Source organism: Limnobaculum eriocheiris (assembly GCF_021010575.1).
In the GTDB taxonomy this organism is placed as follows: Bacteria; Pseudomonadota; Gammaproteobacteria; order Enterobacterales; family Enterobacteriaceae; genus Limnobaculum; species Limnobaculum eriocheiris.
The window spans coordinates 115343-173013 of record NZ_JAJNAG010000003.1 but is presented as its reverse complement, the minus strand read 5'-3'; the positions used below and the strand labels follow the sequence as shown (position 1 = coordinate 173013).

Here is a 57671-nt window from a genome sequence, read left to right as displayed (position 1 = left end):
CTCAAAACCACCGTCACCGACATGGGAGACAGCGTCGGCGGCTGGTTTAAAGAAAAACTGGGTATTCACTCGCCGAGCCGGGTGTTTATGGGCTTTGGTGACAACATCGCACAGGGAGCAGCCATCGGCCTGCAGCGAACCACTCCGCTTGCGGCGCTGGCCGGGCAGCGGCTGGCTGAACAAATGACACCGGATGTACCTCGTATCCCGTCGCCAGAAATCATGGCTGCGGGGTATTCAGGCCGTGGCGCAGCTGCATCCGGTGGCGGAATGTCTGGTGGTATTCAGGTCGACTTTAATCCTCAGTTCTACCTCAATGGCAAAGAGACAGCAGCGCCAGCCGGGCTGACCGGTGCGCTGAATATGAGCGTGCACGAGCTGGAAAAAATGCTGGAGCGCCTGCTGGCTCAGCAAGAACGCAGGAGGTACAGCTGATGTTTGCGGTTCTGGGCGATATTGAATTTGAGCTGATTACCTACTGGGATGGCTTCGAGGCGACGTTCGGCGTCGATTATGCCGAGCATGCCCGCATCGAAGGGAAGCCCGGCCTGCAGTTCATCGGCGACAAGCTGGATGAAATCCAGATAAGCCTGGTCTTTCACCAGCACTATTGCGTGCCCGACGTCGAGCTGGCACGCCTCAGAACGGCGATGAAGGCCCATCAGGCGCTGGCGCTGGTCTTCGGGAATGGCGACTATCGCGGCTGGTTTGTGATTACCGACGTGACCGCGACTAGCGAGCAGACCGACAGCACCGGCAACGTGCTGGCCGTCAATGCCACCGCGTCTCTCCGGGAGTACATCGGCGACCCTAAAAACCCTCTGAAGCCGCCCGCTATCCGTGCGCAGGTACCGGGCACCGGCGCGGTGTCTTCTGCGGTTCCGTCACCTTCCGGCGTGGCGCAGTACGTACGGGACGGCGTCAACTATGCGAAGCAGGCACAGTCAGTGCTCCAGACCACCATGAGCGCGGTACGGATTGCACAGAAAATGAAGGATAACCCGACTGTGGCGCTGACCCGCGTACCAGGATTGATGAGTGGGCTGGGGAATATCTCCGGGTCGCTGGGCAGCAGTATCCCGGCGTTTAATGCGCTGGCGGAGTCCATGCCGGATGCCGTCAGCCTGGCCCGGTCCACCGGTGAGGCCGCCTCGTATGTTCAGCAAGCGCAGTCCGCGCTGAACGGCGTTGACGGGAGCAATATTGCGGCGGCACTGGATGCGGTTTCCGGCCAGCTTAATTCCGCCAGCACCACGTTCACCCGTATGTCGCCGGGGTTAAGCACCATGGCAGCCAGAATCATGGCGAGGAGTGTCTGATGTTTCTTGAGCATGTCACCCGTGACGGGGAGCGCTGGGACGCGCTTGCCTGGCAGTATTACGGCGACCCGATGGGCTACCCCCGGATTATTGCCGCCAATCCGCACGTGGCCATCACGCCAGTGCTTCCCTCCGGGCTGTTGTTGCTTATCCCGGTGATTGAGGCTGAAGAAGCCACGACAGAAGAGGATACTCCGCCATGGCTGAGGTAAGCAGTTCGCAGGCATCGTCTGCCCTGACTGGCGTCAGCGATGTACTTTCACCGGTGTTCACCTTGTGGTATCTGAAAAAGAATATCACCAGCGATATCACCCCGTACGTCACCCGCATTACGTACAGCGATAACATCAAAAATGAGTCCGACACCATCGAAGTGGAGCTGGATGATACCGATGGTCGCTGGCTGGATACGTGGTATCCGGGCAAAGGCGACACGCTGACCCTGAAGGTGGGCTACCAGGGCGAGAAGCTGTTGTCCTGCGGTACCTTCTCTATCGACGAGATCGAGGTCAGTTCGCCTGCGTCCGTGGTTTCTATCCGGGGCGTGGCCACCTCAGTCAACAGCGCGTTACGGACGAAATCAAGTCGAGGTTTCGAAAGCACAACGCTGGCGGCCATCGCCGGGCGTATTGCCAAAAAGCATCAGCTGAAGCTTGTCGGCAGCATCGAGGTCATCAAAATTGACCGGGTGACGCAGTACGCCGAGACCGATGTGGCCTTTCTGCACCGGCTTGCCAGCGAGTACGGCTATGCGGTGAAGATTGTCAGCGACCAGCTGATATTTTCGCATCTGGCCACGCTTCGCAGCCAGGAGCCGGTGCGGCAGCTGAAGCCGCAGGACGTGGCCCGTTACTCGCTGCGCGATACCATCAACCGGGTCTACAAATCCGCCAGGGTCAAGCACCAGAAGAGCAGCTCGAAAAAGCTGATTGTGTATGAGGCTGACGGTGGTACCAGTGAGAGCAGCAAGCAAACCAAAGGCGGCAAGGTCACCAGCGCCGATCGGCTTCAGGTCAACAGCCGCGTCAGTGACCCGGACAGCGCCCGCATTAAGGCCGATTCCGCGCTGGCTCGTCACAACGAATACCAGCAGAGCGGCTCACTGACGCTGATGGGCGCATCCCAGCTGACAGCGGGCAATAAAATTGAGCTGTCAGGCTTTGGCCAGCTATCCGGGCCGTGGCTGATAACCACTGCCCGCCATACGCTTGACCGCAGCAGCGGCTACGTGACCGAGCTGGATGTGGCGCGGGGGCCGGTGACGCGGGGTAAGGCGAAGAAAGGCAATAAGACCGGCAAGACCCAGACACTTACTGTCTACAAGCCGGACGGCAGCACATCCACGGTAATAAAGGAAAAGAAAAAATGACAGGCGTAACCCTGCAGACCGGTACAGTCAGTGCCGTCGATGCTGATGGCGTGAAAGCCCGCGTCCGTTTGCCTGAGTGCGATAACATGCGCACCAACTGGCTGGACGTCCTTCAGCGTAATACCCAGAACAACAAAGACTACTGGCTCCCGGACGTGGGGGAGCAGGTCAAGGTGCTGCTGGATGAAAACGGCGAAGATGGTGTGATTCTTGGTGCAGTCTATTCCGACATTGATAGACCCTCGTTCAGCGACAAGAACGTTCGCGGCACAACTTTCAGCGACGGGGCGGAGATCAGCTACCACCGGGGCACCCATACGCTCACCATTAAGGGCGGGATCGAGCATCTTGTGATTGAGTGTAGTGCTGACGTGCTCGTGAAAACGCAGAAAGCCACGATTGATGCGCCAGAAACCATAATGACCGGGGACCTGCTTGTCATGGGTAAGCTCACTTATGAGGGAGGCATGACTGGTTCTGGCGGTGAAGGTGCCACCGCAACCATTCAGGGCAATATCGAGATTGAAGGGAATGCCCACGCCACCGGTAGCATGCTGTCTGATGGCGCAAACTCCAACCACCACTCCCACTGAACCTTATTAAACGCCTTTAATATCGGCATTCCCTTCCGGGGGCAATACTGCCCCCATGAAAACAACCTCAGTATTCTGGCAACCGGCCCTGCAGGCCCCCGGCGAAATCGTCCAGGGGCTGGATGATATCTGGCAGGCCATTCAAATCATTCTGCGCACTCCTCGTGGCAGCGACCCGCACCGCCCGGAGTTCGGCAGCAATCTTCACCTTTATATTGACTGGCCCGTTGATCGTGCCATTCCGCACGTCGTGCGCGAGTCCGTCGATGCCATTCGCCGCTGGGAGCCTCGCTGCCAGCTGACGTCAGTTAAACCCGCCGTTGACGGTGAACATCTTACGCTCCGGGTGAGCTGGAAAGGCTCAGACGGACAACCCCGGACTCAGGAACTGCTATGGCGCTGACAGAACCCGATTTTATTGAACGCGATGCCGACAAAATCACGGCAGAAATGATTGCGAAGTATGAGGCGGATACCGGCAAAACGCTGTATCCGGCACAGGCCGAACGTCTGCTGATTGACCTCTGGGCCTATCGCGAAATGCTGGTCAGGGTGGCGGTACAGGAGGCGGCGAAGCAGAATCTGGTCGCCTTTGCCCGTGAGCCGATGATTGATTACCTCAGTGAACTTGTCGGTGTATATCGTCTTGCCGCACAGCCTGCCACCACAACGCTTCAGTTCTCCGTGGATGAGGCGCTGGCCATTGATGTGCTGATTCCGGCAGGAACCCGCGTCAGCGCTTCCGATAGCATTATTTTTGCCACCGATACGGACGTGGTGCTGAAGGCCGGATTGTTGCTGGTCAATGCCACGGCCACCTGTACTGAACCGGGAGCCGCTGGCAACGGCTGGCAACCTGCGCAGGTTAGTCAGTTGCTCGATGAGATTGATAACGTCGACCTGCAGGTGACTAATCTGGTGGCCAGTTCTGGCGGTTCTGAGCAGGAAGACAATGACAGGCTTCGCGAGCGTACCAAACTGGCCCCGGAGTCATTCACCAACGCCGGAAGCCGTATGGCATACCGTTTTCATGCCATGGGAGCACATCCCAGCATTGTCGATGTCGCCGTTCTCTCGCCTGTGCCCGGCACCGTCGAGCTGTATCCACTGCTCAGCACCGGTCTGCCGGACGACAGCATCCTCACGCTGGTCGAGAGCTTCTGTTCGGATGAGAAAGTCAGACCGCTCACTGATACCGTGCGGGCTAAAACACCTGTGCAGGTTGATTACGCCATTGAAGCCAACATCACTATTTATCGTGACCAGGATGCCAACTCGATAAAGGATAGTGCCAACAGCGCGATACAGAACTGGGTGGCGTCCCGTACCGCCACTCTGGGGCGCGATATTGTCCCCAGTCAGATTATCAGCGTGCTGTCCGTTGCCGGAGTGTATCAGGTCGAACTGGTGACACCGGCGCTGAAGGTAGTGGCAGAAAACGAATGGGCAAACTGTACGGCGATCACTCTTAACATGACCGGAGTGTCTGATGGCTGAGCCGCTACAACTCCCGCCGCCGCTTGAGGGTGATATCAGTCTCAGAACGCTGGGAAGACTGGCCGGGCGGCTGGATAACATCGACTTGAGCGTACTGATGGTTTATCTCGTCGATATCGTAGACAGTTCCGCGCTGCCATGGCTGGGCGAGCAGTTCTCACTGTTCGGCGATGGCTGGGAGCTGGCGGAATCGGACGATGTTCGCCGCATGCTTATCAAATCCGCTATCGAGCTGCACCGCTACAAAGGGACGCCGTGGTCAATCCGGGAAATTATCCGCCGTTTTGGCTTTGGCGAAGTGGATCTGATTGAAGGCACTGGCCAGATTGGCTACGACGGCAAACACACTTACAACGGGCTTTTCGTCCATGGTGATGCGGAAGCCTGGGCGGTCTATCGCGTCATCCTTCAACAGCCCATTACTAACGACCAGGCAGCACTGTTACGTCAGACGCTCGCTGCCTTTGCTCCGGCCCGCTGCCATCTGGCGAGCCTTGAGTATCAGTCTGTCGCCATTCGCTATAACAACACCGTCAACTATGACGGCAGCTATAACCACGGGAGCAGTTAATTATGGCAAACCTACCTGAAACCCCGCAGTGGGAAGACGGCATCTACCAGATTGAGGTCTCTGACCCCGTTCTGGGCGGGCCTGACGGAATTTCTAACCGCCAGGGTAAACAACTGGCCAGCCGCACGTTGTACCTGAAGCAACAGGTCGAAAAAGGCGGAACAGACCTTGCTGCGCACATCGCGGCAGCAGACCCGCATACTCAGTACGCGCCAAAGGCCAGCCCAACATTCACCGGCACGCCGACTGCGCCCACACCGGCAAACAGTGACAACAGCAAAAAGCTGGCCACAACGGAATTTGTGGCCAAAGCGCTTGCCGCACTTGCTGGTAGCGCACCTGAGACGCTGGATACGCTCAAAGAGCTGGCCGATGCCCTGGGTAACGATCCAAACTTTGCAACCACGGTACTGAACAAGCTGGCGGAGAAGCTGGCCAAAGACCAGAACGGCGCGGATATTCCTGACCCGGTGCTCTTTGTCAAAAACCTTGGTTTGAAAGAAGCGGCAAAACGGGATGTGGGAACGGGGGTAAATCAGATACCGGATATGAGTTCATTTCTTGCAAGTCTGTCTACAAACGGCTACCAAAGGTTTCCCGGTGGTCTAATTGTTCAATGGGGGAATGGTTTTCCTGATTCAGTTGGATCTGTGACAATTAATTACCCCGTTGCTCATACTCAAAAACCTTTCTACATTGGATTTGGTTATCGCCAGTCAAGTACGCCAACAGCAATGCAGTCAATCGTTTTGAACGATCAGATTGTTAATAACATAGGGTTTCAGGCTAAGTGTTATCAAAATGATGGCTCGGGGATGATTCCTGGGCAAAGCGCCTTTTTCTGGTTTTCGGTAGGTAAATGACATGTATATGTATAGTGCTAAAAACAATGCCTTCTATCTTTCTGATAACGAGGATTTATATAAGGCAGAAGGTACGTGGCCTGATGATGCCAGGTCAGTTTCAGATAAGATTGCTGAAGAATTTATGGCAGAGTCACCTGTCGGGAAAAAGCGTATTGCCGGAAAGGATGGCTACCCATCCTGGGGGGAGATTCCACCACCAACTCAGGAAGAGTTAGCTGCAGCAGCTGTTGTTGAAAAGCAGAGTCGAGTTGACCAGACCAATGCTTACATAAATAGTAAACAATGGCCCGGTAAAGCGGCGATTGGTCGTCTGAAAGGTGACGAGCTGGCACAGTACAATCTATGGCTAGATTATCTGGATGCGCTTGAGGTGGTAGATACGACCATCGCACCAGATATCAAATGGCCTACACCTCCGGCTTCGGCGGAAAGGTAATGCCAGGCGCGGTACTGGTATCGACTTTAGTCAACCTGTATCGGTACCGCTGCCATTCTGTCAGGCGTGTCACGTCTGCATCATCGATGTAGCCTCCAGCCTGAGCATCTGCCAGTGGGGCGATAATTGCTGTCGCCTCCGCCAATAATGCGGTTTTCGTCTGTTCCGCTTCTGTCACTGCTGCCTCGTGCAGTGCCCTCGTGTCGGTCTCCCACTCGCTGCCGTTCCACTTATCGTATGGAGTGGCAGGAGCCAGCGTTGTAGTACCGACCGGGTAATCACCCAGTGCCGTGATGGCAACCGCTTCGCCTGTTTCAGTGCTGTAAACAACCTCACCACGACGATCAGCTACATATTCCCACGCACTTAGATCTGCTGTCCGGCAAATGGCAAAACCCTCTTTGCTTTCGCCCGGCGCATCGGTGCAGGAATTTGCAGGAATACCAACCCCCACGGCGAGATGCTCAACGGATGAAGACAGATATTCGCGTGCCTCACCATAGTAGTTAAAGACGGTGATATCACCGGCAACCGTAGCAATAAATTCATTGTTTAATTCTGCCTGAGACATTATGCGGCCCTCACGATGTAGTTAAATGCGATGTTTCGCGCACGTGTTTCAGTTGCAGTGCGGACTGCGCGTGATGCATCAAACGACCAGTTACAGGCACCATATCCAACATCAGGGCCGGGAGCAGGAGATAAACCAACGGAACCTAGCTGGTCGATTTGATTAAACGGACCGGTGTACATCGTATCTTTAAAGAGCTGGGTTCTTCCCAACGTCCCGACAATATTTTGAATAGCATCCCCCTGAGCCGACAGTAAGCTACGCCCGGAATCCACACCGCGCCCATCATCCCAGCCACGGATAAACTCCCCGCGTAAATCAGGCAGTCTGAGTGCCGGATAAGCCTGAGCCAGCTTAGGGTACTGGGAAGCAGTGAACGCGGCTCCGTTGCACTTAAGCCATCCCGTTGGGGGGGGTGCTGACGGCCACGGAATGGGAACGCCAACCGGCAAAGCAGAGCCTTCCCCTAAACCAAGGTTTTTGGAAAAGCGGTTACACATAGCGAAATCTGTAAAAATCCTCCCTCCGCGACATAGAGGAGGAGAATTGATGGCCGTCATTGGTTATATCCGCGTATCAACAATCGACCAGAATAGCGATTTACAGCGTAATGCACTCACAAGCGCAAACTGTGACCGCATTTTTGAAGACCGTATGAGCGGAAAAGTTGCCAGCCGCCCCGGTCTTAAACGCGCTTTAAAGTGCGTTAATAGCGGAGACACCCTGGTCGTGTGGAAACTGGACAGGCTGGGACGCAGCGTTAAGAACCTGATCGCACTGATATCAGAGTTACATGAACGCGGTGCCCACTTCCGCTCTTTAACAGACAGTATTGATACCAGCACTGCCATGGGGCGTTTCTTTTTCCACGTGATGTCTGCACTGGCGGAGATGGAACGCGAGCTGATCGTCGAACGAACACTGGCTGGGCTGACAGCAGCTAGGGCACAGGGGCGCATCGGTGGAAGACCCAATGCATTAAAGCCGCATGAGCGGGAACAGATTGGGCGGCTATTGGCTAAGGGGCATACCCGCCAGCAGTTGGCCATTATCTACGGGGTGGGGTTATCTACGCTCTACCGGTATTTTCCGGTTGATGGTCAGAGGAAGGATGACGCGGTAGGATTGTAATTCTTTTGCAAATGTTGAAACGCCGCAGCGATGCCATTTATCTCACGGAAATGGGCGCATTTATCGCGCGGCGCATCAATCAGAATACAGAAAAAGATTATCGCCGTAATCAGAGTATGGCACCAAAAGGCTATGTCTCTGCCACTATGCTGGACGCTTCGCTCAAAGCCCGGGATACCGCATTTCATCAAGTGAATGCTGCCCGCGCCCTGTTGGATGAAGCACAACATGGCGATCGCGCCGAACAGAAAGATGCCTTTGTCGCCGCCCTTCATCAGGCAGAGGAAAACCTGACGCAAATAAAAGTTCAGCAGGACGATCTGCTGGTTAAAGCCCCGGTAGATGGTGAAATTGGCACCATTCCCGCAGAACAGGGGGAATTGCTTAACGCCGCCAGCCCGCTGTTAACCATTATTCGCCTGCCGAATGCCTATTTTGTCTATAACCTGCGTGAAGACATTTTGGCTAATGTGCGTAAGGGTGACAAAGTGATGTTGCAGATACCAGCATTAAAAAATCAGCAAATTGAAGCAGAGGTGCGCTTTATTTCACCAATGGGCGATTTCGCAACCAAACGGGCCACCCGAGCGACCGGCGATTTTGATTTAAAAACTTTCGAAGTGCGGCTCTATCCGGTTAAACCGGTTGAAGGGCTGCGTCCGGGGATGAGCACATTATGGAAATGGGAAGATTAAAAGCAGGCTGGCGCTGCTTTAACCGCTCATTTAATGTAGAAGCTAAAGCAGGTTCACGCAGCATTGTACTCCACTGGTTAACCTGGATCTTTCCTCTGCTGCTGTTTACGGTTATCAGCGCCAACTTCTCTGCCGGAACCATGCTGAAGCTGCCGGTTGCGGCGGTAGATAACGACCATAGCAACCTGTCCCGGCGTATTATCCGCGATTTGGCTGCCGGCTCTCATGCTCAAATAACCCAGTATGATGACCTGCAACAGGCACAGGTGGATCTGCGTTCGGCTAAAGTTTATGCACTGTTGTACATTCCCCATAATTTCGAAGCGGATGTATTAGCCGCCCGTCAGCCAACTCCGGCGCTTTACTATAATGGTCTGTTTTATGGTGCGGGCCTTTACTCTACTCAGGATTTTCCCGGTCTGACATCAGGCCTGAATCAAACCTATTCGCAAATTATTGCGGCGGCCATTGGTCGTCCGCTGCCGCCGCTGGCACAGGTCAGTATCTCTTATGAAAGTCTGTTTAATGCCAGCGGTAACTTTATTTACTATCAGCTCTTTGCGGCAACTATCCACATTCTTCAACTGTTTGTGGTTACCTGTACTATCTATGTTTTGAGTCGACGTAAAGTGCTGCTTAATGCCCGCCCCTTCAGCCTGGCGCTGATAGGTAAACTGGCACCTTATACGATTATCTATACCATATTGCTGATGGTAGAGATTGCCGCGCTGGTCACCTATTCCGGGGCCAGAATCAATGGCAACCCACTGTTTATGCTGGCTATTGGCTTCTTTTATATTATGGCGGCGCAAAGTATTGGTTTGCTGCTGTTTACCTTTACCAAAGACATTATTACCGCTTATACCTTAATAGGTCTGCTGGTCGGTATCGCCATGACCTATTCCGGTACCGCCGTACCGGAACTCTCTATGCCGCTGATTGCTCAAATTATCGCTAACATTGAACCGCTGACCCATGCCCTGTACGCCCTGTTTGACGTTTTCTTGCGTGGTGTTCCCGCATCATCACTGGTGTATGTCTGCATATTATTGCTGGTTTATCCGCTGATCGCTGCATTTCTGGTGAGAAAACGCTTACCCAAGCGCCTGCAAAGCGGAGACATTCGATAATGATGAAGGCCTATTGTCGCGGCTTTATGATGATCATGAACCGCATGTTGGAAAAACCCATGTGGATGCTGTTGCTCTGCTCGCTGTGCATTATGAGTCTGGTTTACGTTAACCATTCGGTGTGGGATCTACCAGTGGCCGTCATCGATCAGGATCACAGTTCCGCCAGCCGTATGGTAACCCGCAGTCTGGATGCCAGTTCTAAAATTGCAGTGCGAAGCTACACCACCATTGAAGAAGCACAGCAAGATCTGGCTGCCCGTAAGCTGTTTGCCATAGTGGTACTGCCACACAATATGGAAAAGCGCATTTTGCATGGCGAAAACGTCACTATTCCGGCCTATGGCGATGCGACTAACCGGTTGGCTAACGGACAGATAGAGCTGGATGTTATTAGCTCTTATCGCTCAATGAGCCTCTCTTACAACAGCCAGATTTTGATGAATAATGGATTCACCCCGGTTCAGATCCAGCGCATTCTCTCGCCAATCAAGGCGCAAAGCATCGATTTATTTAACCCCGGTATCAGCTTTGCGGCCATCACCTTTCCTGGCCTGATGGTGATGCTGCTACAACACACGCTGCTCATTGCCGGTACGCGCACCAGCATTGTGTTACATACCCTGCCGCAGGGAAAACCTCCGCTGCCAGTCTATCTGGGCTGCCTGTCGGCCCTGATCCCCATTTGGCTGTTTTTATCGGTGGTCCTGTTTGTTATCTGGCCAATGCTATTGGGCTATCGACAGACGGCATCAATACCCGAAATCCTGCTGCTGACCTTTCCGTTTATTCTGGCAACGTTAGGCTTTGCCAAGCTGATTACTGAATGTTTGCGTAGTATTGAGTTGATTTATCTGACGTTAGCAATGGTCACTACGCCGGTTTTCTATATTTCCGGCACTATCTGGCCATTACAGTTGATGCCTAAATGGGTGTGGTTTATTTCCCACCTGCTGCCATCAACCTGGGCAACCAATGCTATTGCCAGCGTTAACCAGATGGGGCTTTCCATTACCGAGGTGGGGGATGACGTGGTGATGATGTTGGTACTGGGCGCAAGCTATGCCACCCTCGGCTGGCTGGTGGGAGCACTGAGAGATGGTCACCTGAGGCGCTTTATTACCACTATCAGGCATCGTCGTTCGCACAAAAAATCGTAATCCCGGCCGCTGGCCGGGATAGCCTTTAATTTACTTAATGGCTTTTAAATTAAGCACTGCCGGGTCCTGCTCATCCACCGACACGGTGACGCTGTGTTCGGAATCCTGACCAATATAGGATTCGGCAGCCACCAGCATATACGGGAACATATAGCGTAAATCGCCGTTATCGTTATTGCTGACAATCAGCACATCCCACAGTGGTTTTACCATTTTGTCTTTACGGTAGATGGCGGCATCAATGGACTGCAAACGGATCAGTTTTCGGTACACAATAGATTGATAAACCATCGGTTCATAAGCCGGATATCCCAGCATTGGATAAGGATAATAACCAAAACGGGAACCGTAGAACGGTCCGACTCGCGGGTACACTGGGGTATTCACGATCTCGGTATGAACCTGTGGTTCGCTCACCCGATAGCTCAAAGAGATCAGCACTTCCGCATCCTGCTGATTCTTCACCTGCACATAACCCTGCTGATTCAACACAACCGCTACCTGACGGGCATATTCTGCAAAGCTCAGGTCATCATTAACCGGTTGATAGTGGTCAGAGACAATGGCAAACTTTTTATACTGGGTTGTCACATCTTTCGCCTTAATGGCGCTGACCTGAACATATTCTGTCTGAGCACAGCCGGAAAGCACACCGACTAACAGCAAAGTGAAGACCATTTTCCAGTTCATAAACGTGCTCCCAAGAGATAGATGACTACAATGTCTTTGTTTATTATGACAACAAAATGGGGAAATGAGTCGTTATCCTGATGAATAAATGATGAAATATTAACCACATCTTCTCATAACTTGCTACAGAACACATCTTGTAGACTCGCTTACTACAATTCATAACGTGACGCCGCATCAGGTCTGACGACATATTCTCTTTCAGGTAACGGGTTCTTTCTGTTTTCCCGCAGGATCTCTCTGCTATTCGCCTATTTTTTATCCGTTTAATCACCTAATTGCCTGTTTCCTCTCCATCCCCCACGCAATGGGGCTGCCATGCCATTTCCCCTCGAAAATTATGGTCTACACTTTAGCTTATCGGAGAGCTATTACGTTTCCCTTTCCGTCATTTCCGCGGTGGTGAGACCCGGATAATTCCTCTTTTATTAATACATAATCAAAAAAAGCAGGCGAGCAATGAAAAATTCAAACGATCCATCGGCGAAGCGCCGCAAATGGAGTGTGCTATGGATATTAGTCATAGGCATTATTCTTGGTGCGGTTTTATTAGGCGGCTCGGCGTATGTAATGCATAAAACCAGCGATACCGCGTTTTGCGTATCCTGTCATACTATGCAACAGCCACTGGCAGAATACCAGGGCAGCGTACATTTTCAGAATACCAAAGGTATTCGGGCCGAATGTTCTGACTGTCACGTTCCTCATCAACCGGTCGATTATCTTCTGACCAAAGTTGCAGCTTTAAAAGATGTTTACGGTGAAATGACCGGAAAGATCGATACGCCAGAAAAATATAACGCCCACAAACTGGAGATGGCCCAAAAGGTCTGGAAAGAGTTTGAAGCCAATAACTCAGCCACCTGTCGCTCCTGCCATAGCTTTGATGCCATGGATATCATTGCCCAAACGCCGGAAGCGCGTATGCAACACCCGGTCGCAATAAAAGAGGGACAAACCTGTATCAGTTGTCATAAAGGGGTCGCCCATATTCTGCCGGATATGAGTTCTCTTGCTGCCGCCGGTGCCTCCAAACTGTCTGACGCTGCCGCCAAAACGCCGGAAAGCGCCACTAAGCTCTACACCATCGGTACTCAACCTTTCTACTTACAGCCCGGTGAACAGCACAATGCCGGTAACCTGATGCCTTCCACCGAAGTGACCGTGGTCAAACGCGATGGGGATCGCGTATTGGTTAACGTCACTGGCTGGCAGCAAGACGGGGTGAACGAAGTGCTGTATGCGGCAGAGGGTAAACGCATCCTCAGCGTATTACTGGGTGATGAAGCCCGTACTAATCTTAAGGCACAAAATAGCGTAACCGATCCGGAAACCGGTTTGGTCTGGCATCAGGCGGCCATTCAGGTGTGGGTATCTAAAAACCAGCTGATCGACGATCAGGAAAAAATCTGGCAATACGCCTCCACCATGATGTCCACTAACTGTACAGGCTGTCACGGTTTAACCGCTCTCGACCGTTTCAACGCCAACCAGTGGATCGGGGTGGTCAAAGGAATGGCGCCAAGAACCTCGCTGACCGAAGAGCAGTTGCGCCTGTTGACTCAATACGTTCAGAAACACGCCAGCGATATGCAAAGCGCTCAACCTGCTAAATCTTAAGGAATAAAAAATGAAAAAATATGATTCTGAAGATCGCCGCATTGATGAGCAATCCGTGTTTGAACAACAACCGCTGAAACTAAGCCGCCGTCGTTTTTTACTGGGTACCAGTGCGATGGCGGCAGTGCCGTTGCTGAGTGGCCTGTGGCCCAAATCGGCTCTGGCGGAAGCCATCAGTCAGGCTTTACCCCAGTTTGTTGCCCTGCGTCAGGCTCAAAAGGGCATACTCACCGCAGCCCACTGGGGTGCGTTTGAAGCCATTGTTGAAAACGGTAAGATGATTGGTGTTCAATCGGTTAATGACGATCCCTACCCTAACGAACTGGTTACTATGGCCCCCTATCAGGTTCATGCCAAAAACCGCATCAAATATCCTATGGTGCGGAAAAGCTGGTTGGAACATGGTCCGGGGAGCCATCCTGAACTACGCGGCAATGATGAATGGGTACGGGTTAGCTGGGATAAGGCGCTGGATTTGGTCAGTAAACAAATTGCCCGCCTGCAAAAAGAATTTGGTCCACAGTCGATTTATGCCGGTTCCTACGGCTGGAAAAGTGTCGGTATGCTCCACAACTCCCGAACCTTATTACAGCGCCTGATGAACCTCAGCGGTGGCTTCCTTGGCTATGCCGGTGACTACTCCACCGGCGCGGCACAGGTCATCATGACCCATGTGGTTGGCTCTATGGAAGTGTATGAACAACAAACCGCCTGGCCAAACGTGATTGAAAACAGCCAACTGGTCATCATGTGGGGCTGTAACCCGATGGTCACTCTGAAAAACAGTTGGAACGTGCCGGATCACTATGGTCAGACCGGATTTGAAGCGTTGAAAAAGAAAGGTACTCGCATTATCAGTATCGATCCGGTGCATAACGACAGCGCTAAATTCGTCAATGCCGAATGGATTGCCCCTCATCCTTATACCGACAGTGCCATGCTATTAGGTATTGCCCATACGTTGCTGACGGAAAAGCTACACAATCCGGACTTTATCAAAACCTATACCGTTGGCTTCGATAAGTTTGAACAGTATCTGATGGGAAAAACCGATGGTGAAGAAAAAACCGCCGAATGGGCAGAAGCCATTTGCGGTATTAAAGCGGATACCTTACGTCAGCTCGCCCGCGATATGGCTAAAAACCGCACCATGATCATGGGGGGTTGGGGTATACAGCGTCAGCATCATGGTGAGCAACCTCACTGGATGCTGGTCACCGTTGCCTCTATGCTGGGGCAGATTGGCCTGCCAGGTGGCGGCTTCGGCTTTAGCTATCACTACTCTTCCGGCGGTAGCCCAACGGCTAAAGGCGGCATTGTAGCGGGTATCTCTGCGGGTAATGCACCGAAAAATGCACCTACGCCAATTCCGGTGGCACGTATTGCCGAATGCTTAACCAGCCCGGGAAAAACCGTTGATTTTAACGGCAATAAAGTCACCTATCCGGAAGTTAAAATGATCTATGTTTCCGGCGGTAACCCATTCCACCAGCATCAGGATACCAATAACCTGCGTAAGGCATACAGCCATGCGGAAACCGTGGTAGTCAATGAACCTTACTGGACCGCTACCGCGAAACACGCGGATATCGTTTTTCCGGTAACCACCAGCTATGAGCGTAACGATCTGGAAATGGGGGGCGATTACTCCCAGCTTTATGTATTCCCGATGCATCAATGCGTACCGCCGCAGTTTGAAGCGCGTAATGACTTCGATATTTTTGCCGGTTTAGCCGATCGTCTGGGAGTACATGATGCCTTTACCGAAGGAAAAGACGAAACCCAGTGGCTGAAAGGCATGTATGACGATATGAAACTGCAAGCCCGTAACGCCAGAGTTGCCCTGCCGCCGTTCGATATGTTCTGGGCATCTAACAACTATGTGCGCTTCCCGGTACCGGAAGCCAATACTCAATGGGTGCGCTTTGCTGACTTCCGGGAAAATCCACTGTTAAACCCTCTGGGTACGCCATCGGGTAAAATAGAGATCTTCTCTGATACCATCGCCAAAATGAATTATGCAGACTGTAAAGGGCACCCAAGCTGGATGCCGCCACACGAGTGGTATAAAGCGGACATCGCGGAAAAGTATCCGTTATCTCTGAACACCGCCCACGCCACCAACCGGCTGCATTCCCAGTTAGACAACACACCGCTGCGTGAAAAGCATGCGGTCGCCGATCGGGAAGCCATTTTGATTAACCCGCAGGACGCCGAGAAACGCGGCATCAAAAATGGCGATCTGGTTAGGGCATTTAACGATCGCGGGCAAATTCTGGTGGGTGCGATTGTCAGCGAAGATATTCGCAGCGGCGTAGTGCGCATCAGTGAAGGCGCCTGGTTTGATCCGGCCAATCCCGGTGAAGATAAACCTTTATGTAAAAATGGTAACGTTAACTGCCTGACTTTTGATATTGGTTCATCCAGTCTGGCGCAGGGTAACTGCGGGCAAATGGCCCAGTTGGAAATTGAAAAATATACCGGGCCGATGCTTAAAAATACCGCTCATGATGTGCCGATGGGAGCATAGTCGAATGTTAATTTACTGAGTCTGTAATCGAAACACCGGGCTTTGCCCGGTGTTTTTCTTATCTGCTTCAACTCTCTGTTATAGCGTTTTACTCTTCCTCACTCACGCTATAAAGCATCCGAAACAATGTCTCCATCTTTTCATGCAGAATAAACTGCAAAGACTCTTTTACCGATGCTTCGTTAATGTTGATTACCGCGCTGGCAAGGGCCAGACATTGCTCCGCCAGTTCCAGCGGATCCTCAGGGGCAGAGTCGATAAGATTAAGCATAAAAGCCTCCTATCGCTGGCGCATAATCCACTGAAATAAAGGATCGTTTTTCCGATCCGGATCTGAAACTGGATCGAGGGTGAAGTATAAATTCAGAGTGAGTTTGGGTATGCTTCACGACAGCCATGATGTTACCTCTTATAACGTTGTGGTCAGAGACCCCGTATGTGTTCCTAGCACTGCGGGGTTTCGCTTTTTAAGCCAACCCATAAAAAGCGGTTAACAAACACAAGGTATATTTGTACCGAAAAACGGTCAATATGCTTATAGCTCAATATGTTGGATTATGGGGATAGGTCGCAGAAGTTTGAGAATGGAGGAAGGGTTTGCACTTAATCATCAAGTGAATCAATATGGTTAAATGTTAATATCTCAAAAAACACCACAGGGAAGTCCCCTCATGAACAATCATGAAAAACCCGTCAGTCATAAGCGCTATATCATAGAAACCCTATTACTTACCCTGATTGGCCTTCCCATTCTGATTCAGGTAGCCAGCATCGCAATTGGCATGCTGATTCCAAATTTTCTGGTTGCTATCGCTCTCGCTTCACTGATTATCTTTCTGTCAGGATTTTGGTGGGCGCGGAAAAAGAACTTACCAGCCAACTTTCTGCCCCGTTATCTGCCTGTATTTGCTCCGTTAATATACGGTTTATTCGCCTGGGCTATCATAATGGTTATCAGCAAGGGCGACTTTACCCATTCCTCATTTGGCAATCTGATGGCGCTGTTTATTCCTTTTGTGGCAACAAACTTTATTGCCTTTTTTACCGGCAGCCTCTGGATATTGATTCTGACGCCTGCGGTTTGCTATATCAGTTTTGCTGCCGGCCTTGCCGTTGGCGCAAAAAGATTGGGGAGAGTAACTACGACCTACCGGGGCCGATTACCCGTTCTGGCGTTAAGTGGGATTTTACTGATTATTATTGCCTTTCAGGGCTATCAACGTGAAACCCATTTAGTCAGAGAAAACCGTGAACTCACTATTAACGAAACCATCAGCCTGTGGGATTACGCCCCTTTTGACACCGAAAATAACCGACTAACGCCGCTCTCTTCCCCGGCCACAATATCAATCGACAAAAACTGGCCGCGAATCGATGGTGCGACTGCTGCTTACCCGGTTTACGCATCAGCCGTTCAGGCATTGTATAAAGGGTTGGATAAAAACTCGGTAACCCCTTATATCAGCAGTCGTCGCACACCAGAAGCATACAAAGCGCTGATTGCGGGTGAAACTGACTTAATCTTTGTTGCCCAACCATCAGAACAACAAAAGAAACTGGCCGCAGAAAATGGCCTGACGCTAACGATGACGCCCTTTGCACGGGAAGCTTTCGTTTTTATCGCCCATAAAGATAACCCGGTGAAAAATTTATCCGTTGAGCAAATACGCGATATCTACGCCGGACAGATAACTAACTGGCAGGCTGTGGGTGGTCAGAATATCAATATCATTCCCTACCAGCGCCCTGAAGACTCTGGCAGCCAGACCACCATGCTGGCTAAAGTCATGCAAGGTACCGCTATGCGCGCACCGCTGGAATCAGAGATGGCACAAGGAATGGGCGGCATCATTCGCCGGGTGGCTAATTATCAAAACACCACCAATGCTCTCGGTTACTCATTTCGTTATTATGCCAGCCAGATGAATCACAACGATCGATTACAGTTATTATCGGTTAACGGCATTGCTCCAACAGCAGAAAATATTCACAATGGCAGTTACCCGTTTAGCGTTAATGTGTATATGGTGACTGCCCGTCAACCCGGGCCAAATACTCAGAAATTAATGGACTGGTTCCTCAGCCCACAAGGGCAAAAGCTAATAGAAGATGCAGGGTATGTACCAATCGGAGCAACACACTAATTCCGGATCCTGTTATCGAATCAAGACAATGGAGGTTATTTAAATTGAGCTATACCGTCGAATTAATCTGTATTCCACTTCCTGAGTCAGACAAACAGGCCTGGGAGAAAATTTTTCAACTTAGAAAAGAGTATTATGATGATAAAAGAGAAAAAGCTCCCGCTCTTCTGGAACTGCATAAAAGATTAACTGCACGCTATCCCTGCTTATGTGACTGTAGTGATGATGAAGTTGATAACTGCCCGTGGGCCGATGGCCCAATGATTAATAATTTCAGCCATGAAATGGGGATGCTGGCCATTTCGTTCTCACGCGTTGGTGAGGTTGTGCCCTTTATCATTGAAACCGCTTTAGCACTCAATATTATTGTTGCTGATGCTCAGTCCAACGAGATACATCGTGGTTTACCTCTCAAAACCCCTCCCAAAAAGCCCTGGTATCGATTTTGGTAATTTGAGATAAAAAAACGCCCTGTTTTAAACAGAGCGTTTTTTAAAAGATATTGGAGTCGGCCGTTAAGCCGGGTTCTGTCGTGGACAGTCATTCATCTAGGCCAGCAATCGCTCACTGACTCAAGCAGCCTACCCGGGTTCAGTACGGGCCGTACCATGTGAACCCCTATTTGGCCTTGCTCCGGGTGGAGTTTACCGTGCCACGGTCTGTTGCCAGCCGCGCGGTGCGCTCTTACCGCACCCTTTCACCCTTACCTGATCCCACTTGCGTGGGCCATCGGCGGTTTGCTCTCTGTTGCACTGGTCGTAGGCTCGCGCCTCCCAGGCGTTACCTGGCACCCTGCCCTATGGAGCCCGGACTTTCCTCCCTTCCACCCGTCTCCCCAAAGGGACTACGGTGAAACGGCGACTGTCTGGCCGACTCCGGCGCGAAGTATACCCGTGATAGCCTCAATAAGCCAGAACGCAAACCAACAGGGTTTCACCAATGACTGCTGCGGGCTACTAAAAAACTACTCGTTTTGGTTTTCACCCTGCTGTTGATCAAGCGCGTAGCGATAGAGCGCATTTTTCTTTACGCCATGAATTTCAGCCGCTAAAGCCGCTGCCTTTTTCAACGGCAGCTCTTTTTGTAACAGCGCCAGTGTACGCAGCGACTCGGCAGAAAGCTCGGTCTCCGACTCCGCTTTATAACCTTCCACAATTAATACCATTTCACCTTTACGGCGCACTTCATCCTCTTTCACCCAGGCCAACAGTTCACCCACCGGTGCGCCATGAATATTTTCCCAGGTTTTGGTTAATTCCCGCGCAAGTACGACATAACGCTGCGGCCCCCAAACGGTGATCATGTCCTGCAGGCCATCCAGCAAGCGGTGTGTAGACTCGTAGAAGATTAAAGTTCTGGGTTCTGTTTCCAAATCACGTAACACATCACAACGTGCTTTCGTTTTAGCCGGTAAAAAACCTTCATAACAAAAACGATCGGAAGGAAGTCCCGCCGCTGACATGGCGGTAATGGCCGCACAAGCCCCTGGCAATGGGATAACCCGAATATTTTCTTCCCGACAGCGACGCACTAAATAGTAACCGGGATCGTTAATTAATGGGGTACCTGCATCAGAAACAAGCGCTATACTGTGTCCATCTTTCAATTTTGTGATTAGAATGTCTGTCTTAGATTGCTCATTATGATCGTGCAGTGCAAAAAGTTGTGCATTAATGGCAAAATGCTGTAATAGCAGACCAGTATGCCGGGTATCTTCTGCCGCAATTAGCGAGACACTACCCAGTACATCCAGCGCTCTCTGAGTAATATCGCCAAGGTTACCGATGGGGGTGGGCACCACATAAAGGGTCGAGGGTAGTATAGCGACTTGATTGTGTTGACTCATGGTTTCATCCGGGTGGCCGTTTAATATTAACGATCTCAAGATTATATATAAATTGGATACAGCATGCGTTTAACTACATACCTCCGTACTAAGGCAAGCCAGGCTCTGCCAGTAGTACTGGCTACGCTGTTTTTGGTAGGATGCCAAAGTTTAAATAACTCACAGAACAGTATTCAGGGTGAGCTGACTCAACCATCAACTCACTACTTGCAACTTGCCGCCGAAAGCAGCGGCGATGCTCAGACAAACTGGAAACTATTAGCCGTTCGCGCTCTGATTATGGAAAATGACACCAAACAGGCGCTGAATATTCTACAAGAGCTGCCTGAAATGCTGCCTGTTGCTCAGGATCAGGAACGACTCCTTTTACGTGCTGAACTGGCTGCAAAGCAACAGGATAGCAAAGGTATGTTCCAGTGGCTAAAAAACATTAATCTGAACGACCTGTCTGACGTACAGAAAGCACGTTACTATCGCGTAGAAATACAGGCGAATCAGGGCCGCGACCCCGTAGCTCAACTGCGCGCCTATATTAATCTGGAACCTCTGGTAACAGAAGATGAAAAGCAAAAGGTTATCGATCAGACCTGGAACCTGTTAAACCGGTTTACCATGCCGATGCTTACCTCTTTAAATGTTGATGCTAATGAAAATGTCCTGAGTGAGTGGCTGGAATTACTGCAAACCTACCAGAACAATAAAGCGGATAATAATATGCTTCAGTCTGCGGTAAAAGACTGGCAGGGTCGCTACAGTAGCCATCCGGCATCCAAAATATTACCGGCACCATTGGCCCGCGCCTTAGGTTTCCAGAAAGGGGATGCCACGACCACCAATATCGCGTTATTACTGCCGCTGACCGGCTCAGGCAGCAAATTTAGCCCGGCAATTCAGGACGGTTTTAATATGGCTAAATCGCTGAGCAGCACCGGTGCAGGTACTCAGGTCAAAGTTTACGATACCGGTAGCAAACCCGTAGAAGAACTTCTGGCCCAGGCTGAACAAGATGGCGCATCGGTTATCGTTGGCCCATTAATCAAAACTGACGTAGAAAAACTGGCTCAATCTCCATCAACGTTGAATATGCTGGCGCTGAACCAACCAGAAAAACTGTCGGACCGTCCTAATATTTGTTATTTCGCGCTTTCACCGGAAGATGAAGCCGCTGATGCTGCACGCCATATCAACGCCCAGGGTAAATTATCTCCGCTGGTGATTGTACCACGTGGAAATCTGGGCGATCGCGTAGCGCGTGCATTCGCCGATCAGTGGAGTCAGTTTGGCGGTAGTGCGGCTCGTGTCCAATATTTTTCTAACCAGACAAGTTTAAGAGACGCCCTGAGCGGCGGTCGTGGTATGAGTGCCGATGGTCAGCCAATTACGCTGTCATCCGGTGTGACGGGTACTATCAGCGATCCGGTAGATGCTATCTATATTGTGGCTACACAGCCGGAGCTGGCATTGATTAAACCAATGCTGGATATCTCTAAAGCGTCTAAATCAGCTGGATTATACGCCAGCTCACGTAGCTATCAGGCAAATGCTGGTCCGGATTTCCGTTTCGAGATGGAAGGTTTGCAATTTAGTGAAATTCCAATGCTGGTAGGACTTTCCCCGACAATTTCACAGGCCGCAAGCAAATACAGAAGTGACTATACTCTGGTTCGTCTTTACGGTATGGGAGCAGATGCCTGGGAACTTGCGAACCATTTCTCAGAAATGAGTCAGTTACCTGACTTCAAAGTTACGGGTTCCACAGGCATACTCAATGCAGACTCTAACTGCGTGGTTCACCGTCAATTACCATGGATACAATACCATCAGGGACAACTGGTCCCGGTAAAATAACCCACTATCAGGTTGGTACGCGCTATGAAGCCATAGCGCGTCGCCATCTGGAACGATCGGGTTTGCGCTTCATCACCGCTAACGTTAAGTTTCGCGGTGGTGAGCTGGACTTGATTATGCAGGACGGTGATATTCTGGTCTTTGTGGAAGTTCGCTATCGACAGAACTCACACTTTGGTCACGCCGCCGATTCTATTACCTGGCATAAACGGCAACGTTTGCTTTATGCTGCTTCTCGCTGGTTGGCACAACATCAATTATGTCTGGAAACAACAAACTGTCGGTTCGATGTTTTAGCCATTACCGGTAATCAGTTACAATGGTTGCCAAACGCGTTCAATGCCGATGGTGAGACCTAGCGCCCTCTTCGGCCAGACAGGCAAAACGAAAGCAGAACTCATACTATGTTAGAAAGAATTAAAGGCTGTTTTACCGAAAGCATCCAAACACAAATTGCAGCGGCGGAAGCCCTGCCAGACTCAATATCTCGTGCCGCGATGAGCATCGTTCAGTCTCTACTTAATGGAAACAAAGTACTGACCTGTGGCAATGGCGCTTCAGCCGCTAATGCCCAGCATTTTGCTGCTACGCTTATCCATCGTTTTGAAACTGAACGCCCCAGTTTACCCGCTTTAGCTTTGAGTGCAGATACCATCACCCTTACCGCCATTAATAATGGTGGTATAAAAGATGAAGGTTATGCTAAACAGGTACGAGCCCTGGGACAGGCCGGTGATATTTTAGTGGCGATTTCAAGTCGTGGTAACAGCCGTGATATTATCAAAGCCGTTGAAGCCGCCGTAACCCGGGATATGACCATTGTCGCTCTGACGGGGTCTGATGGTGGTGAACTGGCCGGTTTACTGGGCTTGCAGGATGTTGAAATTCGTATTCCTTCGCATCGGACCGCCCGAATACAGGAAATGCATATGCTCATTATTAACTGTCTTTGCGATCTTATTGATTACACCCTATTCCCTCACCAGGATGACTGAAGGAGCTTTTTTGAATGAAAATCCGTAACCTTACTGTGTTGGCTATGTTACTGAGTACCACCATGCTAAGTGGCTGTGTGGCTGTGGTTGCCGGTGGTGCTGCTATGGCAACGAAAACAGCTACCGACCCGCGTACAGTAGGCACGCAGGTAGATGACGTCACATTAGAAGCCCGCGTCAGCAGTGCTATCGCTAAAGACCAGGAAATTAAGCAAGAAGCCCGTATCGTTACTACCGCCTATCACGGCAGCGTTCTGTTAACCGGCCAAACGCCAAAAGCAGAGCTGGCTGAACGCGCCAAAAACATTGCCGTAGGCGTAGAAGGTACACAGGAAGTTCACAATGCGGTTCGTGAAGGTAAGCCAGTAGAAATTGGTACGGCATCAAGCGATAGCTGGATCACCACCAAAATTCGTTCTCAACTACTGACCAGTGATAAAGTGAAATCCAGCAATGTGAAAGTAGTGACTGAGAATGGTGAGGTCTTCCTGCTGGGTCTGGTAACGGAAGCTCAGGGTCAGGAAGCGGCTAAAATTGCCAGTCAAGTGAGCGGCGTAAAACAGGTTGTCACTGTATTCCAGTACGTGAAATAGCGCCCTTATCTGGCATCACAACAGACATTAGTATTGGTTGTGATGCCAGGTTTAATAATAAACCTTACTCAAACTCCTGGTAAAAAAACCAAAACGCAATCACTCACCCGTTCGGGTAGCAAATAATTTCCTCTGTTACTAAAAATACTGACTTTTCAGACCTGTTTTCTGTGAAATTCACCATTTCTTGTTTATGCTTAAATTATCCCGAACATAATGATGTAAGGTACAAAATGAGCGCTGAGCATGACAAAACAGACCACCTTCAACTATTCGAAGGTAAGCCAACCGAGCATATCAGTAAGTTGATGGAAATTTTAACACCGCTCGCCACCTTTAAAACCTATAAACAGTATCGAAATATCCAACTGTCTAATAAAAACATTCCCCTTTGCATTCTGTTACTCAAGGGCAGCGCTTCCGTATGCCGACAAAAAGATAGTCTGGTATTAACCAATACCTACGCGCCCGCAATAATGGGACTCGCCTCTTTAGGCATGAACCAAAGCGAGTTCTTTTTACGTACAGAAACTGACGTTGAATTGGGGTTATTACCGGCAAAACAGGCACTGGAGTGTATCCAGCAGCATAACTTATTAATAAGTTTGATGTACTTACAGGCTTATTTTATTCAGAGTCTGGGAGAAAGAGAGGTCAATATACCGGGAACCTCCATTTATGAATCAATATGCCGGCACTTGTTACAACTGATGGACGAACCGGAAGAAATACGCCTGAGTACCAGTGCTTACACCTACATTCAGGAGCGGACTAACTTTTCCCGTAGTCGTATTATGAATATACTGTCTGCACTCAGACAGGGGGAATATATCAAAATTGAAAATGGAAAATTACAGTACGTAGGCAAGTTGCCCGACAAGTTTTAACCACTCTCCTGGACTTATCCGTTATCTTTCCTTTAGCTTTTGATAACGCTGCCATACCCGGTAAGCGTATTTCATTCTCAGGTCGTGGCGTTTTTCGCCCATCCCGGCATTGTAGGCGCCAACCACTTCCCAGGTGTAACCGTATTGACCAATCATTTCCGATAAAATAGAAGCACCAACCAACACAGAAATACAGGGATCGTTAACCAGTACATATTCATCAACGCCTAATTTCTTCAGGCGTGAGAAGTGCGAGCTGTTTATTTGCATCAATCCAACGTCATAACTTCCATTATTATTGGAGTTATAGGCATCCGCCTTCATACCCGACTCAACTTGCGCAATGGCATTTAATAACCGGGGATCAATATTGAAGTAGCCTGCGGCTTCATCCCAGCAGGTGGCATAGCTTGCAGTACTGATTGCCATGAATGCAAAGAAAGCTGTGATTCTCATTATATGCTCTCCGGTACAGGCTTTACTATTTGCCGGTTATCGCCACCCTGGCGATAACCGGACTTAGTCAATAGTTAACGTTTATCCCAGGCATCTTTCCAGTTAACGCCTTTACCCGGTTCATAGGCCCATGCTGCCTGGCTACACCAGCCAGAATATGGGAATGGTTTACATTCATAAATGCTGCCATCTTTTCCTAACACGCGAGTTCCGGCAGTATATTTACTGATATCTTTCGGATAAACATACTGGTAATCCCCTGACGGTGCTGGCGTTGGTTCAGCCACAGGGTTGACCTGTAATGCCGTATTTGCCGTTGCACTCAGATTATTTTGGTCGATAACCCGAGCTGTCAGTTGATAGCTCTTCACTGTGGTGACGGATGGTGCAGTAATGGTCAAGGTATTGGTGCCTTGTCCGGTAACCTGAGTCAGTTCACTTGGAATTGTCCAGCTCCAGGTTAGCTGACTACCCGTACTGTCAGGATCGGTCGCCGTGGCGGTAATCACTACCTGACTGCCACTTTGTACCTGCCAGCTTGGAGACAGTGTTAATGTTGGTGCGATTGGCTGCGCCGCATTAATTACAGATACGGTAGTATCCGCATAAGCACTGTGTTCAGGGTCTTTAACCGTCAAACGGAACTTATAGGTTGCGTGCTGTACCGGTTGTTCGACACTAAAGGTCGCTTTCGCCTTATCAGCACCATTTAAAGTCACCGCTGGTCCACTGGTCTGCTCCCATTGATAAGTGAGTGCATCGCCATCCTGATCGGTAGAGCCAGAGCCATCCAGCGTGATTGGCTGCGAGCCATCAACCGTCTGGCTGACGCCTGCGTTAGCAACCGGAGGCACATTTCCAGTAACCGGAGGCACAGGTTGACCATCACTGGCGGTGGTGAACGGTGCAAAGACTTTACTATAGGCATATATTGGTGCCTGTTGTTCAGTCATCCCACTATTCTCCGGACCTACATATCCGGCTGTACCTGGCTGGTCACGGAACATTGACCAGATACCAATCATACCGATGTTACGATTTTTAGCCTGTTGGTAAACCACATTGGCATCAGACAGATAGAATACTTCCCCCTGAACGTCGTTAAAGCCGATCATTGGTGTAGTACCTAACATGCCATTCACCGTCGCGTCATCTTTGGTAGGCCAAATGGCTTTTACCTGAGAAAACAGATTATCAACCGCTGATGTGGCACACTTAGCGTGAATATTCTGGCCTTCGGTACCGGCAGACTGACAAATGCTATTACCGTAGTCCATGGTCATGACGTTAACACCCGCCAGATCCACACCCTTGGCTTTAGCATCATTCAGTACATAGATACCTTCCTGAGTTAATCCGGTTGGCAAAATTGGTAAGGTATACCAGATACCCACTTTACGGCCTTCCTGACGCCAGCGATCCTGTACCTTTTTCACTGCCTCGTTGCGTCGTTGAATTGACTCACTATCTGCAACCCAGTTACCTTCAATATCGAAATCCAGAACGTTAAGATTCAGGTTATCAACAATGTCATAGTATTGTTTCTGCAGATCGTCTACGTTCTTACAGGCGGCTGCCAGTGGTGTGTTGTTTGCCCCACCGATAGAGACCATCACGTCACCACCCGCTTCACGTAACTCTTTAATCTTTCTGTATTGGGTATAGTCGTTAATGTTATAGGCCGTACCCCAGGTTGGCAGACAGGTATTCGAATCTTTAGCCACAATAAAGGCCAGAGTGTAGTGCGTAATATTCTGGCTCTTCGACAGAGAAGCCAGGTCAGGAATACTGTTTAGCGTAAAGTCGACATAAGGAGCATAAACGTGTTTTGGCCATGTTGAGTTTGGTTTACCAACGCGCTCTTTGGTGCCGGTCCAGTCAATGTAAATTTCCCAGGATGTTTTATCATCAGGTTTCACTTTATGAACCTGTGATTGGGCAACATAAGGGATACTTTGGTACTTCACCAGAGTCCCGGCTGCATAGGTAGTTTCTAAATTCAGGGTTGGCGCTTTAGCCAATTCCTGATCGGTAAAGTTAGTTAATGGACCCAATGGTTGCCATGGACGACCGTTATTACCATCCGGACTTTGGTTGTCAGCGCTGGCCGGGTTATCACCGATGTTATAGAACAAAGATTTATAACCCTGACCATTTACAATAACAATCTCACCTGCTTCATACACTTTATCGGCTGCCCATCCAGGCGCCGCCGCATAGGCTTTCCATGGATTGGTTTTTCCCGGTTCAAAAGTATGGTCGGGAATATCCGCCGTTGCCTTATAGGTAGCGCCAGCGGCACCAACAACGGTTCCCTTAGTATAGGATTGTGTAATTTCAAAATTAGGGGCAACGACGGCACCTGCACCATTCGAGACATCACAGGTGGTCGGGTTACCGTACTGTTTCATCTCTTGTTCGGTTGCGGCCCGAACAAAACGCCACGCATTGCTGTCAGGATTCTGAATTGAACTGGCAGGACAATCGCTTGCTCCCACCCACCAGGCATTGGCATAAACGTTACCAGAATAGATAACCTGATAATTATCACTTCCTTCCTGACCACTCCAGGCTTCCAGCGCCATGGCCGATGAGGCCATGCTACAGAAGCCCAGTACAATGAATGCTTTTGATAGCAACTTCATCTTCATAATAAAAGCTCCGATTTAGAATAGTTCTTTAGCCATTGGTAAAAACGCCCGTTGGGTAATGGCGTGCAATACTTTTGGTACTGCACGCCCCATGGCTCAACGATTATTTACAATCAGAAGCGCCCTGTTTAACCCAAACATCGGCTTTGCCAGGCTCATCGCCTTTAGTCCACCATTTGGCTTTCCACTCGGAGCCATTGAAGGAAGTAGTCTCACCACCGTTATAAACGATATCTGAACGCCAGGACAGTTTGACCTTGCTAACCAGTTCCCACTGATCGACACCAAATCCAGGCTGGTTGTTTTGAGTCCAGTATTTCGCTTTCCATACCAGGTTGTTGAAGCTAACAGTCTCACCACCGTTGTAAACCTTAGAGGCTGACCATGCTGGTTGGCTGGCTGCCGCCGGGTCAACCGGATTAGAACAGCTACCGGTTGCACCACCGCCGCTTCCACCACTACCACCACCGCTGGTACCATCATCCGGGTTCGGAGTTGGGGTTGGTTCTGGCTCTGGAGTTGGTTCCGGAGCTGGAGGAGGCGTTACGGTAACGCGAGTACTGGCCTGAGTACTGGTTTTACCATCGCTGACCATAACCGATACGTTATAGCTGGTTTCGGAAGTGACAACCGGCCCGGTGATAGTTAAATCACCCGTATTAGTAGCGCCTGCAGACAGTTCTCCCGGAACTGACCACTGGTAGGTCAAGGTATCACCATCAGGATCGCCTGCTTGCGCATGCAATGTGACGGATTCACCCGATACAACAGAGATGCTATCAATCAGATTAACCACCGGTGCCTGATTTGCCTTAGGCGCTTTGTTAACGACTTTCACTTCAATCGCATTACTCAAGCCTTTGTCATCAGTCACTTTCAACTGGAATACATAAGTTTGGTCAGTGGTAACCGCCGGTGCGCTAAACTTCGCTTTTGCGGTACTGGCGTTAGTTAATGTTACTGTTGGACCAGAAATTTTGCTCCACAGATAGGTTAATTTGCCACCTTCAGGATCCATAGATGCTGAACCATCCAGAATGACTTGTACCGGACCAGTAACGTTTTGGTCGGCTGCTGTTGCTACCGGAGGCTGGTTAACCGGAGCCGGAGGTGTAACATCACCGCCGCCGCCAGAACTGGTACCCATCAGGCTTTCGTTCATGGCATTCAGGATATCACCGTTATCGGCATCAATTTCCTAGGCAAACAAACCACCCATGCCTTTATCCAGAACGTACTGACCTTTTGCTGCGACAGAACGAGCATCATCATAAGTGACTAAATCACCGGTTGAAGAATTGAACAGGTAAGGGGCCTGTGCAACGGTATCGTAGCTATATGTCCAGCCAGAACCATTTCTGTACTTGTTGACAATTTCACGATAGTCCGCAATACCACTTTCCCATGTACCTTTCACCGGTCCGGTTGCAGTACCAGTAAATGGATTACCTGCGGTATATCCATGTACACCAGTCCAGCCACGACCATACATCGCTGCACCCAATACCAGTTTCTTCGGATCAACGCCCTGCGCCAACAAGGCTTTCAATCCGTTATCTGCTGTGTAGTTAGTGTCAGGTCTGAATGCCGGTGCATACAGTGCAGTTTGGTGACCTAAATCGGTCATACTCCAGGCACCATAGAAGTCATAGCTCATCATAAAGATGTGATCCAGATACTGTTGAGCAGTACCGTAATCAACATCTTCAACCTTATCGCTACCCACACCAATCGCTGAGGTTAACTCATAAGTACGACCAGTTTCGGCACCTAAGCTATTTAACATATCGCGTAATTCACGCATTAACGCGGTATAGGTCGCTTTATCTACCTGCGGATTACCTAATTTCTCGTTTTCACCGCCACCGCCCGGGAATTCCCAGTCAATATCTACACCGTCAAAGAATTTCCAGGTTTTCAGGAAATCTTTTACTGATGCAACAAAACGGTCGCGTTTAGTTTTATCATTCAATTGGAAGAATGGGTCAGACAGTGTCCAGCCACCAATTGAAGGCAGCACTTTCAGGTCCGGATAGGCTTTTTTCAACGCCATCAGTTGACCGAAGTTACCTTTGTAGGGGTCATCCCAGGCGCTAACGCCAGTTTGCGGTTTCTGAATTGCCGCCCAAGGGTCGTGAATAGCGACCTGGAAATCCTGACGACCAGCACAAGAACGCTCCAATGCCGCAAAACTACTACCACCGTCAACGGTTTTCAGGCTGTCGTTAATACCATTACCACCACAAATCGGTATGAAACCATAAAGAATATGGTTCAGGTTAGCAGCAGGAATTTTATCAACCGGGAAGTTACGGTCATAAACGCCCCACTCGGCATAGTAGGCCCCAACAACTTTATCGGTATGTTTACTGAACGTTTTATTGTTCTCTTTCATCGTTGGTGCCAGCGGAAGCAGGTGGCTACCGTCGGTATCCGCAACGATCACAAGTTTGCTGTCACTTTTGGTACAACCGCTATCATTACAGACTTCAACCTGTTCCTGATAACGACCGCCTTTTTTCACTGCAAAGGTGGCTTTGCCGGTACTACTACCAGCTGAACCACTCCAGACTTCTTTACCATCAAATAAGACTTTAGCCGTTTTTCCGGTATCGCCACTCCAGATACTCCACTCAACAGTAACAGTGGCACTATCATGGACTTTAACTAGGTTATTGTAAGCTGTTGCACTTTGATCGACTTCAATAATAGCAAACTTGTCATTTCCACTACCTAATGACGGTTTGCCAGGGACAGCAGCCCATGCGGGTACTGCCAGGGTGGCAATTATCAATGCCAGAATATTGGGCTTCATTAATTTCATTTATAAATACCTTTATCAATAAAATAAATACCTTGCCTTATGCTGGGGTAACATCACAAAAAGCACTCTTTAAATCTTGACAAAATTCGTTAAAAAGCAGACTTCAATTAATTAAAAAAGGACCTGCCTTCACTCCTCTGATATTAATCCAATACCAACTTTCTCATAATAAATAGTCAGATATCTTTTCTTCATTATCTTTATGAGACGCTAAGACCACTAAAACACTTATCTTTCAGCTACATGAAAAATACGGTGCTACCTCGGAAAAATCCGAAGAAAAATAACGGCATATCCTGGCAAATTGATTTGTTAAAAACAAAAACATATCTTTATGCAAGAATAATAAAAACCAACCATCAGGCTTAATAACTTTTATTTATTTCAAATAATGCTTACCTCATACTTATCCATTAAATAAAAGAGTTCCTCTCGTATTAAAACAATAGCAATGAATAACTATTTCTTCCTGAATCTAAAAAAATAAAATTGTTATTTTTATTAAGTTAAAGATATATATGTGAATTATAAAATATAAATAATATTGCGCCGGAAAAACTTAAATAGGGGCCAAAAGGTAGTGGTGTCTGTTTCCCTGCTTTCCAGGTTTTCCAGCCACCGATGACCATACCTGTGAGTCCGGCAATAAGGCACAGAAAGGGGAGCGCCTGCCATCCTAACCATGCCCCTAGTGCAGCTAACAATTTAAAATCACCATAACCCAGCCCCTCTTTTCCCGTCAGCCCACGAAACAGCCAGTACAGCAACCATAAGCACAAATAACCCGCCACCGCGCCGTATACAGCATCCGCTAAATTAACTGCGCCGCTACAGGCATTGATCAGTAATCCCAGCCAAAGCAGCGGCTGTGTTAATACATCCGGCAACAGCATATGCCACCAGTCAATCAGGCTAAGGGCCAGTAAAAAACTGACCAATATCCATGCTGATAATAACCTTTCTGGTGACGGCATTAAGATTGCCATCAGACAAAACAGTAGACCTGTCGTCACCTCAATCCAGAGTAATCGGGCTGGAATGGCACTTTGACACTGACTACAACGCCCACGTAATACCAACCAGCTAACGATGGGAACATTCTCCCACCAGCACAATACATGTAAACAATGCGAACAATGAGAGCGAGGCAGAGTCAGATTCAACTCCGGCTCCCCTTCCTGATGGTTAAGCATCAAGGGTAAACGCTCTATCACCACCCCCAAAAAACTGCCTGTAATGGCGCCTAACACAGCGCTAAACAGGCAAAACAGCCATAAATGCTCACCTCGCAGCAGGAAAAATAGCTGCTCTGTTGAACTCATCCTCTTGGGCCCCAGGCCAGCTTCAACTGAACTTTCACGCCTCCCGCATTATCTGCCGGAGCCATAGTGATGTTTTCAATTCGAATGCCTGATGTATTGTTTAACGCGACCAGCCAACTTTTTAGCGAAACAAAAGGTACATTATCAATAATGATATCTGCGCTATTGGCCGCCATTTGCATCTGTGGCAAAGTGATTTTTGCCTGAGCTGCACTCTGCTCAATCGCCTGTTTAGGATCCGCAGCAATCAATTGATAAGTCGGTAAATCTCTGTCTTCCGCCATTTCCTGCATCCAGGTGATGGTATCCTGAGAGCGGGAGATGGCCTGCCAGCCTTCCTGTACTGCTGTCTGTAAAGGGATCCACAAACCGTAAAACAACAGTCCCCACAGTAGGGTTATTACCCCTAAAACCATCAGTACCCGTTCCCGTGGCGCTTTGCCATTAAAATAGGCGATTAGCTTCTCTTTCATTTTGCGACATCTCCCCCAACCAGAACGCCGGTATATGGCGGATTTGTTGAACCCGGCTGTAAAGTGAAGCCAAAGATCGGCTGAGTTTGTGTAACAAACGCGGAGATCCGGTCTTTTTCCATTGAGCTGACATCCAGCGTTAATGCTCCACTCTTACCATCATATTTCACTGAGCGAACTTCAATATCCGGATAGGCCTGCTTCATCATATCCAGCTGTTGTAACTGAGTGAAAAAACCACTTTTCGCTTTAGCGATGCCTTTTTCAAAGTTGTACTTCAGGTTGCTGGTTGGTGCCTCACCGGGGAGATAGCGTTTATAGACCTGCTGGGTTTCCTCAGCCAGCGCATTCTGGCGGCCTTTAACGTTCCACAACACGGCAAATTGAGGAAACAGACTCAGACAAAACGCCAGAATCACAGAAAATATCAGTGGTTTTTTCCAGCGCTTTAAGATCTCACCGCGGTTATCAGACTGGCTAAACACACCATGCAGTACATTTAGCCGCTCTGCCCGCCAGCGTTCCTGAATTAGCAGTAATGGATGCTGCCACGGATTGACTTCATCAGCACTCATGCCTTCCGGTAAGTCACCATAGCTGCGCCGGGTTCCCTGGGGTAAACGAACCAACAGGTCCGATAACAGTGGCGTTTCCACCACGCTGGCCCCGGTTTCATAACGCACCCACCACTGATCTTCCAGAGAAACCAACGTATGTCCCTGAGGATTCTCCGGCAGCAATAACGCGTCGGGTAATGCCTGGAGCACTTTAAGCCCCGCGCTGTTACAGGCATCCAGCCACTGCTGCAATTTGGTACTGCGTACCGCAACCGTATCTAACTCACCGCCGGTCCGTCGCATAACGGTCCAGTGCAAATCATCGATTTCACCCATCAGTGAGTCTTCTGCTATCCAGGTAAATTGAGGGGTTTGATGCAGAGCCCATTTTTTAGGTAACTTAAAACGGCGAAAGATAAGATCGCTGGTAGGAAGTAACAGGCAAACATATTGCGATAACGGATGTGCCCTCAGTTGAGAGAGTTGATCCCAGCCGTTCAGACGCTCAGGTGTTGATGCCACTCCAGCCTGCAGAGCACACCACCAAACGGGCGTATCCGGCGTTGAACCTAATCTGATAAAAAGTGCCTGTTTCATTATAAATATCCCTACTACTCAATAGTTCGATATCGATGTAACCAGCGGCTGGCTTCTCTGGTCTCTTCATCAAGGTACAAATTATCAACAAATCGCAGAGTCAGATTATCCGTGCGTCCGGTAGTATAAACGGTGAAAAAATTACTGTTCACGGTCATATACGTGTCGGCGGAAGTCTCTTTACCCTTCACCGGAAACTGCTTCTCCAACTGAGCTTTAAATGCTTCCACGGTTTCCCAACCGCTATCAGGGCGTTTGCTAATCAGTTGACGGGCATCATCAACCGTCAACTCTCCTAAAAATAGCCCTGAAAGCAAAGGAGCCTGCTGTTCCGTCAATGAGTTAATGTTCACTTTAGTTTTAGTATTGGGTAATGCGCATAACAGCTTGCTTAATCTGGCATAAGACTCCAGTGGAAACCCCGGCAGCAATTTCAATTCGCTGATGGAGTACATCATCTGTTTAGCCGGTACTCTTGGCGGTTGCATCGTCTTAAAGGCTTCTGCCGCTGAATTGGCTTTAGCATTGTCGCTTCCGCCATCAATCCCTAAATAAACGGTCAGTTCATTAAACAGCGTTTCTGCCGTTGCCGAATTAATACCGGCACTGCTCATCAGGTATTCCACCACTTTTTGCGTCATCGGCTTCTCACCGGGAAGGGATGAATTCGAGCTATTATCCACCGTTAACAGGCTGTTGACGTTAAAGCAGGTTTGCGCATCAACGACCTGGCTTTCCAACTGATAATCATCCGTTTTTACGCTAACTGGCTGGGCCCAGGACTGATCCAGCGAACTGGGCTTTTTCCCGTCAGACAGATCGCCTTCCAATCGAACAATCGCCAGTTGCACCGCGGCATCTGAGTTCCAACGCAAAGTTTGCTGGCCCAGTTGAAACTGAATCTTCTGTAGGTTGCGGGTAAACTGCTGGCTGATGCGGGCGGCTAATACCGACATTAATACCAACAGAATCAACACTACTAACAGTGCGACACCTCTCTGACGCCGTTTAGATCCACGGTTCATTTGGCACCTCCCGCATCCGGCGTACTGCCACCTTGTGCAGGCGTGGTTGCCGATGGGGCGGCATCGCCCGGTTTATCCGCATCAGGTTTCTGCTCACCCGCCGCCGGATTGTTTTCATCAGACCCCTGAATACTTGATGTTCCACCTTTTGGCCAGCTACCCGGGGTCATAAACACCCAACGCCATACCGTATCGTCTTCCAGCGTTAAGGTTAGCTCGATACCTTTAGGGATCATCTCTGCTTCATCCCACTGGTTTTGCCAGTCTGTATTAAAAAAGCGCCAGTCCATCTTTTTGACATGGTCAATCATTGGAATCTTAGTCCAGTCAGTGACACTGGCACCATCCAGTACCGAGGCGATCCCCCGATAGACCTGGTTATCTTTCAACCACCATGAAACCCGAATCAAGTCTGCACTTTGTGGATTTCCAAGGCTGACTACACTGTCCTGCGTGGTCAGAACCAATATGCCGTCTCTCAGTTGAAACGCAGCGCTGCTGCCAACCGGAGCGCGAGGCATGGCCTGCGAAAAATCACGCTCCAATCGGCTATAGGTTATTTGTAGCTGGTTAAACCTGGCCGACTGTGCGTCCGACACCGCCGCATTGCTCATTGAACCGTTTAAAATCTGCCACGCCATCATGCTGATCATGGCGAATATTACCAGCGCAATGATCACCTCCATCATGGTAAAACCCTGTTGGCGAGCACGCTTTAAGGCGTTCATTTTGTGCCTCCAGCCAGTGAAGCATCCCGTAGAGTGACCAACGGATGTTCCTCTTCACCTTCGCGAAACACGATGACCTCATTCACTTTCACTCCGGACGACGTCTGCGCTAATCGCGCCTGCCAGTACCAGGTTTGGCCGCCAATCTCTTCATTGCCACTGGGCTGGTCGGTAAACGCACGGTGAGCTAACCGCGCTTCAGCCATTTGATTTTCCGCTACCCAACTGGCCCGCAGTGTCTCTCCCAACTGTGCGGTATAGTGACTACTGACGGTCACGGTATTCATCAGCGCTAACGCTGCGCAAGAGAAGATAGCCATGGCCACCATGACTTCCAGCAGCGTCATGCCTTGCTCATTGCGCATCTTTCGCATTATCTGCCTCTTTTGCTTCGTTACCGTAGCCGTTTACCACCTCAACCGGAGATGCGCCCTGAGAGACCACAGAATAGATATCTTTTCTGTCTTCTCCTTCGAATGTCAGTCTGAACAGACTGATCTCACCGTCCGGTAAAAAAATAATTTGTGGTGGATCATTTAAACTCAGCGCCATTTTCTGCGGTTCTATGGTGATCCGCAGATCTTCCGGAAATTCGCCTTTAGTGGTAATACGACCCGCCACAAGCGGCTCCCACTGCAGGCTATCCTGAGCCCCTTCACCGTTCCCTTTCAGGATCATCAGTTGATATCCCTGATAGGTTAGCGTCAGGCCGACAACACTGTCCTCCATGACGGCTTTGCTGGAGCCATAATCCACCAAGGTTTTAAACTGTTCGCCAAACACTCCCGGCCCGCTTTTTGAAGGTAATGTCATCACCACAATGGTGGCGCTGATAGCAAAGATCACCAGCGTTAGCATAACTTCAAGCAGCGTAAAGCCCCGGGAGCGATGACTGGACATTATTTTTGTCCTGGCGTTGCTTCGGTTTTCTTATCCATATCCCAGTTGGTGACATCATCGGCAGTATTTGCCTCACCACCCGGACCAACGGAAAACACATCAATAGGTCCGTGTTCACCCGGGCTAACAATTAAATAGTCATTGTTCCATGGGTCAGTTGGCAGACGACGAATATAGCCATCTGCACGATAGTTTTTCGGTATTGGCTGAAGTTCAGGTTTGGTAACCAGCGCTTTAAGGCCCTGCTCAGTGGTTGGGTAGCGCCCGTTATCCAACTTGTACATATCAAGGGTATTTTCCAGTGCGACAATATCACTCACCGCTTTTTGTCGGTCCGCACGCTCTTTGTTTCCCATCAGGTTAGGGATAACCAGACTGGCCAAAACACCCAAAATAACGATAACCACCATGATTTCCATCAGGGTAAAACCCGATTGGCTCCGCATGCGCTTTTGATTAATGTTTTGATTTTTCATGATATTCTTAACTCACCATGTTATTAAGTTGCAGGATCGGTTGTAGAATCGACATGACGATAAACAGCACGATAGTCGCCATGGTAATAACCAACGCGGGTTCGAAAACGGCTAAAGTTAATGTAATACGATGTTGAAGGGCTTTATCCTGAGTGTCTGCGGCGCGTTCCATTAGCGGCCCCAACTCGCTACTCTGTTCTCCCGATGCCACCATATACAGCATCATTGGCGGGAATAGCTGTGTTTGTTCCAGAGAAGAGTTCAGCGTTGCCCCCTGACGAACCTTGTCAGCCGCTTCGGTGAGTACTTCTCTGGCATAAAGATTCTCTATCCCGTCTACCGAGATATTCATGGCTTCTAATAATGGAACGCTACTGGCCTGCAAAATACTGAGGGTACGAATATAGCGGGCACTGTTAATTGCCCGTACTAATTTGCTGATGGATGCGGAACGTACCAGCCATTTATGGTAACGCAGACGGTTCTGCCCTCTGGCTACCCAGGTACGGAATCCAAATACGGCAGCAACGATCCCTATTAAAATAAACAGCCCATTGTTTTGTAAGAAGTCACTCACGGCAATCAGCGTTCGCGTCGTCACCGGCAGTTGCTGCTTCATATGGGTAAACTGATCGACCACTTGCGGTACTACCGCCACCAACAAAATACAAATAACCGTCGTTGCTACCAACGTCAGGGTAATGGGGTATACCATCGCCTGAGTCAGCTTACTTTTCATCTGTTGACGTTGATCGTTGTAATCAGCCAGTTTGTCGAGCACTTTCCCTAAATGACCGGTCTTTTCCCCTGCGGTCACCAGTGTACGGTACAAATTGTCGAACGCCTGAGGGTAGTTACCCAAAGCATCCGAAAGGGAGTAGCCTTCCACCACCTTATCGTGGATATCATCAATGGCTTTCGCCATCACTTCATCTTCCGTTTGGCGGGCAATAACTTTTAACGCGCTTTCTAAAGGCAAAGCGGCATTGGTCAGTGTTGATAACTGGCGGGTAAATAGAGCCAGTGAGTTACTGGAAATCTTGCGGGCAAAAAACGATTTTTTACCACCCGACTCCGCTTTAGTCTCTTCTATGCTGATGGGCGTCATGCCCTGTTCCCGCAGCTGCTGGCGCGCCTGCTTTGGCGTATCCGCCTGTAGGGTGCCTTTTTGGGTTTTGCCGTTTGGCAACGTTGCCCGCCATGCGTAATGTGCCATTATGCTTCTCCGGATTCATTTTGTTCAGCGGTGACGCGCATCACCTCTTCAATAGAAGTTTCACCACTGATAACTTTTAGTAATCCGTTCTGCCGCAGGCTTCGGGTATGTTTGCGCAATATATCGTCCAGCGTCATCTCATCCAGATTGTCGTTAATGGCACGACGCAGCTCTGTATTCATCACCAGAAATTCATGGATACCGGCACGTCCCTGATAACCACTTTCACGACACTGTTCGCAGCCAACGGCACGGTAAATCACATCCGGAGGTTGGGGTAAAAAGCTATACATCGCTTTTTCCCTTTCGGAAAGTTCAGAAGTAGTACGGCAATGTTTACACAGGCGGCGCACCAGACGTTGGGCAATAACCCCTAATAATGAGGAACCGATCAGAAACGATTCCAACCCCATATCCCGCAAACGCGTAACCGCACCGCAGGCACTGTTGGTGTGAAGGGTGGACATCACCAGGTGACCGGTTAATGATGCCTGAACGGCAATTTGCGCGGTTTCACTATCACGAATTTCCCCGATCATCACCACATCCGGGTCCTGACGCAGAATGGCGCGCAGACCACGGGCGAAGGTCATCTCAACTTTGGGGTTAACCTGAGTTTGCCCGACGCCTTCCAGTTCATATTCAATAGGGTCTTCTACGGTAAGAATGTTGCGTTCAAAGCCATTAAGGGAAGAAAGGACGGCATACAAAGAAGTACTCTTACCAGAACCTGTTGGTCCGGTAACCAGCAAGATACCGTGCGGTTTGGCAATCAGCCCTTCAAGGAGCACCCGGTCATCATCCGCCAGGCCCAACTGTCCCAGATCCATGCGCATATTGTTTTTATCCAACAAACGCATAACCACACGCTCACCATATTGTGAAGGAATGGTAGATACCCGCACATCAATGGCTTTACGACCAATACGTAAAGAGATACGACCATCCTGTGGCAATCGCTTTTCAGCAATATCCAGCTTGGCCATAACTTTAATACGGGAAACCAATAACGGAGCCAGCTTTCTGGCTGGCTGTAAAACCGGATGTAACAGGCCATCAACCCGAAAGCGAATACTTAATGTTCGCTCAAAGGTTTCGATATGAATATCCGATGCACCTTCTTTAACGGCTTCACTTAATATGGCGTTAATCAGACGAATAACCGGCGAGTTTTCGTCACTGTCCAGCAAATCTTCACTATCCGGGATCTCTTCCGTCAGTGCCATCAGGTCGATATCACCATCCATATCATCGACCATTTGCTGAGATACACCGCTACCCTGCTGCCAGACCCGCGACAAGCGTTCATCGAACGCTTCCACGGTTAACGTAATAGGGGTAAACGCCTGTTCCTGTATACGCCGCATTTCCAGTAACGCCTGTAAAGGCGTATCTTCACGCAGGTAAACCTCACCTTGATCCAACAGAATTCCATTCTCTTTGGCATAGCTATAGGCACTGAAGTCTTTGCTCGAAGTTTCCATATCATCCGCCTTCTACTATTTATTTAGTCGCGAAATGGATTACGTCCACGCGGTGCTGCCGTTGTTGTTGCTGGCACAATCGGCTGAGTAGTGTCCTCAGTGCCCGAGCTGCCTAAAGTACCTGGAGATAAGTTGTCAGGGTATTCAGGTAGAACTTTCGGATCGATTGGCGGAACAATACCGATCTTGTTCTCTTCAATTCGATACTGCTGATCTTCACGGCTCTTGTTGTATTTCACTTTTGAGGTGTAGTTATAGTCAGCATCGCTACGAATAACCGTTGGGCGAATAAAGACCATCAGATTTCGTTTCGCTTTGGTGTTTGAGGTACTACGGAACAGCTGACCAATTAATGGAATATCACCCAGCAACGGTATCTTAGATACAGTTTGTGTCGTGAAGTCTTCAACCAGACCGCCTAATACCACCGTTTGACCACTCTTAACTAATACTTCATTATTAATAGTGCGGGTGTTAAAGGTTGGCCCTAACGTACTTTGAGCCGAAGTTGGGTCAACGCTGGAAACTTCCTGTTCAATTTTCATTTGAACCGAGTTGTCATCGTTAATCAGTGGGGTAACTTTCAGTTTGGTACCGACGGTTTTACGTTCAACCGTACTGAAAACGTTATCACCGGAGGTATTGGATTGAGAACCTGATAACACAGGAACATCCTGACCTACGTTAAATGAAGCTTCCCGGTTATCCAGAGTAACAACGCTTGGTGTTGACAGAATGTCGCTCTTATTATCAGACGCCAGTGCGGTTAACAGAGCACCGAAATCACCGTTAAAGAAGCCGGTAGCTAAACCGTTATAACCGCCAAGTACCCCCGTTAGTGGGTTAGTTGCGGTAAATTTGCCATCAATATCTAACTGATCGGCACCGCGTTTAGCGGTAAAGATAGGAATACCGGTATTCGTAAACTGAGAAATTCCGTGAGAGGTCGCCCATTGCACTCCCAGATTCATGCCGGCACCATCCTGAACTTCAACAATAATCGCTTCAACCAATACCTGTGCCCGGCGAATATCCAGCTTGCCGATAACCTGTGACAGTGACTGCATAACATCAGGCTGCGCGGTAATCACCAGAGAGTTAGTCTGATCGTCAGCGGTAATATTCAGGTCATTCTTACTGGATAATGAAGCCGACGCTTTAGCACCACCACCTTTATCCGTTTGAATTTTGTCACCAATACCGGTTAACACAGTGGCAATTTTCACTGCGTTAGCATATTTCAGGTAGAAGACTCGGGTATTGCCCTGACTGTTTTCATTACGGTCCAGTTTTTTAATCAGGCTACGAGTTTTCTCCCGTGCCTGAGCAGAACCACTCAATACCAGGGTATTGGTACGTGTATCTGCAACCACTTTGGCCGTTAACTGCGGTGCACTCTGCCCTTTTTGTTCCTCATTGCTCAGGTTATTGAGCATGTCTGAAATTTCTTTGGCGGAACCATATTGCAAAGAAATAGTTTCCCTTTGCTGTACACCGGAGGCATCAACCCGATGAACTAAATCCACCAGGCGATTAATAGAAGAGGCTTTCCCCGTCAGTAACAGAACGTTCGACGGTTCATAATTCACTACGTTACCCACGCCGGAAGCATCATTAAGCTGGCGTAATAAAGGGGCCAGGTCTCTGACGGGTACGTTTTCCATTTGAACAACCCGGGTGATGATTTCATCACCTTTTCCCGGATTGGCAGTATCTGCTACAGGTACACCCGCGGTTTTCGCTGTCGATGAACGGACAATTTTAATCATGCCGTTATCCATCGGAATAGCAGAAAAACCATACAGATCTAATACGCTAAGAAAAAACTGATAATATTGCTCTTCAGTAAGAAGGTCATAGGTTCTTACTGACACTTTTCCCTGAACGGCAGGATCAACTAAAATTGTTTTATTTAAATTTCTGCTGGCAACATCAATAAATTCTCTGATATCAGTATCTTTAAAATTAGCACTGAAATCAGCAGCCATTAGATGCCCGGAATATAAAAACAATAATGCGAGCACTGAGCGAGCGCAAATTTTTCTTTTCATATTTGGTTTAATTCATATAGGGTCACAGTATTTGTAAATCTAGATGAATGTTTTTATCTTCGCCACCGCGTTTAACAATAATATTTGCAGAATCTAACTTAGCCCATTGGTCAATAACACTTTTTATTTCTTTATTTCCTGTTACATCATTAGAGTTTATTTTTACAACTATATCACCAGGGTTAAGCCCTGCCTTTTTAAACACATCTGATGCAGATTTAGGTGTAATTTTCAAACCTAATAATTTATCTGAAGATTTATATTCCGGTCCCAGAATAAAATAATCACCTAAATGATTCTCAACTAATTTTGTATCTTTTACCGGTAAAACACGAGTGGTATCAATACCTTTAATATAATCCGGATTTTTTAATTGTACGGTTTCTATATCACCTTTATCACGAATCTGAATACTGTCTTTTTCAATCGAATCAATCCAGGCATCGTCATATCCCTGTAGTTTTTCGCCTTCACGATAGCTAATCTGCTTTCCGCCCTGGTTAACCGTTGCGACGGATAAACCAGGCTTACTACTATATACAATAGCGCTAATATCCAATACTAAAGGCGCCTTTTTCGCCGCGCCCGGAGCAGCTTTTTGCGGCGCATTAAACAGTGCCAGCGTCGCCGGAGCCGCCTCTTCCACTTTTTTATTTTTGTGTGACGGACGTTTAGTTTCGCTGTTTAATGTGTAGTTCTTATGGTTATCATAAGTGTGGTAAGCCTGAAAAACACCAAGTCCACAAACCCCCAGAATCAGTGCCGGAACGGTGTACTTATTGATAATATTAATTTGCATCATTCAAATACCTTGTAGATAAAATAGAGACAATAAGCTACCAACCCGAATTAAAGGGAAATAATTAGAATATTCGGATACTTATTGGATTAAGAATATTTTCCCTATAATTGCCGTCAAGATCCACACGTTTCTTATCCTAAAAAAGACGGAAATTCCTTATTTTTAGTAAGTGCATATATATTAAGAAAATAATTTTTCGATATGTAAAAAACAAAGCAACACTTATGCATTAATATTGTTATAAATATTTCCATAAGTTATTACATTAATGACAGTTGAATAAAGCACGGACCATTAATTTATAATTAATAACAAACCCAATAATAACCCTTAATTTTTTAACATTTTTCATGGGGAAATCCATAAAAAACGGCCTTTTATTATAAAATTTAAAAAAATATTTATATAAAACAGATAAAAAGAAAAATCAATCAAAAACAACATATTCATTCATTGCCTCATAAGATTGCAGTTACATTTTACAATCAATATCAGTCTTCCAAACCTCCCGATTTTGTAGTTGCCATCTAAAAAGATAAACATGTCAAATAAAATTATTTCCACCACGGAATAGGCTTATGGGTAAATTTAATCAAAATCATAAAATTAGATAAAATAAAACATAGAGTTATCTTTTCAGGCCTTAGCCAGATTTCATTAACAAACGAAGTGATATGCTGGTTATCTATTCTTCCATCGCTAAAACTGCTTTGTTTTCATCTATTCTCAGCGCGAAAAAAAATGACCTTTCTTGACAGGGTGAATGGCGAGAACTATAAATTCATTATCACAATGATAATATTATAATTAAGTCAATAAATTGAACATGTTGAATTAAATAATTTTTTAGCAACAGTTCAGAACCATTTATTGATAGATAACATATTTTTACCACTAGGAACGAAATACGCATCATATTGATTTAAATAAAAAATTATTTATTCATATAAAATGCACAACAGTATCAATATAGTAAAGGGTGATAACAATTATGTACTTAGAACATTTCAAATTTGGTAGTGAGCCCTTTAGAAATACTATTTTTCATAACAATCGATTTTTTCTTGAATATTTCCATAGTATTTACTTATTAATATCCCATGCATGCAATAAAAAAGGGGTTATTGGATTCTATTCACAAGATGAAAATAGCCTTAATGACTTTATTAAAAGAATTAGTACTGAATATCAAGGCCATAGTTTAACTGTCAATGCTTCCCCCTCGCTGTCAAAAAAGGAGTTAATAAAAAAACTGGAAAACATAGAGGCCAATCATCAGTTAGTAACTCATGGATTTATCACCAATAATTCACAGCTACTGATCATTACCTCTGCGCAATGTATGACTGAAGGCTGTTGGGATATCTTAAAAAAGCGTCTTGCTCAGGCTGAAGAACAAAATGCCTCACTGACCATTTTGCTGTCTGGCTCAGATAAGCTGGGGCGTTTATTACCCAAAACCTTTCAATCATGGTTACACACCAATTTGAACTTTCGTATGCCGGGCATACGTGAGTACTCTGAATATTTTGAACATCAATTAGCCTGGAATGATGGTAATCCGGCTCTGTTTAGCTCTCAACAGATACGCTGGATTTATCGTGCGGCTAAAGGCAAGCTTTCGCTCGTCAATCGAATTGCACATTATGCGCTGCTCGGTGCTTATGCCGAACGTAGTGAGGTTATCACTCAACATCATCTACATATGGCAACGAAAGAGATCACCGGCTCCTGCCGGGCAACACCGACCCAACTGTCCACCGCGTTAGCTTCAGTGGTTGTTTGTCTGGCTCTTGGCTGGGCGATCTTGCCGGTTATCTCTCCACATTTACCGCATCCAACCGCCTGGAATCCACCGGAGCCAGAGCCAATAGCGCTGCCGGAACCCAAAGCAGAGCCTGCCGTTGACCTGGAAGTCGGCAATCAAATAGCCGCCATGCAGCAAATGTACAAAATATGGGGCTATGACGTCTCTAATGATGACGCATTTTGTGAAGAGGCTGGCAGAGCTAACCTGCAGTGTAAAAAGGGTCAGGCTAAGTTGGAAGATCTGGAAAAGATTGGTTACCCGTGGATAGCAGAGGTAAAAGTTGATGGCAATATTGGCTATGTCAACGTCGTTCGGGTTGGCAAGACAGATATCGATCTGCTGATTAATAACCGTACCTGGCAAGCCAGCCGTAGCTGGTTTGAACAAAAAAATACCGGGCAATATATTATCTTCTATCGTTTGACGCCGCTGGGTCGGGATAAAATCGATGGTACCAGCAGCAGTAGCGAAATAGCCTGGCTGGATAAGATGCTAAGTCGCGCTTTGCTTAAACCCAAAAGCAAAAAGAATTCCTGGTCTCCTGAGCTGATGGAGAGTGTTAAACAGTTCCAGAAGAATGAAGGGTTAAAGGATGACGGGCTGGTCGGTTCAGAAACACTGATGAAATTAGCCTTGGCCTCCGGTGATTCACCGAAGTTAATCAAGCAAAAGATACAGTAATCATGTCCGCTATCTCCCTGACTGCTTATCGTAATCAGCGTAATCAACGCAACCAGACTAACCAACGTACCAGTGAAAAAGTTCGTATTACGGCAGCACCGCCCAGCTATTTTCGGTTGGGTCTGTATATTGTTGCGGCCGTAACAGGTGCATCACTGCTTATCATCGGTGGAACCTTTGGCCATATGTACTGGCAATATCTCTATCCTAAACCAATAGAAGTGCAGGCATCAGTTCCTACCCCGGAAGTCCCCAAAGAGCAGCCGGAAATATTTCTTTCTGATATGCACTATCTTTACACCACTAAACCATTACCTCAGCCACAGACGCCATCACCGTTAACCACCATGAATAACCTCAGCCAACCGCTGGTCGATCGTGATGTAATAAGAGGTGAACCTGAAGGTGATATTCCACTGGCGCCAATGAATAATAAAGCCAGGGCGCCAGTCAGTGATGACAGTAGTGAAAGTGAAGCAACCCGAAATCTACGGGAGCGGCTGGCACAGGCTCTGCAAGAACAGAGTCGGGAATATAATTCAGATATCCCTCAGGTCACCACGGAACCACAAAAGAAATAAATCAGCAAAGTATACAACAGAAAACTTAACAGGCTCAGAGCTTACCCCTCTGAGCTTTTCATTCTTATACCGCGTTACCAGTCCAGCGTTCCCATTCCCAACTGCCTCATTTGGCGCAATATCCAGTTTTGACGCTGGATCACATAGCCGGAAGGCTTATTGGCTTTATAACGAATAGGATTAGGCAGAACAGCCGCCAGCCTCGCCGATTCGGAAGGGGTCAGATTTTTTGCCGATTTATTAAAGTAACGCTGGGCCGCCTCTTCAACACCAAACACGCCCTCGCCAAACTCGGCAACGTTCAGATAAACCGTCAGAATACGGCGCTTAGTCCACGCCAGCTCCATGCCAACAGTTAATCCGGCTTCCAGCCCTTTGCGCACCCAACTGCGGCCATTCCACAGAAACAGGTTTTTCGCGGTTTGCTGAGAAATGGTTGAAGCACCGCGAATGCGATTAGGTTTACGTTCGTTATGGCTGAACGCTGCAGCAATCGCATTCATATCAAAGCCCCAGTGGTCAGGAAACTTTTGATCTTCTGCTGCAATCACCGCCAGCGCCATATGAGGGGAGATATCATCCATCGATACCCAGGTTTGACGGGCTATATAGGAGAAATTACCAGTAAGCCAGGCCCCCAATTGCTTCTCTACCATGACAGCAGAAAACGGTACCGGTAAAAAAGCAAAGACGATGATCCCGGCACCCCAAATCAGTAAAACAACCTTAACGCATCGTTTTAGCCAAAACAGCAGGCGCCCCATCATTTTTGAAGGGGCGAATGTCTTCATTCGCTCAACACCAACACCCGGGCTACCAGTTTTTCGATACCCTGAGCGGCTTCGCTGATACGCTGCGCTAACATATAGGCTGGCGTAGTAACCACTTTTTGCTCTTCATCCACCACGATATCATCAACCGGGCAAGTAATATGCTCACCGCCCATGGCATCCACCACCTCAGCAGTATCAATATCGTTACCGATGGTCAGGCGGACCGGAACACCTAACATTTTTGGTAGCAATACGGGTGCAATACAGATGAAGCCCATTGGCTTACCTGCTTTATGCATCGCTTTCACCAAACGGGTTAAATCCTGATTAATTTCACACTCCGCACCCTGAGAGGCGAAATTGCTCAGATTTTTGGCAGCACCAACCCCCCCCGGTACAATCAGTGCATCAAACAGCGCAGCATCAGCCTGAGACAGTGGCTGAATTTTACCCCGGGCAATACGGGCTGACTCAGTCAGCACATTACGGCTCTCAGTGGCTGGCTGGCCGGTAAAATGGTTGATGACATCAGACTGCGGCTGATCGGGGGCAAAGCAGGTTACCTCAGCATCAGCGCGGTCTAACGCCAACAGGGTTAACACTGATTCATTGATTTCTGCTCCATCTAAAAAACCGCATCCACTTAATACAACGGCAACCCGTTTCATCAATCACTCCTCCCGTTAAATTGACCAGACCTAATTTACCGATTATCGGTATACCATTCTGTACTACAAATTTACCTGTAACCATAAGCAACAACGCGGCAAACCTTTCGGTTTCGCCGCATTAAAATCACCTGTATTGAGGCCTGTCAGTGTTTTTCCTGAGCCTCAACCCAAGTGCGTAATACCTGAACATCATTACGCCATTCCAACTTCAGTTCATCAATCCACTCTTCCACGTTATCCCACCATGCAGGTAACGTTGGCGTTTGAATTTGGCGAGCCAGCTGTTGAAGATGTTTCAGCCCAACGGATCCGGAAGCTCCTTTAATTTTGTGTGCTTCTTCGGTGATACCTTTTTCATCTTTGGCCGTCATATTGGACTCAAGCACTGCCAGATAGCCTGGCATCACTTGTTCATACATAGTCAAACCATCAAGAATAAGCTGTGGACCAACTAACTCCATATACTGCTCTAACATGGTTAAATCGAGTATAGACTCATTGGGCTTCATCGCGCCTTGCTCCTGTAGTTTAGGTAACATTTTTAGTTGGGCACTTCCGATTTTCTTGATGACTACCATTAACTCCGGCACCGAAAGCGGTTTACTGAGTACATCATCCATCCCTGAGTTCAGATATTCTTGTTTGTCCTTTAATACGTTTGCCGTCAGCGCCACTAACGGTGGGATCTCTTCCGGCGCATAGTTTTTTCTGATCTGCCGGGCAATATCAAAACCGGTCATATCCGGCAGTTGGATATCCAACAACAGCAAATCGAACTCTCCTGGTTTAAATTTCTCCAGCGCTTCCGTACCTGTCATCGCAACACTAACAGTATGCCCCAGTTTTTCCAGCACTGAACGAGCAACAATCACATTCAGCTCAATATCTTCGACTAATAATACCCTTAAAGAAGCTGAAGGTAACTCTTCTTTCTGCGGCGCTTCTTTTTCTGCTGCCGATGCCTTAATAAATACGGTAAAGACGGTACCTTTGCCCACTTTGCTCTTAACAAAGATGTCGCCCCCCATCGCCTGAGCCAGACGCAGGGATACTGCCAGTCCAATACCGGTTCCCGTCGCCGGGCGGCCACCGTGTTTACTGGCAACCTGATAGTACATGGCAAAAATCTTATCAATCTCTTCCTGTGGAATGCCAATTCCGGAATCTTCCACTTCAAAATAGAAGTGATTCTCCCCTTCACGGCGAGCCCGAACGGTAACGCCTCCTTGAGAGGTAAACTTCACCGCATTACCGATCAAATTCCATAGAATCTGTCTCAGGCGGGTTCCGTCGGTCATAATAAAGGCCGGCAGGTTATCACCATATTCCAGCGTAAAACTCAGACCTTTCGGTTCTACCAACAACCCGGACAGGTTTTCTAAATCTGAGAGAAAATTCAGTAAGTCCAGCGGGGCGATTTCCAGTTGGGTTTTGCGCCGTTCAATTTTATCCAGCTCGATAACATCGTTAAAGATATACCCCAGCGTAGTGGCGCTAACGTAGATAGTACGCAGGTATTTAAGCTGTTCGGCGTTCAGCTCGGTATCCAGCAAAATACGGCTGAGTCCGACAATTCCATTCAGCGGCGTTCTTAATTCATGGCTGATGGTAGAAATAAAAGTGGTTTTGTCCCGGCTGGCTTTTTCCAACGCATCCTGATAGCGTTTACGTTCGGTGATATCCCGCCCAAAACCCATCAGGCCATGACGTTTGCCATCCAGTGCATAGAAAGGCACTTTACGTACTTCAAAACATGCTTTGCGACCATCCGGATAAACCAACCACTGCTCATAAGTCAGGGAAACATTATGGCGGAACACTTTATCATCAGTTTCGATAACTTTTTCTGCCACTTCATTGTTATAGATATCACCCGGACTCAAACCAATTAACTGCTTCTCGCTGCGGCCGGTCAGTAACTCCATTGCCCGATTGCAGCCGGAAAAACGCCCTTCCTCGTCCCGGTAATACACCAGATCGGGGGATGAATCTAAAAACGAACGCAAAAATACCGACTGTTGTTCATATTCAATCTGAGCCTGCTGGCGCTGGACAATCTCAATTTGTAACTCTTCTATCGCCCGTTCTCTGGCCTCTTCAGCTTTTATCCGTTCGCCAATTTCCTGATTCAGGCGTTCAATATTATTCTGTAGCTTATGATTAAGTTCTAAATCGCGCGCACGCATATCCTCCAACGTTTCAACCAGTTTGGCTAACCGCTGACGGGAATCTTCCAGTTGTTCGACCACGATAGAGAGAAAATAGACTGCCCAGGGAGTAACCAGCAGCCCAAAGAAAATAGAGCGAATAACATCGATACGTTCAATTTCACCATGCAGTGCCGCAGTTACCGAAATCTGCACGGTAAAAGCTAAAACAATAATGATCGACGCTAAAATAAGAGAGAAGCGTACCAGGCCTAACTTCACCATGGCATCAACATAATACTGGGCTAATTTCCGCAGTTGCTTCATTGTTACTCCCAAGATTTTTTTATCGCCGAAATCATACCGTAAACCGGGGATAAATAGCGAAATATGCAGTTAAATCATGCATCAATTTTTGAACCAGAACATAACTTACTATTTAAAGCATATGCCATAACACTTCGCTGCAACATAAAACTTTACCGGACTATTCCGTCGTCATCCCGCGAGGGATAAAAGCTTTGTCCCAAAGCCGACCCCTGGTTTCCCGTTTCAATAAGGTACTTTTCAATAGCATTCATGGCCGGCCAACGATTCTCGCACCACAGTGGCGCTAACAGGGTTGGGCGCCGTGCGGTAGCTGAAATTCGGTGGTAAATAATATCAACCGGCGTATGGCGGATCATTTCACCTGCGCGTTGCACATACTCTTCCAGTGTCAACGCCGTCAAACGCCCAACCTGCCATGCTTTTGCCATGGTACTACCGGTAACAATATGTAAAGGATGAAGCTTTAAACCATCAGTGCCCGTTTCCGCAACTCTGGCGATGGTCTCTAAATTGTCATTAATATTTTCATCCGGCAATCCGGCGATCAGGTGAGTACAGACTTTAATTCCCCGCTGTCGGGCGGCGACAGTTGTTGCCTGATAGCAGGAGTAATCATGACCGCGATTAATTTTTTTCAGGGTTTTATCATGGGCGCTCTGCAATCCCAGCTCCAGCCATACTTCATACCCCTGCTGGCAATAGCCCGACAGTAAATCCAACACCGGCCCGGATACACAATCAGGGCGAGTGCCAACGCAGATCCCAACAATATCTGCCTGCGACAGCGCCTGTTGATACATATCGCGCAATAAGCAAATCTCAGCATAGGTACTGGTATAAGCCTGAAAATAGGCCAGATAGCGGCTGGCCCGATTGGTCTTCTTCGCCTGACGCGTCAACTGTTCTGCAATACTTTGATGTTGCTGTGCCTCATCAGAAAACGAAGCCACATTACAAAAAGTACAGCCTCCTCTGCCTACCGTACCATCACGGTTAGGACAACTGAACCCGCCATGCAGCGTCAGCTTATGGATTTTTTCGCCGTAGCGTTGCTGTAGATCAGCGCCAAACATATTGATATGTCGATTCAGTTGCATGATTAATCACATGTTTTAGAAGGATATTCTATTTTCTCGTCGGAAGAAAAAGGGCCACCAGACTACGCTTAATTCTTCCGTCACGAGGTGATAAAGATCAAGTCAACGAAGCAGTCAGTACAGAAATAATGGCGATATAAGCCAAAGTGAATAACCACAACTTTCTATGATTTCTTTTTATACTGATACTCAACCTGTCTGTAACATAATCTCAACAAACAACACAATTAAATACTAAAGATAATTCAAAAACCGACATATAATACCAGAATATAGAGTATCAGGAGAGGATGAACATAATTCCGACCCGATAGTACAGTGACTTAGCTCACATTTTATTATGATTAAAAAACAAAACACTCATCTCAAATGAGTGGTAAATTCAATATAAATCAATCATATAATCAATAAAGTATAAAATAGTGTGTTTTACGCTGCATATTTGACCTGAATTCTCTTTGTATATTAAGTTGGTCAGGCGCCATTTTTAAGAGTCTAAGGAATAGATTCTGCTATCCAATAACAGTGGCGTTTGTATGCAGCGTGTTCCCCATCACACTGACTATACATCCCTCTCTGGACAGGCAAATTATAAATAACGGATATAGCAGATAGCGTGGTTCTTAATACACGGGTAAAGGAATGTCCGACATCCACCACGCTGATTATGAACAGGCAATAAACTATAACAACATCAGAAATACACACATGGGGTAACTGGAGAGCAACATCATGCTATACGACGCGTCGAAAGAACGTGACAACTGTGGTTTCGGCCTGATTGCCCATATAGAAGGTGAGCCGAGTCATAAAGTCGTCAGAACGGCTATTCATGGCCTGTCACGCATGCAACATCGCGGCGCGATATTATCGGATGGTAAAACCGGCGATGGCTGTGGATTATTACTGCAAAAACCTGACCGTTTCTTTCGTCTGGTGGCGGAAGAGCAAGGCTGGCGACTGGCAAAAAATTATGCCGTCGGCATGCTGTTTCTCAGTCAGGATGCGGAAGAGGCAGAAGCCAGCCGTAAAATTGTTGAAGAAGAACTTCAGCGAGAAACCCTTTCAATTATTGGCTGGCGGGTAGTGCCAACCAATCCGGATATGCTGGGAGAGATTGCACTCTCTTCCCTACCGCGTATTGAACAAATTTTCGTTAACGCACCGGCGGGCTGGCGCTCATTAGATATGGAGCGCCGTCTGTTTATGGCGCGCCGCCGTATCGAAAAACGGGTAAAAGATGAGACATTCTACGTTTGTAGTCTGTCAAACGTGGTCAGTATCTATAAAGGGCTGTGTATGCCCGTTGACCTGCCGCGTTTTTATCTCGATCTGGCAGACCTGCGGCTGGAATCTTCTATTTGTCTGTTTCACCAGCGCTTTTCTACCAATACCGTACCCCGCTGGCAACTGGCACAGCCGTTTCGTTATCTGGCACACAATGGTGAAATCAATACCATCACCGGTAACCGCCAGTGGGCCAGAGCGCGCTCCTATAAATTTAAAACTCCGCTGATTCCTGACTTACAGGAAGCGGCCCCTTTTGTTAATGAAACCGGCTCCGACTCCAGTTCGCTGGACAATATGCTGGAGCTGTTTCTTAGCGGTGGGATGGATCTGATTCGAGCCATGCGTTTGCTGGTTCCACCGGCATGGCAGAACAACCCGGATATGGATGAAGAGCTACGCGCCTTCTTTGACTTCAACTCTATGCATATGGAGCCGTGGGATGGTCCGGCGGGTATTGTCATGTCCGATGGGCGCTACGCTGCCTGTAATCTGGATCGTAACGGCCTGCGCCCTGCCCGCTATGTAATAACCAAAGATAAGCTGATTACCTGTGCTTCAGAAGTCGGCATCTGGGATTATCAACCGGATGAAGTGGTTGAAAAAGGCCGCGTTGGCCCCGGTGAACTGATGGTGATCGATACCCGTACCGGCAGAATTCTGCGCACCAATGAAACTGATAATGACTTAAAAAGCCGTCACCCTTACCTGAGCTGGATGAGCAAGAACGTTCGCCGCTTAACGCCATTTGAAGATCTGCCGGACGATCGGGTCGGCAGCCGCGAAATGGATGACGCCCTGCTGGAAACCTACCAGAAACAGTTCGCCTACACGAATGAAGAACTGGAACAGATAATCCGCGTTATTGGTGAAAATGGTCAGGAAGCTACCGGCTCTATGGGGGATGATACCCCGTTTGCCGTGCTCTCCAGCAAGCCCCGGGTTATCTACGATTACTTCCGTCAACAGTTCGCTCAGGTCACTAACCCACCTATCGACCCGCTGCGGGAAGCTCATGTGATGTCACTGGCCACCAATATTGGCCGCGAGATGAACGTATTTTGTGAAGCGGAAGGTCAGGCCCATCGCCTGAGCTTTACTTCTCCGGTATTGCTGTACTCTGATTTTGTGCAGCTAACTACGCTGAAAGAGGAGTACTACCGGGCCGATACGGTAGATATCACCTACTGTCCGGACAACATGGATCTGCATGCTGCGGTTATTGCTATGTGCGATGAAGCCGAGAAGAAAGTCCGCCAGGGCACGGTACTGGTGGTGCTATCTGACCGCAATATTGCGCCGGACCGTTTACCTATTCCGGCACCAATGGCGGTGGGCGCACTGCAAACCCGTCTGGTAGAGTCAAACCTGCGCTGCGATGCCAACATTATTATTGAAACCGCCAGCGCCCGGGATCCACACCACTTTGCCGTGCTGTTGGGGTTCGGTGCTACCGCTATTTATCCTTATCTGGCTTATGAAACGCTGGCCAAAATGGTAGAGAACGGCGTTATTGAAAAGCAACAGCGTAAGGTGATGCTGAATTACCGTAACGGTATCAACAAAGGTTTATATAAGATTATGTCCAAAATGGGCATATCTACCGTTGCCTCCTACCGCTGCTCCCAACTGTTTGAAGCCGTTGGTCTGCATTCCGAGCTGACAGCACTCTGCTTTAAAGGTGTCTCCAATCGTATTGGCGGAGCCCACTTCAGCGACTTCCAACAGGATCTGCTTAACCTGTCTAAACGGGCATGGTTAAAGCGTAAGCCTCTGGAACAGGGCGGTTTACTGAAGTTTGTTCATGGTGGTGAGTATCATGCTTACAACCCGGACGTGGTGTCTACCTTACAGGCCGCAGTGAAATCAGGCGACTATGAAGACTATAAGCGGTACGCCGATCTGGTGAACAAGCGCCCGGTAACAACCCTGCGCGATTTACTGGCGTTAAAACCACAGGATGAGTCTCAGGCCATTGCCATTGATCAGGTTGAACCGGCAGAATCGCTGTTCTCCCGCTTTGATACCGCCGCGATGTCTATTGGTGCTTTGAGTCCGGATGCCCATGAATCGCTGGCTATTGCCATGAACACCATCGGCGGTAAATCTAACTCCGGCGAAGGCGGTGAAGATCCAGTGCGTTACGGCACCAATAAGGTCTCTCGCATTAAGCAGGTGGCTTCCGGCCGCTTTGGCGTTACCCCAGCCTATCTGGTCAATGCGGATGTGATCCAAATTAAAGTGGCTCAGGGGGCAAAACCGGGAGAAGGTGGTCAATTGCCGGGGGATAAAGTTACGCCTTATATTGCCAAACTGCGTTATTCCGTTCCCGGTGTCACCCTGATATCTCCGCCGCCTCATCATGATATCTACTCTATCGAAGATTTGGCCCAGCTGATTTTTGACCTTAAGCAGGTCAATCATAAAGCCATGATATCGGTGAAGCTGGTGTCTGAACCGGGGGTTGGCACTATCGCTACCGGCGTGGCCAAAGCCTATGCCGATTTAATTACTATTGCCGGTTACGATGGCGGCACCGGTGCCAGCCCGTTAAGTTCGGTGAAATACGCCGGAAGCCCATGGGAATTAGGTCTGGCAGAAACTCAGCAAGCTTTAGTGGCAAACGGCCTGCGCCATAAAATTCGCCTACAGGTGGATGGCGGTCTGAAAACCGGACTGGATATTATCAAAGCGGCAATTCTTGGCGCAGAAAGTTTTGGTTTTGGTACTGGCCCGATGGTGGCCTTAGGTTGTAAATATCTGCGAATCTGTCATCTGAACAACTGCGCCACCGGCGTTGCCACTCAGGATGAGAAGCTGCGTGCCGACCACTATCACGGCTTGCCAGAACGAGTGATAAACTACTTTAACTTTATTGCTCATGAAACCCGCCTGATTATGGCCGAGTTGGGTATCGCTCAACTGACCGATTTGATTGGACGCACCGATTTATTAACGGAGCTGGACGGTTTCTCTGCTAAACAGCAGCGTCTGGATCTCTCCGGCTTGCTGCACTGTGCACAACCACACCCTGGCAAAGCGCTGTTCTGTACCGAGAATAACCCGCCGTTTGATAAAGGGATACTGAACCAGACCATTCTGACTCAGGCAGAACCTTATATGCAGGCTAAACAGAGCAAATCGTTCTACTTTGATATCCGTAATACCGACCGCTCGGTGGGCGCGGCACTGTCCGGCGCTATCGCCGAAAAACATGGCGATCAGGGGCTGGCGGGAGATCCTATTAAGGTTCACTTTAACGGTACTGCCGGACAAAGCTTTGGCGTGTGGAATGCTGGTGGTGTTGAATTAACCCTGACCGGCGATGCCAATGACTACGTGGGTAAAGGCATGGCTGGCGGTATCATTAATATTCGTCCGCCGGTGGGTTCTGCTTTCCGCGGACACGAGGCTTCAATTATCGGTAATACCTGCCTGTATGGTGCCACCGGCGGTAAGCTGTTTGCCGCAGGTCGTGCCGGTGAACGTTTTGCCGTGCGTAACTCCGGCGCTATTACCGTAGTAGAAGGCATTGGTGATAACGGTTGTGAATATATGACCGGCGGTATTGTTTGTATTCTGGGTCGTACCGGTATCAACTTTGGTGCAGGTATGACCGGTGGTTTCGCTTATGTACTGGACGAGGATAACGAGTTCCGTAAACGGGTTAATCCTGAACTGGTTGAAGTGCTGGCAGTCGATGCATTAGCCATTCACGAAGAGCATTTGCGTGGATTGTTAACCGAACATATCCAGAACACCGGTTCCGCCAGAGCAGAAGAGATTCTGGCAAACTGGTCCATATGGGCAACTAAATTTGTCCTGGTCAAACCCAAATCCAGCGATATTAAAGCACTGCTCGGCCATCGTAGCCGTTCCAGTGCTGAGTTGCGGATTCAGGCGCAGTAAGAGGAAGGTAAACCATGAGCGAAAATGTCTATCAATTTATCGACCTGCAGCGTGTTGATCCGCCTAAAAAACCGCTAAATATCCGGAAGATTCAGTTTGTTGAGATCTATGAACCCTTCCTGGATACGCAGGCCAAAGCGCAGACAGACCGTTGTCTTTCCTGCGGTAACCCCTATTGTGAGTGGAAGTGCCCAGTACATAACTACATTCCTAACTGGCTGAAGCTGGCCAATGAAGGACGAATTATGGAAGCGGCCGATCTGGCTCACCAAACCAATAGCCTGCCGGAAGTGTGCGGTCGTGTTTGCCCACAGGATCGCCTGTGCGAAGGCTCCTGCACTTTAAACGATGAGTTTGGTGCCGTTACCATCGGTAATATTGAGCGTTATATCACTGATAAAGCGCTGGAAATGGGCTGGAAACCGGATATGTCACAGGTGAAACCTACCGGTAAGAAAGTGGCGATTATCGGCGCTGGCCCGGCAGGATTAGCCTGTGCCGACGTGCTGGCACGTAATGGCGTACAGGCGGTAGTTTTCGATCGCCATCCGGAAATCGGCGGCCTGCTGACGTTTGGTATTCCCTCTTTCAAACTGGATAAAGAGGTGATGGTGAAACGTCGCCAAATCTTTACCGAAATGGGGATCGAATTTCGTCTGAATACCGAAATTGGTAAGGATATTTCCGTTGCTCAACTGCTGGCTGAATACGACAGTCTGTTTCTTGGGGTCGGTACCTACCAATCGATGTCCGGTGGTTTACCGAATGAGCAGGCTAATGGCGTATATAACGCCCTGCCTTATCTGATTGCTAATACCAAACATATTATGGGCTATGCCGCCAGCAGCGATGAACCCTACATCAATCTGGAAGGTAAGCGCGTGGTGGTACTTGGTGGTGGTGATACCGCAATGGACTGTGTCAGAACCGCTATCCGTCAGGGGGCAACTCAAGTGACCTGCGCCTATCGTAGGGATGAAGAGAATATGCCTGGCTCACGACGCGAAGTGAAAAATGCCCGTGAAGAAGGCGTCGAGTTCCAGTTTAATTTGCAACCCATCAGCATTGAAGTCAATGCCGCCGGTCAGGTTAATGGTGTGAAAGTGGTTCGCACTGAACTGGGCGCACCGGATGCTAAAGGACGCCGTAATCCGCAGGTGATCGAAGGTTCTGAGCATACCCTTAACGCCGATGCCATCATTATGGCTTTCGGCTTTAAACCGCACAGTATGCCGTGGTTAGCGGAACAGCGCGTTAATGTTGATAAGCAGGGCCGAATTACCGCACCGGATAACAGCGACACCCCTTACCAAACCAGCAATAGCAAAATATTTGCCGGTGGTGATGCGGTTCGAGGTTCCGATCTGGTTGTCACCGCCATTGCCGAAGGGCGTAAAGCGGCAGATGGGATTATGACGTTTTTGGGGGTTTAGCTAGTTGTTAATTATGGTAATACATCATCATATTTAACAACCTCAAACTACTGAAACCTAACATATCAGCAGCTATGAATATTCCGGTCGTAACATATAAAGTGCTTATATCTGCTTTGTGTTCGACCGGAAGACCGTTTTTACTTAGCTTCGGAGTGCGTCAGGCTTGACCGGATTAGGGGTAGTTATGAAACACCCTGCGGGCCAGCGCAAACGCTGTTCAAACAGGCTTTGCCTGTTTGTCGTTGGCTTATGCTAAGTCGCCCCCAACACCCGTCCCGCCTGACGATTAGCCATTTTTAAGTACAAAAGTAAACAGTCAGACTTTTCATCAATAGTTTTCAGTTTTCTTTGCTTTAACCAGCTTTCCTTCTTCCGACGCGCACTTAATAAATAAACTTCTTAACCATTGGGCTGCCGGATCGTAGTGCACGCGATGGTGCCATACCAGCCGGGTAAAGAATTTGCGTGAATCACAAGGGTAAGGTAACACGACTAAATTATTCTTTTCTGCAAAATGATGGGCGGTCTGGCAGGGTAAGGTTAATACAAAATCCGTTTCAGCCAGTATCATAGGAGCCGCTAAAAAATAGGGGATCGACATGGCAATATCATGGTCTGCCGATTGTTCAAAAGCGCCTTCATCAATGGCATATCCTTGCCCCTGTTTACCATCATGAACGGTAATCTGCATACGGCGGAACTGATTAATCTGTTCCATTGAAGGGACGTTCCCCGACCCAATATATTCCGTCAGTGGATGCCCTTGCCGCACCAGACAGGCGTAAGAGGTTTCAAACAAATTGATCTCATGAAAATCTGGTGGCAAAGCCAATAACGGGAAAATGGCTAAATCCATGGTTCCATACTTCAGACTGGAACAAAGATCTTCACCTATC

50 protein-coding genes, 1 other RNA gene and 2 pseudogenes (2 of these 53 running past the window's edge) are annotated in these 57671 nt (G+C 48.4%); 27 read left to right on the top strand and 26 right to left on the bottom strand.

Features of this window, described 5'->3' with window-relative positions; all coding sequences use genetic code 11:
- The 10 genes in view from LPW36_RS02975 to LPW36_RS02930 are tightly spaced (at most 55 nt apart) and all read left to right on the top strand, a layout consistent with a single transcriptional unit that may run on beyond the window.
- On the top strand, nucleotides 1-435 hold the end of the coding sequence (locus tag LPW36_RS02975) for a phage tail tape measure protein (protein WP_230607996.1). 2031 nt of this gene lie to the left of the window's left edge; only the last 435 of its 2466 coding nucleotides appear in the window; the start codon falls outside the window, past its left edge; its stop codon occupies nucleotides 433-435.
- The gene (locus LPW36_RS02970) at nucleotides 435-1319 is read left to right on the top strand and encodes a phage tail protein (RefSeq protein ID WP_230607995.1); all 885 of its coding nucleotides are present in this window, start codon (nucleotides 435-437) and stop codon (nucleotides 1317-1319) included. The genes LPW36_RS02975 and LPW36_RS02970 overlap by 1 nt, the downstream gene beginning before the upstream one ends.
- Nucleotides 1319-1531 carry a tail protein X gene (locus LPW36_RS02965; RefSeq protein WP_181497797.1) on the top strand — a complete coding sequence of 71 codons (213 nt, stop codon included), beginning with the start codon at nucleotides 1319-1321 and terminating at the stop codon, nucleotides 1529-1531. Before LPW36_RS02970 ends, LPW36_RS02965 begins: the two co-directional genes overlap by 1 nt.
- Nucleotides 1519-2688: a phage late control D family protein gene (locus tag LPW36_RS02960; RefSeq protein ID WP_230607994.1), complete on the top strand. Its 1170-nt coding sequence runs from the start codon at nucleotides 1519-1521 to the stop codon at nucleotides 2686-2688. The genes LPW36_RS02965 and LPW36_RS02960 overlap by 13 nt, the downstream gene beginning before the upstream one ends.
- Complete coding sequence (locus LPW36_RS02955; protein ID WP_230607993.1) at nucleotides 2685-3281, top strand: phage baseplate assembly protein V; 597 nt, start codon at nucleotides 2685-2687, stop codon at nucleotides 3279-3281. Before LPW36_RS02960 ends, LPW36_RS02955 begins: the two co-directional genes overlap by 4 nt.
- A gap of 55 nt (nucleotides 3282-3336) precedes the next feature.
- Entirely contained in the window at nucleotides 3337-3684 is a 348-nt protein-coding gene (locus LPW36_RS02950) for a GPW/gp25 family protein (protein ID WP_054181147.1), read from the top strand.
- Nucleotides 3675-4778, top strand: a complete 1104-nt coding sequence (locus LPW36_RS02945; RefSeq protein WP_230607992.1) for a baseplate assembly protein — start codon at nucleotides 3675-3677, stop codon at nucleotides 4776-4778. Before LPW36_RS02950 ends, LPW36_RS02945 begins: the two co-directional genes overlap by 10 nt.
- Nucleotides 4771-5349, top strand: a complete 579-nt coding sequence (locus LPW36_RS02940; protein ID WP_016246279.1) for a phage tail protein I — start codon at nucleotides 4771-4773, stop codon at nucleotides 5347-5349. Before LPW36_RS02945 ends, LPW36_RS02940 begins: the two co-directional genes overlap by 8 nt.
- 2 nt (nucleotides 5350-5351) lie before the next feature.
- Nucleotides 5352-6212 carry a gp53-like domain-containing protein gene (locus LPW36_RS02935; protein WP_230607991.1) on the top strand — a complete coding sequence of 287 codons (861 nt, stop codon included), beginning with the start codon at nucleotides 5352-5354 and terminating at the stop codon, nucleotides 6210-6212.
- A 1-nt stretch (nucleotide 6213) separates the two neighbouring features.
- Nucleotides 6214-6651: a tail fiber assembly protein gene (locus LPW36_RS02930; protein WP_230607990.1), complete on the top strand. Its 438-nt coding sequence runs from the start codon at nucleotides 6214-6216 to the stop codon at nucleotides 6649-6651.
- Here the strand turns inward: LPW36_RS02930 and LPW36_RS02925 are convergent.
- Together LPW36_RS02925 and LPW36_RS02920 are read right to left on the bottom strand one after the other, a co-directional pair.
- Complete coding sequence (locus LPW36_RS02925) at nucleotides 6623-7222, bottom strand: tail fiber assembly protein (RefSeq protein ID WP_230607989.1); 600 nt, start codon at nucleotides 7220-7222, stop codon at nucleotides 6623-6625. The genes LPW36_RS02930 and LPW36_RS02925 overlap by 29 nt on opposite strands.
- Nucleotides 7222-7722 carry a phage tail protein gene (locus LPW36_RS02920; protein WP_230607988.1) on the bottom strand — a complete coding sequence of 167 codons (501 nt, stop codon included), beginning with the start codon at nucleotides 7720-7722 and terminating at the stop codon, nucleotides 7222-7224. Before LPW36_RS02920 ends, LPW36_RS02925 begins: the two co-directional genes overlap by 1 nt.
- 49 nt (nucleotides 7723-7771) lie before the next feature.
- Between LPW36_RS02920 and LPW36_RS02915 the strand changes: the two genes are divergently transcribed.
- The 4 genes and pseudogenes from LPW36_RS02915 to LPW36_RS02900 all read left to right on the top strand — a co-directional run bounded on the left by LPW36_RS02915 (nucleotide 7772) and on the right by LPW36_RS02900 (nucleotide 11338).
- Nucleotides 7772-8353: a recombinase family protein gene (locus LPW36_RS02915; protein WP_137445288.1), complete on the top strand. Its 582-nt coding sequence runs from the start codon at nucleotides 7772-7774 to the stop codon at nucleotides 8351-8353.
- A gap of 80 nt (nucleotides 8354-8433) precedes the next feature.
- Nucleotides 8434-9048 (top strand): annotated as a pseudogene (locus tag LPW36_RS02910) (HlyD family secretion protein); the annotation flags it as partial.
- Entirely contained in the window at nucleotides 9030-10178 is a 1149-nt protein-coding gene (locus LPW36_RS02905; RefSeq protein WP_230607987.1) for an ABC transporter permease, read from the top strand. The pseudogene LPW36_RS02910 and the gene LPW36_RS02905, both read left to right, overlap by 19 nt.
- Nucleotides 10179-10180: 2 nt before the next feature.
- Nucleotides 10181-11338 (top strand): ABC transporter permease, encoded by a 1158-nt coding sequence (locus LPW36_RS02900; RefSeq protein WP_230608030.1) that lies wholly within the window; start codon nucleotides 10181-10183, stop codon nucleotides 11336-11338.
- A 30-nt stretch (nucleotides 11339-11368) separates the two neighbouring features.
- Here the strand turns inward: LPW36_RS02900 and LPW36_RS02895 are convergent, their stop codons facing one another.
- The gene (locus LPW36_RS02895; RefSeq protein ID WP_230607986.1) at nucleotides 11369-12028 is read right to left on the bottom strand and encodes a DUF4136 domain-containing protein; all 660 of its coding nucleotides are present in this window, start codon (nucleotides 12026-12028) and stop codon (nucleotides 11369-11371) included.
- 459 nt (nucleotides 12029-12487) lie between these two features.
- Between LPW36_RS02895 and LPW36_RS02890 the strand changes: the two genes are divergently transcribed.
- Complete coding sequence (locus tag LPW36_RS02890; RefSeq protein WP_230607985.1) at nucleotides 12488-13648, top strand: NapC/NirT family cytochrome c; 1161 nt, start codon at nucleotides 12488-12490, stop codon at nucleotides 13646-13648.
- A 10-nt stretch (nucleotides 13649-13658) separates the two neighbouring features.
- A complete protein-coding gene (gene torA / locus LPW36_RS02885; protein ID WP_230607984.1) occupies nucleotides 13659-16178 on the top strand; it encodes a trimethylamine-N-oxide reductase TorA in 2520 nt (839 codons plus the stop codon).
- Nucleotides 16179-16266: 88 nt separating this feature from the next.
- Here the strand turns inward: torA and LPW36_RS02880 are convergent, their stop codons facing one another.
- Nucleotides 16267-16449: a hypothetical protein gene (locus tag LPW36_RS02880; protein WP_230607983.1), complete on the bottom strand. Its 183-nt coding sequence runs from the start codon at nucleotides 16447-16449 to the stop codon at nucleotides 16267-16269.
- Between the two features lie 400 nt (nucleotides 16450-16849).
- Here LPW36_RS02880 and LPW36_RS02875 point away from each other — a divergent pair, with 400 nt between their 5' ends.
- On the top strand, nucleotides 16850-18322 hold the full coding sequence (locus LPW36_RS02875; RefSeq protein ID WP_230607982.1) for a PstS family phosphate ABC transporter substrate-binding protein: 1473 nt from the start codon (nucleotides 16850-16852) through the stop codon (nucleotides 18320-18322).
- Between the two features lie 44 nt (nucleotides 18323-18366).
- Complete coding sequence (locus LPW36_RS02870; protein ID WP_230607981.1) at nucleotides 18367-18774, top strand: hypothetical protein; 408 nt, start codon at nucleotides 18367-18369, stop codon at nucleotides 18772-18774.
- Nucleotides 18775-18822: 48 nt separating this feature from the next.
- On the opposite strand, the gene rnpB is transcribed toward LPW36_RS02870, so the two are convergent.
- Both rnpB and rsmI read right to left on the bottom strand, forming a co-directional pair.
- Nucleotides 18823-19199, bottom strand: an RNA gene (gene rnpB, locus LPW36_RS02865) — RNase P RNA component class A.
- 87 nt (nucleotides 19200-19286) lie between these two features.
- Nucleotides 19287-20168: a 16S rRNA (cytidine(1402)-2'-O)-methyltransferase gene (rsmI, locus tag LPW36_RS02860; RefSeq protein WP_230607980.1), complete on the bottom strand. Its 882-nt coding sequence runs from the start codon at nucleotides 20166-20168 to the stop codon at nucleotides 19287-19289.
- A 63-nt stretch (nucleotides 20169-20231) separates the two neighbouring features.
- Between rsmI and LPW36_RS02855 the strand changes: the two genes are divergently transcribed.
- The 5 genes from LPW36_RS02855 (at nucleotide 20232) to LPW36_RS02835 (ending at nucleotide 24491) form a co-directional block, all read left to right on the top strand.
- Nucleotides 20232-22016, top strand: a complete 1785-nt coding sequence (locus LPW36_RS02855) for a penicillin-binding protein activator (RefSeq protein WP_230607979.1) — start codon at nucleotides 20232-20234, stop codon at nucleotides 22014-22016.
- A complete protein-coding gene (locus tag LPW36_RS02850) occupies nucleotides 21974-22375 on the top strand; it encodes a YraN family protein (RefSeq protein WP_230607978.1) in 402 nt (133 codons plus the stop codon). The genes LPW36_RS02855 and LPW36_RS02850 overlap by 43 nt, the downstream gene beginning before the upstream one ends.
- 45 nt (nucleotides 22376-22420) lie before the next feature.
- Nucleotides 22421-23011, top strand: coding sequence for a DnaA initiator-associating protein DiaA (diaA, locus tag LPW36_RS02845; protein WP_218467904.1), 591 nt, complete (start codon nucleotides 22421-22423; stop codon nucleotides 23009-23011).
- A gap of 14 nt (nucleotides 23012-23025) precedes the next feature.
- Complete coding sequence (gene dolP, locus LPW36_RS02840) at nucleotides 23026-23604, top strand: division/outer membrane stress-associated lipid-binding lipoprotein (protein WP_230607977.1); 579 nt, start codon at nucleotides 23026-23028, stop codon at nucleotides 23602-23604.
- 233 nt (nucleotides 23605-23837) lie between these two features.
- Nucleotides 23838-24491: a winged helix-turn-helix transcriptional regulator gene (locus LPW36_RS02835; RefSeq protein ID WP_230607976.1), complete on the top strand. Its 654-nt coding sequence runs from the start codon at nucleotides 23838-23840 to the stop codon at nucleotides 24489-24491.
- A gap of 21 nt (nucleotides 24492-24512) precedes the next feature.
- Here LPW36_RS02835 and LPW36_RS02830 read toward each other — a convergent pair whose 3' ends face one another.
- The 15 genes and pseudogenes from LPW36_RS02830 to LPW36_RS02755 form a co-directional block, all read right to left on the bottom strand.
- A complete protein-coding gene (locus LPW36_RS02830; RefSeq protein WP_230607975.1) occupies nucleotides 24513-24947 on the bottom strand; it encodes a transglycosylase SLT domain-containing protein in 435 nt (144 codons plus the stop codon).
- A 74-nt stretch (nucleotides 24948-25021) separates the two neighbouring features.
- A complete protein-coding gene (locus tag LPW36_RS02820) occupies nucleotides 25022-27598 on the bottom strand; it encodes a chitinase (protein ID WP_276574004.1) in 2577 nt (858 codons plus the stop codon).
- A 103-nt stretch (nucleotides 27599-27701) separates the two neighbouring features.
- Nucleotides 27702-30422 (bottom strand): annotated as a pseudogene (locus tag LPW36_RS02815) (glycosyl hydrolase family 18 protein).
- 506 nt (nucleotides 30423-30928) lie between these two features.
- Nucleotides 30929-31744, bottom strand: a complete 816-nt coding sequence (locus LPW36_RS02810; RefSeq protein WP_230607974.1) for a prepilin peptidase — start codon at nucleotides 31742-31744, stop codon at nucleotides 30929-30931.
- Nucleotides 31741-32217 (bottom strand): type II secretion system protein GspM, encoded by a 477-nt coding sequence (gspM, locus tag LPW36_RS02805; RefSeq protein ID WP_230607973.1) that lies wholly within the window; start codon nucleotides 32215-32217, stop codon nucleotides 31741-31743. Before gspM ends, LPW36_RS02810 begins: the two co-directional genes overlap by 4 nt.
- Nucleotides 32214-33371: a type II secretion system protein GspL gene (gene gspL / locus LPW36_RS02800; protein WP_230607972.1), complete on the bottom strand. Its 1158-nt coding sequence runs from the start codon at nucleotides 33369-33371 to the stop codon at nucleotides 32214-32216. Before gspL ends, gspM begins: the two co-directional genes overlap by 4 nt.
- Nucleotides 33372-33385: 14 nt before the next feature.
- Nucleotides 33386-34396 carry a type II secretion system minor pseudopilin GspK gene (gene gspK / locus LPW36_RS02795; RefSeq protein ID WP_230607971.1) on the bottom strand — a complete coding sequence of 337 codons (1011 nt, stop codon included), beginning with the start codon at nucleotides 34394-34396 and terminating at the stop codon, nucleotides 33386-33388.
- Nucleotides 34393-35124 carry a type II secretion system minor pseudopilin GspJ gene (gene gspJ / locus LPW36_RS02790; RefSeq protein WP_230607970.1) on the bottom strand — a complete coding sequence of 244 codons (732 nt, stop codon included), beginning with the start codon at nucleotides 35122-35124 and terminating at the stop codon, nucleotides 34393-34395. Before gspJ ends, gspK begins: the two co-directional genes overlap by 4 nt.
- Complete coding sequence (gene gspI, locus LPW36_RS02785; RefSeq protein WP_230607969.1) at nucleotides 35121-35498, bottom strand: type II secretion system minor pseudopilin GspI; 378 nt, start codon at nucleotides 35496-35498, stop codon at nucleotides 35121-35123. The genes gspJ and gspI overlap by 4 nt, the downstream gene beginning before the upstream one ends.
- Complete coding sequence (gene gspH, locus LPW36_RS02780; protein WP_230607968.1) at nucleotides 35479-36024, bottom strand: type II secretion system minor pseudopilin GspH; 546 nt, start codon at nucleotides 36022-36024, stop codon at nucleotides 35479-35481. The genes gspI and gspH overlap by 20 nt, the downstream gene beginning before the upstream one ends.
- Nucleotides 36024-36500, bottom strand: coding sequence for a type II secretion system major pseudopilin GspG (gene gspG / locus LPW36_RS02775; RefSeq protein WP_276574003.1), 477 nt, complete (start codon nucleotides 36498-36500; stop codon nucleotides 36024-36026). Before gspG ends, gspH begins: the two co-directional genes overlap by 1 nt.
- A 7-nt stretch (nucleotides 36501-36507) precedes the next feature.
- Nucleotides 36508-37716 (bottom strand): type II secretion system inner membrane protein GspF, encoded by a 1209-nt coding sequence (gene gspF / locus LPW36_RS02770; protein ID WP_230607967.1) that lies wholly within the window; start codon nucleotides 37714-37716, stop codon nucleotides 36508-36510.
- Nucleotides 37716-39200: a type II secretion system ATPase GspE gene (gene gspE / locus LPW36_RS02765; protein WP_230607966.1), complete on the bottom strand. Its 1485-nt coding sequence runs from the start codon at nucleotides 39198-39200 to the stop codon at nucleotides 37716-37718. Before gspE ends, gspF begins: the two co-directional genes overlap by 1 nt.
- Before the next feature lie 23 nt (nucleotides 39201-39223).
- Nucleotides 39224-41251, bottom strand: a complete 2028-nt coding sequence (gene gspD, locus LPW36_RS02760) for a type II secretion system secretin GspD (protein WP_230607965.1) — start codon at nucleotides 41249-41251, stop codon at nucleotides 39224-39226.
- A gap of 22 nt (nucleotides 41252-41273) precedes the next feature.
- A complete protein-coding gene (locus LPW36_RS02755; protein ID WP_230607964.1) occupies nucleotides 41274-42053 on the bottom strand; it encodes a type II secretion system protein N in 780 nt (259 codons plus the stop codon).
- A 1342-nt stretch (nucleotides 42054-43395) separates the two neighbouring features.
- Here LPW36_RS02755 and LPW36_RS02750 point away from each other — a divergent pair.
- Together LPW36_RS02750 and LPW36_RS02745 are read left to right on the top strand one after the other, a co-directional pair.
- Nucleotides 43396-44544 carry an ExeA family protein gene (locus tag LPW36_RS02750; RefSeq protein ID WP_230607963.1) on the top strand — a complete coding sequence of 383 codons (1149 nt, stop codon included), beginning with the start codon at nucleotides 43396-43398 and terminating at the stop codon, nucleotides 44542-44544.
- 2 nt (nucleotides 44545-44546) lie between these two features.
- The gene (locus LPW36_RS02745; RefSeq protein ID WP_230607962.1) at nucleotides 44547-45125 is read left to right on the top strand and encodes a hypothetical protein; all 579 of its coding nucleotides are present in this window, start codon (nucleotides 44547-44549) and stop codon (nucleotides 45123-45125) included.
- 74 nt (nucleotides 45126-45199) lie between these two features.
- On the opposite strand, the gene mtgA is transcribed toward LPW36_RS02745, so the two are convergent.
- From mtgA to mnmL, 4 genes are all read right to left on the bottom strand, one after another.
- Nucleotides 45200-45889, bottom strand: a complete 690-nt coding sequence (gene mtgA / locus LPW36_RS02740) for a monofunctional biosynthetic peptidoglycan transglycosylase (RefSeq protein WP_420844706.1) — start codon at nucleotides 45887-45889, stop codon at nucleotides 45200-45202.
- Nucleotides 45890-45912: 23 nt separating this feature from the next.
- Nucleotides 45913-46566: an isoprenoid biosynthesis glyoxalase ElbB gene (elbB, locus tag LPW36_RS02735; protein ID WP_230607960.1), complete on the bottom strand. Its 654-nt coding sequence runs from the start codon at nucleotides 46564-46566 to the stop codon at nucleotides 45913-45915.
- 146 nt (nucleotides 46567-46712) lie between these two features.
- Entirely contained in the window at nucleotides 46713-49043 is a 2331-nt protein-coding gene (arcB, locus tag LPW36_RS02730) for an aerobic respiration two-component sensor histidine kinase ArcB (RefSeq protein ID WP_230607959.1), read from the bottom strand.
- 152 nt (nucleotides 49044-49195) lie between these two features.
- Nucleotides 49196-50143: a tRNA modification radical SAM protein MnmL/YtqA gene (gene mnmL / locus LPW36_RS02725; protein ID WP_230607958.1), complete on the bottom strand. Its 948-nt coding sequence runs from the start codon at nucleotides 50141-50143 to the stop codon at nucleotides 49196-49198.
- A 732-nt stretch (nucleotides 50144-50875) separates the two neighbouring features.
- On the opposite strand from mnmL, the gene gltB reads away from it, so the two are divergent.
- Both gltB and LPW36_RS02715 read left to right on the top strand, forming a co-directional pair.
- Nucleotides 50876-55339 carry a glutamate synthase large subunit gene (gene gltB / locus LPW36_RS02720; protein ID WP_230607957.1) on the top strand — a complete coding sequence of 1488 codons (4464 nt, stop codon included), beginning with the start codon at nucleotides 50876-50878 and terminating at the stop codon, nucleotides 55337-55339.
- A gap of 14 nt (nucleotides 55340-55353) precedes the next feature.
- Nucleotides 55354-56772 carry a glutamate synthase small subunit gene (locus LPW36_RS02715; protein ID WP_230607956.1) on the top strand — a complete coding sequence of 473 codons (1419 nt, stop codon included), beginning with the start codon at nucleotides 55354-55356 and terminating at the stop codon, nucleotides 56770-56772.
- Between the two features lie 331 nt (nucleotides 56773-57103).
- Here LPW36_RS02715 and LPW36_RS02710 read toward each other — a convergent pair whose 3' ends face one another.
- A protein-coding gene (locus LPW36_RS02710; protein ID WP_230607955.1) for a LysR family transcriptional regulator crosses the window boundary here: on the bottom strand, nucleotides 57104-57671 show its 3' portion. It continues 401 nt past the right edge of the window; the window shows 568 of its 969 coding nt (coding positions 402-969); its start codon lies off the right edge, out of view — the gene reads right to left on this strand; the stop codon is at nucleotides 57104-57106.

Coding starts and splice junctions, on each gene's coding strand:
- LPW36_RS02925 (WP_230607989.1), bottom strand. CDS start 7,222: ATGTCTCAGGCAGAATTAAACAATGAATTTATTGCTACGGTTGCCGGT.
- gspF (WP_230607967.1), bottom strand. CDS start 37,716: ATGGCACATTACGCATGGCGGGCAACGTTGCCAAACGGCAAAACCCAA.
- LPW36_RS02920 (WP_230607988.1), bottom strand. CDS start 7,722: ATGTGTAACCGCTTTTCCAAAAACCTTGGTTTAGGGGAAGGCTCTGCT.
- LPW36_RS02970 (WP_230607995.1), top strand. CDS start 435: ATGTTTGCGGTTCTGGGCGATATTGAATTTGAGCTGATTACCTACTGG.
- gspD (WP_230607965.1), bottom strand. CDS start 41,251: ATGAAAAGAAAAATTTGCGCTCGCTCAGTGCTCGCATTATTGTTTTTA.
- gltB (WP_230607957.1), top strand. CDS start 50,876: ATGCTATACGACGCGTCGAAAGAACGTGACAACTGTGGTTTCGGCCTG.
- LPW36_RS02835 (WP_230607976.1), top strand. CDS start 23,838: ATGAGCGCTGAGCATGACAAAACAGACCACCTTCAACTATTCGAAGGT.
- LPW36_RS02955 (WP_230607993.1), top strand. CDS start 2,685: ATGACAGGCGTAACCCTGCAGACCGGTACAGTCAGTGCCGTCGATGCT.
- gspL (WP_230607972.1), bottom strand. CDS start 33,371: ATGAAACAGGCACTTTTTATCAGATTAGGTTCAACGCCGGATACGCCC.
- LPW36_RS02895 (WP_230607986.1), bottom strand. CDS start 12,028: ATGAACTGGAAAATGGTCTTCACTTTGCTGTTAGTCGGTGTGCTTTCC.
- LPW36_RS02940 (WP_016246279.1), top strand. CDS start 4,771: ATGGCTGAGCCGCTACAACTCCCGCCGCCGCTTGAGGGTGATATCAGT.
- LPW36_RS02905 (WP_230607987.1), top strand. CDS start 9,030: ATGGAAATGGGAAGATTAAAAGCAGGCTGGCGCTGCTTTAACCGCTCA.
- LPW36_RS02830 (WP_230607975.1), bottom strand. CDS start 24,947: ATGAGAATCACAGCTTTCTTTGCATTCATGGCAATCAGTACTGCAAGC.
- LPW36_RS02950 (WP_054181147.1), top strand. CDS start 3,337: ATGAAAACAACCTCAGTATTCTGGCAACCGGCCCTGCAGGCCCCCGGC.
- elbB (WP_230607960.1), bottom strand. CDS start 46,566: ATGAAACGGGTTGCCGTTGTATTAAGTGGATGCGGTTTTTTAGATGGA.
- LPW36_RS02880 (WP_230607983.1), bottom strand. CDS start 16,449: ATGCTTAATCTTATCGACTCTGCCCCTGAGGATCCGCTGGAACTGGCG.
- diaA (WP_218467904.1), top strand. CDS start 22,421: ATGTTAGAAAGAATTAAAGGCTGTTTTACCGAAAGCATCCAAACACAA.
- mtgA (WP_420844706.1), bottom strand. CDS start 45,889: ATGGGGCGCCTGCTGTTTTGGCTAAAACGATGCGTTAAGGTTGTTTTA.
- LPW36_RS02890 (WP_230607985.1), top strand. CDS start 12,488: ATGAAAAATTCAAACGATCCATCGGCGAAGCGCCGCAAATGGAGTGTG.
- gspJ (WP_230607970.1), bottom strand. CDS start 35,124: ATGAACGCCTTAAAGCGTGCTCGCCAACAGGGTTTTACCATGATGGAG.
- gspI (WP_230607969.1), bottom strand. CDS start 35,498: ATGCGAAAGATGCGCAATGAGCAAGGCATGACGCTGCTGGAAGTCATG.
- LPW36_RS02755 (WP_230607964.1), bottom strand. CDS start 42,053: ATGATGCAAATTAATATTATCAATAAGTACACCGTTCCGGCACTGATT.
- LPW36_RS02965 (WP_181497797.1), top strand. CDS start 1,319: ATGTTTCTTGAGCATGTCACCCGTGACGGGGAGCGCTGGGACGCGCTT.
- LPW36_RS02915 (WP_137445288.1), top strand. CDS start 7,772: ATGGCCGTCATTGGTTATATCCGCGTATCAACAATCGACCAGAATAGC.
- LPW36_RS02850 (WP_230607978.1), top strand. CDS start 21,974: ATGGATACAATACCATCAGGGACAACTGGTCCCGGTAAAATAACCCAC.
- LPW36_RS02855 (WP_230607979.1), top strand. CDS start 20,232: ATGCGTTTAACTACATACCTCCGTACTAAGGCAAGCCAGGCTCTGCCA.
- LPW36_RS02935 (WP_230607991.1), top strand. CDS start 5,352: ATGGCAAACCTACCTGAAACCCCGCAGTGGGAAGACGGCATCTACCAG.
- LPW36_RS02930 (WP_230607990.1), top strand. CDS start 6,214: ATGTATATGTATAGTGCTAAAAACAATGCCTTCTATCTTTCTGATAAC.
- LPW36_RS02820 (WP_276574004.1), bottom strand. CDS start 27,598: ATGAAGATGAAGTTGCTATCAAAAGCATTCATTGTACTGGGCTTCTGT.
- rsmI (WP_230607980.1), bottom strand. CDS start 20,168: ATGAGTCAACACAATCAAGTCGCTATACTACCCTCGACCCTTTATGTG.
- gspK (WP_230607971.1), bottom strand. CDS start 34,396: ATGAACCGTGGATCTAAACGGCGTCAGAGAGGTGTCGCACTGTTAGTA.
- torA (WP_230607984.1), top strand. CDS start 13,659: ATGAAAAAATATGATTCTGAAGATCGCCGCATTGATGAGCAATCCGTG.
- LPW36_RS02960 (WP_230607994.1), top strand. CDS start 1,519: ATGGCTGAGGTAAGCAGTTCGCAGGCATCGTCTGCCCTGACTGGCGTC.
- LPW36_RS02945 (WP_230607992.1), top strand. CDS start 3,675: ATGGCGCTGACAGAACCCGATTTTATTGAACGCGATGCCGACAAAATC.
- LPW36_RS02750 (WP_230607963.1), top strand. CDS start 43,396: ATGACTGAAGGCTGTTGGGATATCTTAAAAAAGCGTCTTGCTCAGGCT.
- mnmL (WP_230607958.1), bottom strand. CDS start 50,143: ATGCAACTGAATCGACATATCAATATGTTTGGCGCTGATCTACAGCAA.
- gspG (WP_276574003.1), bottom strand. CDS start 36,500: ATGAAAAATCAAAACATTAATCAAAAGCGCATGCGGAGCCAATCGGGT.
- LPW36_RS02715 (WP_230607956.1), top strand. CDS start 55,354: ATGAGCGAAAATGTCTATCAATTTATCGACCTGCAGCGTGTTGATCCG.
- LPW36_RS02875 (WP_230607982.1), top strand. CDS start 16,850: ATGAACAATCATGAAAAACCCGTCAGTCATAAGCGCTATATCATAGAA.
- gspM (WP_230607973.1), bottom strand. CDS start 32,217: ATGAAAGAGAAGCTAATCGCCTATTTTAATGGCAAAGCGCCACGGGAA.
- LPW36_RS02810 (WP_230607974.1), bottom strand. CDS start 31,744: ATGAGTTCAACAGAGCAGCTATTTTTCCTGCTGCGAGGTGAGCATTTA.
- gspE (WP_230607966.1), bottom strand. CDS start 39,200: ATGGAAACTTCGAGCAAAGACTTCAGTGCCTATAGCTATGCCAAAGAG.
- arcB (WP_230607959.1), bottom strand. CDS start 49,043: ATGAAGCAACTGCGGAAATTAGCCCAGTATTATGTTGATGCCATGGTG.
- dolP (WP_230607977.1), top strand. CDS start 23,026: ATGAAAATCCGTAACCTTACTGTGTTGGCTATGTTACTGAGTACCACC.
- LPW36_RS02900 (WP_230608030.1), top strand. CDS start 10,181: ATGAAGGCCTATTGTCGCGGCTTTATGATGATCATGAACCGCATGTTG.
- LPW36_RS02745 (WP_230607962.1), top strand. CDS start 44,547: ATGTCCGCTATCTCCCTGACTGCTTATCGTAATCAGCGTAATCAACGC.
- gspH (WP_230607968.1), bottom strand. CDS start 36,024: ATGTCCAGTCATCGCTCCCGGGGCTTTACGCTGCTTGAAGTTATGCTA.